We start from the raw sequence: 57,671 nt of genomic DNA on the forward strand, positions 1-57,671 counted from the left end.
GCAGGGGACAGTAGACAAAAATTGAAGCTGGATCGCAAAAAAAAATTTTCTGATCTACTTGCAAATCCAGACTAGATTTGTTAGCCTTAATAAGGCGTCAAAAAAAGCAAGCCGGGATAGCTCAGCTGGTAGAGCAGAGGACTGAAAATCCTCGTGTCGGCGGTTCAAGTCCGCCTCCTGGCATACAATATGAAACCACTTGGGAGCAAGCCTTTTATTGTTGATACATCAATTTAGTGTCTTGCTTTAGGCTGAAACAAACCAGATAATGCTAAAGATTTTTAGCAGAAATCACCTCATTTAGCAGGACGTACCACACGAATTAGTTTGCCTTGTAAAGTTTCCTCTGCTTTTACAGCTTCATCTATCCGTTCTGCAAACTGTTCCCAATTACGATTATTGGTACAAACAACAATGCCGAAATGGTCAGAGTTTCGGCGATGCAAGCGGATAAAATCATCTCTGTTGATAGTCAAAACCGAGCGTTCTTGGCTAATGGCAAATGCGAGTACTTCATTATCAGGTGTACCTCTATCTGCATTACCTGCTTCTTGGACAGTCAGAACATCATGCCCCAAAGTGCGTAATAATCCTACTACAGGAAAAGGGAACTGCTCATCTGCGTAAAAACGTGCCATCTACTAGGCTACCTCATTGCGCTCAATCGCTATTTCGATTTCATCGGGGTGAGCTTTTGCGTATACCCAAGCATTCGCTAAATCAGCAGCTGTAATTGTTGGATAACTTGTTAAAAGGTCACTATCACTGTATCCAAGACGACGAGCTTCTACAAGTAACCAGACGGGAATACGAGTATTGGCAATGCAAGCTTCTCCCCCACAAACTCTAGGGTTTTTCTCAATTCCTTGCCAATTGCTTGTGAGACTTTGAGCGAGTAACTGAATAACCTGCACTTTTTCACTAGGGCTAAGGGCAAGAAGTTGTTGCTCTAAGTCTTTAAGTACCACGGATGTCAATCCTTTGATGCGCGGGAAAGCTATATTTATAATTGTACCAGAAATCGGGAATCGGGAATCGGGAATCGGGAATCGAGGCAAAATCTTGTGTGGCTGATAGCTGAATGCTTAAATACAGTTCAATCCCACCAATAGCAAACAACAACCGCATCCCGATCACGTTGAATATCGTCTCCCCATAATGCTCCTTCGTATCGATATCTCAATCGGCGTTTGAGTCGGTAACTGTACTCTTCATTGGTGCCATCAGTTACCTCTACCGAGTCAGCTCGCCATTTTTTACCCAAATCTATTAGTTGGGAAACTTTAGTATCTTGATTTTCTGCAAGTATGTATAAGGTATCTGCTGGATAGGCCACAAAATGAATAATGCTGCTATCTGGCATGGGACGATAGTTTGCCATTGCCAGCAGGGTATCTACCAGACCACCAAAACTTAAGCCATTTTCATCTGGTGCAAAGACTGGTTTGGTAAACAGAAAGCTTGCCCATAAATCTCTGTGCTTGGAAAGGTCAGTAATAACTTCTGGGCCATCAAACTCATTGAATCGTCGCTGCAAAACCAAAGCAGCAAATAGTTCTTGGGGAGAATAGGATTCAGCAAGGGATTGGATTTTAGTTAAGTCAAGCATTGTTGTTATCAGGATTTTTACCTCGCCTAACTTCTTCTGTGTAAAAACGTGCCATCTACTAGGCGCGCTCAATGTCAGCAGTCAGCCGTCAGCGGTCAGCAGTCAGCTGAAAATAAACCTCATTCGCCTAAGGTAGGGCGTTCCCTTAGAGGATATCTGAAAAGTTTTTTGATACTGAATTTTGCCCCCCTGACCCCCCAACTTTGGGGGAAGAGTCAATTTGCTTCTAAAAGTCCCCCAGAATTGGGGGACCAACGGGGGCTTGGATGTAGCAAATGAGACTTCTCAGACAACCTCTTAGCGTGGGCAATGCGCAATGCGCAAACGGTCGAATTTAATAGTTCGAGATTAATGAAAATTGAAAGTATGGAGAAAAGCCCATCTAAGCATATGCTGAATGCTGAATGCTAAATGCTGAATGCTGAATGCTGAATGCTGAATGTTGATAGCTTAAGTAATAGAAATAATCGGGTGAACCTAACAGCTCACCCGAAAACTCAGCTAAGCTAAACTAAAACTAATCTACTTGAGCGTTCCCGCTGGGATGCCCAAAATATCTTCAATCTTGGGCATTTCTTCGATAGGAATCACCCGTCCTTCATCTTCAAATCCAGCGATTTTATCAAAGTTCAAATACTTATACAAATCACTAGCAAAGGGATTAATTTTCTCGGCTACAATTGACTGATACTCTTCAGCACTGGGAATCCGACCTAATAAGGCACAAGCTGCTGCTAATTCAGCAGAACCCAAGTAGACTTGGGCACCTTTACCCATACGATTATTAAAATTACGAGTAGAGGTGGAGAATACTGTGGCTTTATCAGCAACCCGAGCTTGATTTCCCATGCACAGGGAACATCCAGGCATTTCAGTCCGGGCACCAGCTATGCCAAAGATACCGTAAACCCCTTCTTCTTTGAGTTGTTTCTCATCCATCCGGGTAGGGGGACAAATCCACAACCGAGTGCTAACAGGGGGTTCCCCTTCTAGGACTTTGGCTGCAGCACGGTAATGTCCAATATTGGTCATGCAAGACCCAATGAATACTTCATCGATGCGATCGCTTGCGACTTCAGACAACAATTTTACATTATCTGGGTCATTGGGAGCAGCTACAATTGGCTCAGTGATTTCATTCAAGTCAATCTCGATAATTTCAGCATATTCTGCATCCTTGTCCGCTGCCATCAGTACGGGATTTGCCAACCATTCTTCCATCTTGGCCACTCGACGCATGATCGTACGGGCATCTTGATAGCCTCGCCCTACCATATTTTTCAGTAGGGCGATATTGGAACGCAAATACTCAGATACTGTTTCTACTCCGAGCTTAATGGTACAGCCAGAACAAGACCGTTCTGCACTAGCGTCAGTAAGTTCAAAGGCTTGCTCAACTTTCAAATCGGGCAATCCTTCTATTTCCATAATCCGTCCCGAGAAGACATTTTTCTTATTGGTCTTCTCTACTGTCAGCAATCCTTTTTGAATAGCTACATAGGGAATAGCATTGACAATATCCCGCAAGGTTACCCCTGGCTGCAATTCACCTTTGAACCGCACTAACACAGATTCGGGCATATCTAAGGGCATGACTCCCAAAGCAGCACCAAAGGCCACTAATCCGGAACCGGCGGGGAAGGAAATGCCTAGGGGGAAACGGGTGTGAGAGTCTCCACCAGTGCCTACGGTATCAGGTAATAACATCCGGTTCAACCAAGAGTGGATAATGCCATCCCCAGGACGCAAGGCTACACCAGCACGAGAGGCAAAGAAGTCGGGCAATTTTTTATGGACTTTGACATCAACGGGCTTGGGATAAGCAGCAGTATGGCAGAAGCTTTGCATGACTAAGTCCGCACTGAAACCAAGACAAGCCAGTTCTTTCAATTCATCCCTAGTCATGGGTCCTGTGGTATCTTGGGAACCAACTGTAGTCATGATCGGTTCGCAAGAGCTACCTGGACGAACACCGGGTAAGCCACAGGCTTTACCGACCATTTTCTGGGCTAAGGTGAAGCCTTTGCCTGTATCTTCTGGCATGGTTGGACGGGCAAACAGGGGACTCGGTTCTAATCCCAAGGCTTCCCGGGTTTTATCCGTAAGCGATCGCCCAATCAGTAACGGAATCCGTCCACCAGCACGGACTTCATCGAGGATGGTATCGGGTTTGAGGGTAAAGGTGGAAATAACTTCCCCAGCTTGGTTAGTGATTTCACCCTTGTAGGGATGGATGGTAATCACATCCCCAGTTTCCATTGTTGAAACATCGCACTCAATGGGCAATGCACCAGAATCTTCAGCCGTGTTGAAGAAGATCGGGGCAATTTTGCCACCTAAGATATATCCCCCAGCCCGTTTATTAGGAACATAGGGGATATCTTCACCAATATGCCAAAGTAAGGAATTAATTGCCGATTTCCGGGATGAACCAGTACCAACAACATCCCCAACATAAGCCACAGGGTACCCATTTTCTTTTAATTTAGCAATAGTTTCTAAACCCGACTCTATCCGAGATTCCAACATGGCCAAGGCGTGTAACGGAATATCTGGGCGAGTGGTGGCGTGAGTGGCGGGGGATAAGTCATCGGTATTGGTTTCTCCAGGTACCTTAAATACAGTTACAGTAACTGCTTCGGGGAGTTTGGGACGCTGGATGAACCACGCAGCATTGGCCCAAGCATCGATGACTTGCTTGGCGTAAGGATTGACATCGGAAATTTCTAGAACATCATTGAACGCATCAAAGACAAGTAATGTCTTACTTAGGGCAGTAGCGGCTTCGGCTGCTAAGGTGGTTTGATCAGACTGGAGTAACTCAACCAAGGATTGGACATTGTAGCCTCCGACCATAGTACCCAAGAGGTCTACAGCACCCTGGGGGTAAATCAGAGGACTAGTGAGTTCTGCTTTTGCGATCGCAGTTAAAAACCCGGCTTTGACATAAGCTGCTTCATCAACTCCAGGGGGAATGCGATCGCGTAACATAGCCATTAATGCTTCTTCTTCCCCAGCTGGTGGATTTTGCAGCAGTTCACAAAGTTGGGATGTTTGCTCAGCACTTAGGGGTAGGGGAGGAATTCCTTGAGCTCCCCGTTCAGCTAGGTGTTCACGATAAGATTTCAGCATGATAGATTTACCTGTGCGCGGGCTTCATGTATGACCAATAATAATAGGTTTCAAGAATCCCCGCGTCTAATGACCGGGGAGTGTCAAATTTGTTACAAATATTGCCCTACCAGAGTGTCGCAAGTCATCAAAGCATGAAAAATCAAAGCATCAAAAAAGCGATCGCTGTGGATCGCTCTGTCTTGTGTTAGAGAGTTGTGGATACGTGAAAAAGTTTGAATAAGGTTTGGTCAATCTATATCGCAATGGCTGGGGTTGGCGATAATCCCAAACTGACTCGTCACCAGACTTGTGAGAGTATCTGTGTTAACTCACTAGATAGGTTGCATCTGCTTTGACTCCTCTTCTAGAAGCCTGACCAGATTCTGATCACCGTTAGCTTTAGCTACCTCTAGACGATGTTCCAAAGTTTGGCGCATAGTAGCCAGATGCGCTTTTCTGCTCTCATTCAAGACTTTTTGCAGCCGGTGGCGAGCAATCGATGTCTTTGCAGCCACAGTAGAAATCGATTTAGCCACTGGTTGAGAATTAGTTACATCAGAATTAGTTACAGTTGGATTACCAGTGCAGTAAGAAACACCACGCCATTTCAGATGATTTACTGGTGGGGGTTCAGGCATGTGTCTGGGATAGTGAACTCTCCAATTCTGAGCCCGATAAGTGCCACCAATTTCACCCTCTCTCACTTCTAGTAAAGAGGGTTCAGCGTCGTAACTTACACCACGATACCTAAGTTTCATATCTATTACCCCTCCGATTGACTAATAATAATATCAGACCACTTTTTTCAATAGTCTTGAGTGCTTTTAATGTAAGCTAACAGCTGACAGCTGAAGGCTGTTAGCTTAAAATCCGATGTTGCTTAATAATGGAATGGTTTGAAGAGTTTTGTGGAATAAGCATCTTGCCCCTTCCACCAAGATGGCCATTCCACCCACCAGGTCAAACAGCTTTAGTGAAAAATTTAAAATTGAAAGTCTGGGGAAAAGCCCATCAGCTGATAGCTGATAGCTCAATGCTTACCTCAGCACTTTTTGACTCAAACAAAACTAGTGATACTAATAGCTACCCTCTTTTATAGGTAACACCACGATAGGTCATGTTAGCGGGTGATTTACGCCAAGGATTATGCTTAATTCGGTGAACTTTCCAGCTATGACCCCGGTAAGTGCCACCAATTTCACCTTCAGATACTTCTAGGGTAGATGGTTCACTTTGATAACTGACACCTCGGTAAGAAAGTTTCATTGCTCGAATACCTCCGATTGGATTGCTTAATCGAATTACTTAATGGAATTGCTTAATAAGTTGCTTGGCCAGGAATTGTTTAATAAGTTGGTTGGCCAGGTGAGGAATTCTGTCTAAGGGTTAGGCAAGCTTGCCCTAGGTATCACTTTCTTGGGTTCTCTACGGCTTATCTACTTCAGGATATCTGAGTGGAGAGCCACTGATCCGACAGAGACCTCAATGCTTATTCAATTCCAATTTTTATTTCTGTATCTATTTTGACACTTTTTTCGACAAAAGTCAAATGTTAAGAAAAAAAAACAAATCAGATCCTTTCCGATGGTTAAGGTTATACACTCTAGGCTCTAGGCTCTAGATTTTAGGCATGAGGCTCTAAACATCTAGACTAAGGGGATTTTGACAAAGTTTGCTAAGTCTTCCGAAAGCAAAGAAGCCTTCAACTACGCCTCTTGTCCCTAATACTCAAGAATTAATACCTAAGAATTAATACCTAAGAATTAATACCTAAAACTTAATATTTCTAAAACTTAATCGTCCTAAAACTTAATATTTAAAACTGTAAACATATGCGCTACGGGCACGCTACGCGAACAGCAGTCAGCCTTTAGCTGATAGCTGATAGCTGATAGCTGATAGCTGATAGCTGATAGCTGATGGCTGATAGCTGATAGCTTACCTAAAACTTAATACCTAAGACTTAATACCTAGGCGACCGGACTGGATATAGCACTACGCGCTACTGTTAGGACATTGTCTTGATGCAGTCGCTCATGGGGGAAACCACGGCAGTCGCTCATGGGGGGAACCACGGCAGTCGCTCATGGTTTGAAGTTACCGTAAGACAGTTGAGCCTTAATCAATAAGTTTTAACCCTTTTTTGCATAACCTACCAACCATAAAGGCTCAACTGTCTAAGGTTTCGTCTCCGGGGGACCCCCAAGACCGCGCTGCCTCCCCAAGACCGCGCTGCCTCCCCAAGACCGCGCTGCATCGCTCCTAAACTCCGAAACGTAAGTCATAGCTTACTTTTAGGTGCGACCCGTGGCGAATTTAATTCGCCTACGGAAAGCGCACCTTTGACTTCTGACTTCTAACTTCTGACGCTAAGCGTAGCGCTATATCAGGGAGTGGGGAATCCTCAAGAGTACCCCCAAGGGTACTTTTATAGCCCCTCAGAGAGATAAAACTGGATTTGTGAAGAGATTGCTTGTATCTATACTCACGAAACCTTGGAGAACTTCTATGATTAGGTGCATCAAACAACCCACTTCCTCAGTGCTCAAGGTGTTTTTACTGGGCTGCTCATTGCTACTGCTGCCCTGTAGTCCTGCCTTAGCTCAAGGGTGTACTCAAGCAGAGATTAAGACTAATATCGCCAAATTCGACGATATAGACAATACAACCGCTAAACAAGCAATAGTCCAATGTGGTTCAAAATCTGTCTATTTACTGATTGAAGCCCTGAAGACAGATAAATCTGCTGCAGTTCGGGAGGGAGCTGCTGTTGCTCTGTGGAGTATGGGAGAGGAAGCGTATCAAGCTGTCCCTGGGTTGATTAAAGCCCTAAGGAACGATGACTCGGCGACAGTTCGTTCCAAAGCTGCTTCTGCTCTGGGATTGATGGGAGAAGCATCTTATGAAGCTATCCCTGATCTGATTGATGCACTTAAGGATAAATCTGCTGAAGTTCGTGCCAATGGTGCTTATGCTCTAGGCAACTTAGGCAAGAAAGCCAATAAGGCTGTACCTCACCTAATTGAAGCCTTGAGGAATGATAAATCTGCTGAGGTTCGTGCTAACGCTGCTTATGCCCTAGGGAATAAAAAAGAGGCAGCCAAGTCAGCTGTACCTTACCTGATTGAAGCCCTAAAGGATGAAACATCCTTGTTGGTTCGCATAACTAGCGTCAATGCCCTAGAGCAGATTGCCGAGAAAACCAAAGATGTTGCTCCCCAGCTGATTGAGCGACTCAGGAAGGATAAATCTATCCTGATCCGGATTCGCGCTACCGAGGTACTAGGGGAAATTGGAGAGCCAGCTAAGGATGCTTTGCCTCTATTAATTGAGTTGCTTAAGGATAGCTCAGTCTATGTTCGTTATTATGCTGCCTCTGCTTTAGGAAAGATGGGAACGGAAGGGATTCAGGCTGTGCCTAACCTAATAGAAGTCTTGTTGACAGATGAATCGATCGATGTTCACGATTCCGCCGCCTCTGCCCTTGTCGAAATTGCTTCTAAGCTTGGTAAACAGAAGAAGCAGCTCACCAAAGTGCAATTGGAACAATCGATACTGGAATTTGAAACAGTTATCCAAAGGCTAGAGCAAGACACGGAGAAAATTTTCCAGGATAGATGGATAGAAAGCGTTCGTGGTGGTCTTTATGATCTCCAGGAAGAACAGGACTCTCGTAGTTATCAGAAAATTTTTAGGGAAGGGGTGATTATCTGGCTAACTCATATGCTATTTTGGTTGGGACTGATACTGCTTTATCCCAAATCCCCCCAAGTCCAAGCTATCTTCTTTTGGAATCCCTGGGTGCGGAAGTTTTTTGGACTGGGGTATGTGGGCATAGCCCTAACTTGGATTCCCTTTCTACGCTCCAAGTTATTTGCGCCCTTCCAGGAATCCTTGCTGTCAGATGCGGATTTAGAAAACTTTGATGAGCAAGCTTACTTTCCTAACTTGGAAGTCGAGCGGAAGGGAAAAAATATAACCCAACCCATTCAAGAAGCAATACCAGATCTGGAATTACCCATTGTCCTGGAAGGAGAATCAGGATTAGGGAAATCCATGTTTCTACGCCACTTAGTGAAATCATCTAAGCGAATCATCGTCTATTTACCTGCAGAGAAATGCGCTAATGGCGTGATCGAAGCGATTCAAGCAAAACTTCATGGATTCGCCCAAGACTCTGGTTTCTTGCGAGACCTGATTTACAGTGATGCCATTGATATCTGTATTGATGGACTCAATGAAGTCACTCCAGACACACGAGCCTTGATTACCAGTTTTGTGGAAAGTTACTTCAAGGGCAATATTATCATAGGGACCCAATCCATGGAGTGGCAGACCCCCTCTTGCGCTACGACCTATGTACTGCAACCATTGAAACCTAAGCAGATTGAGAAATTTTTACTATCGCGCTATAAAATTATGCCCCCAGATGCTCCCATCTCGGGTATAAAGTACAAACAAGCCTGCGAAAAGTATATTGACACCGTTTTACCTCAGTACCAATCAGAAGAAGAACAGAGAACTGTGCGTCGGATGCTGTCCAACCCGATGGACCTGACCATAGTGGCTCAGATGATAGCCCATGGGCAGAAACCAGACTTGCTGAATTTGCAGCAACAGCAGTATCAATATATGGCTCAGGAGTATGAACAACTCTATCTCAGACAATTTCCCCTAGAGGCATTTGCTGAGACAGTTTACCAGATGCGCTTGCAAGATGAGGTAGCGATACCAGCTGACAAATGGTTTGAAGAACTGATTTGCATGGAACGCCACAAAATGGTATTTTGCCGTCTATTTGTTGACCATGCAGGCAATGATCGAAAAGAATGGTATTTCCGCCACGACAAAATCCAGGACTTTTTCATCGTGCAGACGTTCCTAGGTGAAGGAAATGATTTGCCAAACAAGCAGATCAGTGACCCTAGGTTTCGCGGCGTGTACTTCCTCTTGGCAACCTTACTGCCTTGGGATGCTGCTTGGCGCTTGCGGGAAACCTTAATTCAATACGCAGCGAATACTAAAGACCATACAGTTAGTGATAACTTTGTTCAACTGTTGTTGTCCCGACAAGCGGCATGATCTGTTGAAGGTTGAGGGTTGTTGGTCAGAATGAAGAATGAAGAATGAAGAATGAAGAATGAAGAATGTAGAATGAAGAATGTAGAATGTAGAATGTAGAATGTAGAATGTAGAAGGCAGAATGTAGAATTCTAAATTCTCAATTCTAAATTCTCAATTCTCAATTCTAAATTCTAAATTCTAAATTCTCAATTCTCAATTCTCAATTCTCAATTCTAAATTCTGCATTCTAAATTCTAAATTCTAAGAAGCCTGAAGGTTAAGGGTCAACAGCGACTAGAATTTCCAGGCTAGTGGCACTACTGCTTGACTGGACCTATGCTGCTGATAAAAGCCGAGTACTCTCTGGACATAGTCAGCAGTTGCGCCACTGTTGCAGCCAGAGGGTTTTCCTGTCATCCACCAACAGGCGGTACGGCGAACAGCAATCATTTCATTGTTGCCACTATCTGTCAATTCAATATCCAGTTCCCGTCTGATGATACAAGCCACCACACTGCGTGCTGTGGTCGGGTCGGCTTCAAATTGTGCAGGTGTCATTGCCTGTCCTGCACATTGGGATGTCCAGCTAGGGATAATCCCCGGTAAAACTTGCCAGTCACTGTACATGCCATCATTCGGGCGATTGGGTGGTGCCGAAAGCCGCAGTGCTTCTACAAGAGCGTTGACTTGCGGATCAAGAGGGTTGACTTGCGGATCAAGAGTGTTGACTTGCTGATCCTCTACTTGTGCGAATACTGGTGTTGACCTATGGGGCTGCTGATAAAAGCCGAGTACTCTCTGGACATAGTCAGCAGTTGCGCCACTGTTGCAGCCAGAGGGTTTTCCTGTCATCCACCAACAGGCGGTACGGCGAACAGCAATCATTTCATTGTTGCCACTATCTCTAAATTCAATCTCTAGTTCCCGTCTGATGATACAAGCCACCACACTACGTGCTGTGGTCGGGTCGGCTTCAAATTGTGCAGGTGTCATTGCCTGTCCTGCACATTGAGATGTCCAGCTAGGGATAATGGCAGGTTTTACTTGCCAGTCGCTGTACATGCCATCATTCCGGCGATTGGGTGGTGCCGAAAGCCGCAGTGCTTCTACAAGATCGTTGACTTGCTCATCCTCCACTTGTGCTGATACTGGTATTGCCCACAACCCCACACTCACTATTATTCCGGTCAAGACCAGATTTTGAAATTTATTGATTACTTTCATTGATCATTTTCAGATTTATTTTATATCTAAAATTAACTGAACTAGGAATGCCACTGATCCCGACAGTGATCAGGGAATGATGAAGATGAATGATTAATAATGAATTACCCCATGCTAGGTGTTAGGGGCTTGTACTCGAAAAACGATTAATGCAAAACTATGTGCTGATAGCGTTTTTATATGAGTTGTAAACACAGGTATGGCAGTAATTTGCTTGCCTACAATAGGCAAAAGGCAATAGGATAAAGAGATCCAGAGTTTTATTTAAAAATCAAAAAACACCTCTTAGGTTTACATCTCATTTGGAAACGCTATATTATGTGCCGATACATCATTGATCATTCCTAAGACATACTTCCTTGGACTTAAGGAATTTTTGAGAATAATTGGATAATGATGGGGACTGTGAACAATAGGGCAATATCTAAAATCGTGATGGCTGCGAAGCGAATTTGTTGAGTATTCATGATGCACCATTTCCTTGAGTATTAACAGCTGACCTAAGAATGCTAGCGGTAACTTATATCCATTTCATCGGTTTAGATCACGCAAGACTGTGATTTAGGACAACGCATCTATGTGATCTTGATCAATAATTTTACCCAAAATCCTCTAAACCGTCATTTATAAAGTAAAGGATTAAATGGCTGTAGGGCGCTTGATAGCTACACTATTGGTAAGTTTTGACTAGTGACAAAACTAAAATTAGCCCCAAAAGCACTAGATTAAATAAGTGCGTTACGATTTATTAACGCACCCCAAAAAAAATTAATATTTATTTTATAAATAAGCTCTAAATTGCTGATTTTTGATTAGGTTTTGTTGAGGTTTGTTTGTTAACAGTACTATGCAGTAAACTGTCAATAATTAACCGATTATATCAAGTCCAGTGAATCACATCCAACATAATCCCTGGATAGTTGGTGATGGAGAATCGTTAACTACCAATTACCAACTACCAAGGTAAGCTATCAGCTAATGCGCTACGCGCACGCTGCGCGAAGCGCATTAGCTGATAGCTTATGCCCACGCTACTTGAGGTACTTTTTAAGAAAACAGGTAAGCATTGGTTTAATCTATGTTACGTCTGCTGACACCTGACCGCTGACGGCTGAATGCTGAGAGCTGAATGCTTACTTACCAACTACCAACTATCACTTACCAACTGCAAGTAATAATTAGTGAAGGGGACAATATTACCTGTTTATTGGCTTACCATTTCAAAAAAGCGGCTTCTACCCCTTGTTCTCGCCGAATCTTACTGTCCTTCTCAAACCAATCGATGATCTGCTGATGGGTCAACTCTTCCATGGGCACCCCAGTATCTTGTGAAATATGCTTCAACAGTCTGAGGGAGGAAATAGTTAAACGAGTTAAAAATTTCTCTGGGGAAGAGAGCAATGCTTGGTCTACATCAGCGGATTCTTCCGGAGTTAAGAATTGGATTGAGGATTGCTGGGAATCAGCCATAAGGGTTTTCAAGGTTTACTACATAATTTGTAAGCTATCAGCTATCAGCTATCAGCTATCAGCTATCAGCTATCAGCTATCAGCTATCAGCTATCAGCTATCAGCTATCAGCTATCAGCTATCAGCTATCAGCTATCAGCTATCAGCTATCAGCTATCAGCTATCAGCTATCAGCTATCAGCTATCAGCTATCAGCTATCAGCTATCAGCTATCAGCTATCAGCTATCAGCTAATGGAGTATGTAACAGGCTAGAAGCCTGTGCCACGCTATAAGCCTTTACCATGCAAGCTACTTGAGGTGGTATTAACTTGGGGCCTGTGGTTAACGGCTGACAGCTGATAGCTGAATGCTTACAGCCTTAGTTACTGGCATGTTAGTTATTTGCTGGCCCTTTGATTAAATAGCCGCACTGATGCTCTCCATTATTGAGCCAGTGAGTACGCTCCACTGTACAATCTGGCAATACGGCGGCAAACATTTCCAGTTCATGACCACACACACTGGGGTAAGATTCGGCAACGTTGGAAATAGCACAATTGTATTCGGTTAAAATATACTGCTCGCTAACGCCATTATTTAAATTACCTGATTCTAGGGTGTGCCACTCTGCCATATAACCTTCTAGTCTACGCAGTTCTACTAACTTGCCTACTCGCTCTCGCACTGTACCATTTCCTATACACTCCCGGTATTCTTGAGCTTTACGTTGCCATTGCTTTTGTAGAATCGTGCTAGTCTGTTCACGACCCAAGGTTTCTGTCATGGTATCGAGCAGGGAAACGGAAAACTCTCCGTAATGATGGGGAAAGCGATCGCGTCCTTTGTGAGAGAGGTGATAGATATGTTGAGGACGCCCCATGCCAATTGAACAGATTTGTACTCAATTAGCCCTTCTGCCTCCAATTCTTTGAGATGACGTCGAATAGCTTGGGGGCTAACCCCTATGGCTGTGGCTAACTCCTGGGCTCTTGCTCGATCCTGTTTGAGGAGATATTGTAAGATGTCTCGCTTGGTGGAAGTTTGCTGAGTAGGCATCATGGGCTTAGGAGTTGGGGATTGGGTAACAGGGGAAGGGCACTCAGGCTTCCCTTTGGTGCTTGTCGGTACCGTTATTTCTATTAAATCTAAATTCTCTTGACTTTAACAACATGTTTGTTGTTAATATAACCTACAATAGAGTTAAACAACAAAAACGTTGTTTTAATCCACCCAGTCACCAGATAATATCCCGTGGGCATGAGGAAGCTGTATATCATAGTTGTAACCGGCGATAAAAGCAAGCCGCTGTCTTGATGCAGTCGCTACCCGCAGTCTACAACCTCTAACCTTCCAACCTGCCAACCTACTCTACGGGAAAGTCAAAGGCGAACAAACTATCACTGTGTTTGTAACTCTGTTGAATCCTTAATGATAAGAGAGCACTAAATCGATGACTGCCACTGTCAAGACATTAGTCAACCAGCCCTATAAGTACGGCTTTGTCACAGATATTGAAGCGGATACCATTCCTCGTGGACTCAATGAGGATATTATCCGTCTGATTTCGGCTAAGAAAAACGAACCTGAGTTCATGCTGGAGTTTCGCCTGAAGGCGTATCGACAATGGCAGAAAATGACAGAGCCAACCTGGCCCCATGTTACCTATCCTCCCATTGACTACCAAAAGATTATCTACTACTCAGCACCCAAACAGACGAAGGAAAAACTCAATAGCCTGGACGAAGTTGACCCAGCTTTACTGGAAACCTTTGATAAATTAGGCATTTCCCTATCTGAGCAAAAGCGGCTGGCTAATGTAGCAGTGGATGCCATCTTTGATAGTGTCTCGATCGCCACTACCTTCAAAGAGAAGCTGGCTGAGTCGGGGGTAATTTTCTGCTCGATTTCGGAAGCTTTGCAAGAACACCCGGAGTTAGTGCGGAAATACCTGGGTAGTGTTGTTCCTGTGGCAGATAATTACTTTGCTGCTCTCAATTCAGCTGTTTTCAGTGATGGTTCCTTTGTCTATATTCCCAAAGGAGTCAAGTGCCCGATGGAACTGTCCACCTATTTCCGGATTAATAATGGAGATACTGGACAGTTCGAGCGTACCCTAATTGTGGCGGAAGAAGGGAGCAATGTTAGTTACCTAGAAGGCTGCACTGCACCGATGTACGATAGTAACCAGCTGCACGCAGCGGTGGTGGAACTGGTTGCCCTGGACAATGCTGAGATTAAATACTCCACGGTGCAAAACTGGTTCGCTGGGGATAAAAATGGTAAAGGTGGGATTTACAACTTTGTTACCAAGCGGGGATTGTGCAAAGGAGTAAATTCGAAGATTTCCTGGACTCAGGTAGAAACTGGTTCTGCTATTACTTGGAAGTATCCCAGTTGTGTTCTAGTCGGTGACAATTCCATTGGTGAATTCTACTCTGTTGCTCTAACCAACAATCTCCAACAAGCGGACACAGGTACCAAGATGGTGCATATCGGTAAAAATACTCGCAGCACGATTATTTCTAAAGGGATTTCTGCTGGTAAGTCCAAAAATAGCTACCGGGGTCTAGTCAAAATTGGTCCGAAGGCAAAGGGAGCACGGAACTACTCCCAGTGTGATTCTATGTTGATTGGGGATACAGCTGAGGCGAATACGTTTCCCTACATTCAAGTCCAGAACAACATGGGCAAAGTCGAACACGAAGCCTCCACTTCCAAAATCGGTGAAGACCAGCTATTTTTCTTCGCTCAACGAGGGATTTCAGAAGAAGATGCGATCTCCATGATGGTGAGTGGCTTCTGTAAAGATGTCTTCAATGAACTTCCCATGGAATTTGCTGCCGAAGCAGATAAACTTTTAAGCCTGAAGCTGGAAGGCACAGTCGGATAAGTAAGGTTAGCAGGTAGTTAGCAGGTAGTTAGCAGGTAGTTAGCAGGTTGTTAGCAGGTTGTTAGCAGGTTGAAGGTTGGGAGGTTGAAGGTTGGGAGGTTGTTAGCAGGTTGAAGGTTGGGAGGTTGAAGGTTGAAGGTTGAAGGTTGAAGGTTAGTTTGTTGAAAGTTAGTTGCGTAGGGTGTGTTAGGGACGGGCTCGCCCTCATTTTATCGGTAGCCACTGTTGGGAAAGTCCGTCCCGTAACGCACCACCTGGTCTAATATTTATTACACCTGCTAACATTCAACATTAAACCTGATGACCTTAAACATTAAACCTGATGACCTTAAACATTAAACCTGATGACCTTAAACATTAAACCTGATGACCTTAAACATTAAACCTAATAACATTCAACATTCAACATTAAACCTGCTAACCTTAAACCTTAAACCTGATAACAATACTTCTGGGATAAAGCATTTAATTTCAAGTCAAAATGATTAGTGAAACTAGTGAAATAATATTGTCTGTTCGGGATTTGACGGCAGATGTGGATGGTAACCAGATTCTGAAGGGATTGAATCTGGAAGTGAAAGCTGGGGAAATCCACGCGATTATGGGACCGAATGGTTCTGGTAAGAGTACTTTGTCTAAGGTATTAGCAGGTCATCCAGCCTATGATGTAACGGGAGGCGAGGTAAGTTTTTTAGGGCAAAATCTCTTAGAAATGGAGCCGGAGGAACGCTCTTTGGCTGGGGTATTTCTGGCGTTTCAGTATCCATTGGAAATTCCTGGTGTCAGTAATTTAGATTTCTTGCGGGTGGCTTACAATTCCCGTCGCAAGCACAAGGGATTGGAAGAAATTGATACATTTGATTTTGAGGATTTAGTTGAAGAAAAGCTGGAAATTGTTAAAATGAATCCCAGCTTTCTAGAGCGTAGTCTTAATGAAGGCTTCTCTGGAGGAGAAAAGAAGCGGAATGAGATTCTGCAAATGGCACTTCTAGAACCGAAACTGGGGATTTTGGATGAAACAGATTCTGGCTTGGATATCGATGCTCTCAAGATTGTAGCCAATGGGGTGAATCAATTGGCAAGTGCTGACAATGCCATGATTTTGATTACTCACTACCAACGTTTACTGAATTATATTGAGCCGGATTTTGTTCATGTAATGGCAGATGGCCGTATCCTCAGAACTGGTAGTAAGGAGTTGGCTCTAGAGTTGGAATCCCGTGGTTATGACTGGGTGCTGGAAGACGAGACTGCTGAGGTGAGTGTCTGATGACTATGGAAGTTTCTGTAAAACGGGAGGTTTCTTATTTGTCGGCACTGCTAGAGCAATGTCGCCAGGATAATCCCGTTGATATGGATTGGTTACAAGAGCTAAGTAACCACGCTAGGGGGATTGCTCAGGAGTTGGCGATTCCTACCACTAAAGATGAGGAATGGCGGTTTACGGATTTGTCGCCACTGTTGCAGGAGACCTTTGAGGCTGCTTTAGCTGTTGATACAAGCACCTTGGATATTAGTCCGGTAGTTTTGCCAGAGGCGATGAACAGCCGATTAGTATTTGTTAATGGGATTTATGCCCCTGAGCAATCCTCTGTGGCTGGATTGCCTGAAGGGGTGTTTGTCGGGAATTTGGCCGAGTTGCCATCAGAGTATCAGAGCCGAATTGCTGATTATTTGGGCAACCAGCAGGGCGTAAGCGATGTGTTTACCCTGCTCAATACCGCTGGTTTGACTGATGTGGCGGTGATCTGGTTGCCTAGGAATACTGAGGTGACGGCTCCCATTCATCTGCTGTTTGTTTCCATGGCTGATGGGGTGCCTAGGCTATTTCAGCCCCGTTGTTTGGTAGTGGCAGAGCCTGGTAGTCAGCTGAGTTTAGTTGAAGAGTATTGGCAAGGCCAAGAGGCAAATAGCGCTCAGGGTGTTTATTTGACCAATTCCGTGACCGAGCTATGGGTTGGTGAGAATGCCAGGGTGACTCATATCCGGGTTGATGGGGAAAGTAATCAGGCTTTCCATGTGGGCAAGAGTGCGATCGCGCAATCTCGGAATAGTTTTTATAGTTGCCATGGGGTAGCCTTTGGGGGGAAGTTGTCTCGCCATACTCTAGAAGTGTTTCAGATGGGTGAGGGGACCGAAACGATTCTAAATGGCTTAACCGCGATTAGTGAGCAACAGTTGGCAGATACTCATAGTGCGGTGATGTTGAATCATCCCAATGGGATCAGTAATCAGCTGCAAAAGTGCATTATAGATGGTAGTGCTCATGCAGTGTTTAATGGTAAGGTTTCTGTTCCTCAAGCAGCCCAGTTGACTAATGCAGCTCAGTTAAATCGCAATTTGTTGCTATCGCCGAAGGCTAGAGTTGATACCAAGCCTCAGTTGGAGATTACAGCTGATAATGTGAAATGTTCCCACGGTGCTACAGTCAGTCAGCTGGAAGCAGATGAAGTCTTCTATTTGCAAAGTCGTGGACTAAAGGAAACCGATGCCCGTAACCTCTTGATTGATGCGTTTGTAGCAGAAATAATCAATCAAATTCCCCTAGCTTCTCTTAGGCAAAGACTTTCGGAAACAGTCATCAGTTCAAAACGGGAACGGAATAACGTTCAACAGTAACATGACCTTAACTCAAGAAAAAACCATTGCTGATCAAGTCCGGGCTGACTTCCCTATTTTGCACCAGGACGTTAACGGTAAACCGCTGATTTACTTTGATAATGCGGCTACCGCCCAGAAACCGGTAGCAGTACTGGATGCACTGCGCCACTACTACGAAATGGACAATGCGAATGTTCACCGAGGTGTCCATACCCTTAGCACTAGAGCGACAGACGGTTATGAGGGGGCACGGGATAAGGTAGCTAGTTTTGTAAATGCCCAGTCACGACAAGAGATTGTTTTTACCCGCAATGCTTCGGAAGCGATTAACTTAGTAGCTTACAGCTGGGGTTTGGAAAATCTGCGCCAGGGAGATGAAATTATTCTCTCGGTTATGGAACACCACAGCAATCTGGTGCCTTGGCAAATTATTGCTCAGAAAACTGGAGCCGTACTAAAGTATGTGGGATTGACCGAGACTCAGGAGTTTGATTTACAACAGTTCCGACAGCTAATTTCTGAGAAAACCAAACTGGTAAGTGTGGTTCATGTTTCCAATACCTTGGGATGTATTAATCCCGTAGACGAAATTATTGCGATCGCACACAACTATGGCGCTATGGTAATGATTGATGCTTGCCAAAGTATCCCCCATATGCCCATTGATGTCCAAGCTATGAATTGTGATTGGCTAGTGGCATCGGGTCATAAAATGTGTGCTTCCACCGGGATTGGCTTTCTGTATGGGAAACTGGACTTACTGCAAGGGATGCCTCCATTTTTAGGTGGTGGTGAAATGATTGCCGAGGTATTTCTGGATCACTCCACCTATGGGGATTTACCCCATAAATTTGAAGCAGGGACACCAGCCATTGCTCAAGCGATCGCACTTGGTGCTGCAGTAGACTATTTGACTGGCTTGGGTATGGATACTATCCATAGCTATGAAGAAGAATTAACCGCTTATTTGTTTAAGCAGTTGCAGGAAATTCCCGATCTAATCATGTATGGTCCCCAACCAACAATAGATGGTAAAGGTAGGGCAGCCTTAGCAACATTTAATGTTAAAGGATTGGATGCTAGTGATGTATCTACCCTGTTGGATCAAGACGGTGTAGCAATTCGTTCTGGACATCATTGTACTCAACCCTTGCACCATCGTTTAGGAGTAACTGGTACAGCACGAGCCAGTTTGTATTTTTATAATACTTTTGAAGAGATTGATCGATTTATTGTGGCGTTGAAAGAAACAATTGAGTTTTTCAGAAGTGCTATGGAGTGAATCTAGCAATTTGGGTCAGGTACAAATTTTTGGGTTTTAGGGAATCGGGAATCGGGAATCGGGAATCGGGAATCGGGAATCGGGAATCGGGGAAAAATTATGGGCGTTGCTGAATTAAGGAATGAATGCGCGATCATCTAGTTTTATTAAAGCCCCCGTTGGTCCCCCAATTCTGGGGGACTTTGAGAGTTTTTCCCCCCAGAATTGGGGGGCTAGGGGGGCGAAACCATACTGAGAATCAGCAACGCCAAATTATGTGTACCTCATAGCTATGAGAAGCGCTATAAATAGGGTGGGCAATGCCTACCCTGTTTAATTTTTAAGCTTCTTAAGTATATATAGCGATCGCAAACAAAGATCATAACATTTGATGGTAAAATCACATCCCTTAGCGACTTCTTGTATTAAAGCCCATGCTGCAAATACAAATCACAACATTGCCTAGTTTGTACCCTTTTAGGCAATGTTATGGAAATCTATAGTTAGAATTTATAGGGATTTCCATAAAGTTATTTAAAACCTATCACCACCAATTTGAATATCATCTATACAAATTTTAGTTTGTACTGAAAATAAGCCAGATTTCATATATACTTTGACTATTTTATACATACCATTTCCTAGATCAATTTTTCCTTGCATGATTGGTTCTTTTCCCATAACTAGCATATGGTTACATTCATCTTGTTTTTCACCATTTATATAAAGTTTTGCCTCACTTGTTTTTAGACTAAAATTTATTATTCCCCAAGTGTTTAAAACTGATATTATATTTCCCTCATACTCTGTATTCCATTGTTTATTAAACATTTTAGTTACTTATTTATTTTAAAATTTAATATTTATAATCAATCTCAAAATATTCATCTTGATCTAAGCAATCTTGTAATTCTTGAATTATTTCATCTTGTATCCTTTTATCTAGTCTATCAAGTCGAGCTTTTACTTGGTTAGATATTTTTTTTTCAGTATCTAGAGCTAATATTTCTTCCCTGGTTAATCCTAATTTCGATAATATTGGTTCAATTTTATCAAGTTCCTCATCACTAACTTTTTCTTCAATTTTTTCCTTGATTTCCAAACCCTTATTAATAAGAATTGGTGTTGCTACTGCAACTACTATGGCTGCGATCGGTAATGGCATTTTGACCTCCTAAAACTCACCACAGTAAATGCATCTTATTTTGAAATGCCTACTGGATATGAGATTAATACGATAAGTATTTATGCTTATTAATTGTCAAATCTCTGTCTTGATGCAGTTGCTCATGGGGGAAACCCCAAAGACCGCACTGCATCGCTTCTGAGTAAGGCTTCTATAATTTAGATGCGTTTGGTATATAGTATAGCAATCCCTGTAGGAATTGTTATAATTTCTAATCAGAAGTTCCCGACTCACGACTCCCGACTCCCGACTCCCGACTCCCGACTCCCGACTCCCGACTCCCTATCAAAGCATTTTAATATGGTTTTCCCGCTGCCAGATAAATACATTGACCTGCTCACAGATTTCGGGTTTAAACGTGTCTTTGGCACTGAGCCAAATAAGGCACTGCTAATCGACTTCTTGAATACTCTGTTGCCTCCCCATCATCAGCTGAAGGATGTCACCTTTAAAAATCCCGAGTTTTTGGGCAATACCTTAGTGGATCGAAGGGCTATTTTTGATATTTATTGTCAGAGCGAGACTGGTGAACGGTTCATCGTAGAAATGCAGAAGGCCAAGCAAAATTTGTTTAAGGATAGAAGTGTCTATTATTCTACTTTCCCGATCCAAGAACAGGCACAACAGGGATTTTGGAACTATGAGCTTACAGCAGTTTATACGGTTGGCATCCTAGATTTTGTATTTGATGACCACAAGCACGATTCGGAACTGCTACATGTGGTGGAGTTGAAAAATCAGCACTGTGAAGTGTTCTACGATAAGCTCAAATTTATTTATGTTGAGCTACCGAAATTTACCAAGTCTCTTGATGAGTTGGAGTCCCATTTTGACAAGTGGTTATTTCTATTTAAACACCTAGCCCAGTTGAATGAACCCCCATTACCGTTGCAAGACGATGTGTTTGCCCAGCTATTTGATGTGGCAGAGATTGCCAATTTCTCATCTAGGGAGCAAGCGCTGTATCAGGATAGCCTGAAGGTCTACCGGGATATGTACAATGTTACCCAAACCTTAATTGATGAAACTCTGGAACAAGGTATAGAACAAGGTATAAAACAAGGTATAAAACAAGGTAGACAACAAGGTAGACAACAAGGTAGACAGGAAGAAAAACAGCAGATTGCTAAGCAGATGAAGGCGGCAGGGTTATCCGCTCAGGATATTGCCCAATATACGGGGTTGAGTATGGATGAGATTGATCGGTTGTAGGTTTAAATTGCTTCAAGAGCTACAAATTCCTGGGTTTTTGCGAAAAATTGTTGCTTAGATAGGCGAACTGAAATACTGGTAATTTTCCTTGTCAGAAGCCACAAAAGTAAAGATTAACGAGACAATCACTCACTTTCCAGTTACTGCCATCCCGGTAACGGCGCTAGGGCGAGCATAAGACCTGTTTGTTACAAGCAAAATACTTAATTCATTAAGGATCCAGCTGGCGGCATCTGGGGTGATATGTCCTTTGCCATGCCTCCCAGGGAATAGATAGTTTGCCCATTTCGGAGGGTGGTAGTCCGTTAAGTGTTTCCGCAGATCTTCTAGTACCGGGATGGTTCGGGTGGCAAGCTTACCCTTTGTATTCCCTTTCCTGAATAGAACCACGGGGCGCACGGAACCAAAGCGATCTAAGACATCCCTTATTCTTAAGGTCACGGCTTCGTTGACCCGACAGGCGGTGTAAAGCATCACAGCAAACAGCGCCCGGTCTCGTGGCGGGTTAAGGGTTGCCCCTTCATTAAACAACAGTTGGATTTCCTCTGCGGTTAAAATCTTTGCCTGGCCATGGCGGTCGATTTTCATACCCCACGCCTCAATACACCCATGCCTATTTATTGAACAGTTTGGGTGTACCCGAGTCAATACAATGTGGGTGCGATTTGGCTAGGGATAGCGTCTTGGTAACGGGATCTAAAATCACAAAGTGAAAAAATCTGCACAAAAAATCCCGCATGGGCGTACGGGAAGAGGTAATGGAGTGTGATGGGTTGTCTTGAGGCTAATCGATTTTAAATATAATTTTCGGGAGCCTCAGGGTCGATGCAGTTAAGACGCAGGATTCGCCGCAGTCGTTTGATTTCTACATCTTTGTGGTCATCCTGGGCATAATCTTCACTCAACCACTGCAAGTCCGTCTTGAGCCGCTTGTTCTCGGCTTCAACTGCTTCCAGTCGTTCTACATACTGAGTCATTTCTTTATTTCGCTCAGCTATCGTGATTACTTGATCACCGAAGGCCAGTCGAAACCGATCCTTCAAAGAGTCACCTGCCAAAGCAGAGGTTAACTTCAATGCTTCTTTGTTTCCTTTGGATGTCCGGTACGTCCAGTACAAGACATTGATATCCAACGGAATTCCATTAATGCGACTTTGTCCCCTCCATCGACTAGAGGGATCTATTTCAAAAATCGCGGGCGTGAATTCCTCTCCCCATATATCTTTGAACCATTTTGATTTCAAGAATTCGCGGAAGTTCCTTTCATTTTCCCCAATGGTTTCAGCCGCCTGAGTTTGGGAAAGTACATATAGCCAGTTATCAGTAGCTCGAAATCCATCAAGAGTTTTCTTGCCCACTGGAACTAGGGCATGTTTCACAAATCTTTTGACCATGTTACGATCTTGTTACATTTCGGTTCACTTTTTCAGCGATCGCAGCCCTTTCGCACAAAAACAGCTGCGGTCGCTTATCGTATTCATTCTACCCTAGTTGTAGCCGGACGACAACCGCTATAAACCTTTATTATCAGTAGCTTCAGGGATTTCGTCGGCCAATTGTGAATCTACTAATACGTGTATCATTTTGTTCCGCCCCCGCACTGTTAAAGCCCCTCTAGGCAACGCTTTTGGTTTGTAGGCTTATAGGCGCGATCGCAGTCACTTCTACAAACCTATAATCTGTGAAGCAGCAGCAGCACCGAACCAATCTGCCACTTTAAGAAGGATAGGCTTAGCTTTGTCCCAGAGAGTTTTACCTGCATCAAGTTTTCTACTAGCTGTTTCGAGGGTTTCTGTCGCACTTTCGAGGTTGGCGAGTACGGTTTCTTTCTTCGGTTCTTCTTTTTCCATTGCTTTTTTTGAAGCACCGAGATACGTGGTTATTTCTTCTTTGGTATCTTCTGGCATTTCTGACTGTTGTACCAACTTACTTAGAGGTTGTCTGAGAAGTCTCATTTGCTACATTCAAGCCCCCTAAATCCCCCAATTTTGGGGGACTTTTACCAACAAATGGATTCTTGTTCCCCCCAGAATTGGGGGGCTAGGGGGGCAAAATTCAGTATCAAAAAACTTTTCAGATATCCTCTTAGTTCTGCTAATAACTCAGTCACCTGTTCTTTGGTTAGCGGTTCTTCGGTTGATGCAGTACCTTGACTTTGGGTTACTTGGTTGTTATCGCCAATAACGCCTTGGTTATTGTCAGCTTTAATGGTGCGGTTATTGTTACCTTGAACATTATTGATGTTGCCATCAACAGAACCACCAACGGAAAATCCACCGGGATTGTTTGTCATAATACCTACCTGTTCTACTTGTGTACTTGTATAATAGTTAGGCTTTTTTAAAGCCGTATTTACCATAGTTTCTAAACTAATAATTCTGCTATCTTTTTCTGCCATTAAATCTTGAAATTGATTTTCTGCTAGAGCTTTAAGTTGATTATAAATTTCAAAATATTCTGCACTTAATTCTGATTTGTTAGCTTCCCGTGCAGTTTGAGCACGGAGTAAAAACTTATCTTCTCCCTTTACTTCCATTCCCGCAATGCTCAGTTCTGCCTCTGGATTTTTCTCTGCTAACTGCTTAAAGGAAATAGCGATCGCGCGGGGGTCAACGCCTTGATTGTGGTATAGGTCAAGGGTATCAACTATGGGTTTGATGAAATCACCAAATTCTCCATCCTTAAATACCTCATTCTTATTATCCGGTTTGCGCCAAGGTTCAGGATCTTCTTTGGTGGGTAATCGCATAAACACATACTCACACCTTACCCCATTAAATTTAGTTTGGTTGGTAATCCCCCAATCTTCAATAAATGCCCCTGTTAAGGTTGCGCCAGTAAAATCTGTTGCGTCTAGTTGGGTTTGGACTAATTTTGCCCTGGATAGGTCAACATCCTGCAAGTTGGCTTCACTGAGATCTGCCCCAATAAAGTTAGCACCTACAAGATTGGCTCTGGCTAAGTTGACTCCCCTTAGGTTACCGTGGTCAAAGTTTTTCTCTTTTCCTTCTCCTGTAACCACCAATTGTCGTACATCAGGATTTTTCAAGTAAGTCTCTCCGACTTTGGCTTGATCAAGTTTTCGGGTGTTATTAAAGCGAGTGCGAGTCAGATTTGCTACAAAATTTGTACTTTTGAGCACAGCTTGAGTAAAGTCGGCATCCGTTAAATCAGAACCCAGGAAGCTGGTGCCTCTGATAGCAGCAAAGGTAATAGCAATCGAACGAATAAAACAAATCTATTGTCTTCGCTTAAGGCTAGCCTAGTATTGTATCCACCCAATAAAGTCCCAACTAGGGCTAGATATACGGAAACAGCTATATATGAATCCTTAGGCTGGACAATAGGCTGGGCAGTATTCACATCTAACCCTACTTTGCATCCAGCCACAGTCCCAGCCATGTATGTAACCAAAGTCAAAACTGCGGCAGTAGGTTTAGTCAAAATTATAATCAAATTTAGGGATATAGCTAAGACAAAAGATAAAGCAATTGTCACTGCTGTAAAAACCCCAGCAACAGCCCCAGCTATAATCCCGTTAATCATATCCAAAACAGCAGTAATAGCTATAGTTGTTGCACCGACTACAGCACTAACTCCTAAAGCCCATACTAGATTTTGGAAGTGCGTAACAATCAGGAATACTCCGACTAGAACGAGGGATATCAAACTAGCACCAACAGTGTATTCATTACTTTTAACTGTAAAAACCAGAAAATCGACTGCAATAATACCAGAAAAAGCTGAGCCAAATGCGGCTATTGCTGATAATACCAATGAAAAACCTATTAGAATAAGTTTCCAGTGAAGTTGTAGTCCTGTCTTAACTTTACTGAAGTTTGTTCCTTTCAATTTAGCCTGTGTAAAATTTGTCCCTCGAATATCTGCACCACTAAAATTAGCCCCGGATAAATTTTTCCTCTTAAAAGACAAACCCCGGAGATTTGCACCCTGGAAATTCCTTTACCCATGGGCATATTTATTGACAATTTCACTGGCTTTCATTGCACCTCGGCGTTAATATATTAACTGCACATATATTTTGTTTGATACACATTTTGTTTAGATGATAAATATATTTATTCACTTTTTTTAAAACTTAAAAAAAATAAACATTAACTATAATAACTATTATTTTAACCAATAAAAATAACTTAAATTATGTATTGATTATTTTATGTTTATAACTATTACTAATATATTGTATAGTTTACAAAACATGTGTTATGTGGCTATAAATATTTATCACCTTCTCTTTAAAGATTTATGACTGGAGAGGGACATGCAAGCTGAAATCCTCACTAGGTAATAATTTCAGCCCATAAGTTACAAAAATATACATTCTGTTTTAGGCTGACATTGGACTATGTTATAAGGGTTTGAGCGTCCAGAAAATGAATCGAGGGTTAATTTGGGGCTGTATCTTCCATAAGCTCATTGGCATCAAAGCCTTATATACTGAGTTTTTTAGGGCTCATGTCACCCCCTCAGGTCACCGACACACGAGCCAGTTCTAATTCCAGGACTCGACCGTGTTCTGTTACCTGAATTCCGGCTACGGAATTACTTTCCATCACAGGCAACTGCATCCATGAAACTATTGCTTACAACTCTTGCGGTTATAGGCAATTTGTAGTGCCGATAATCCCCCTTATGGGTATTAACAACACTTTTTGTTATCTTTTTTTTATACTGTTAGGAAATAACAAAAAGATAACGGCACTTAATATTAGTTTTAATCTGTTAATTCTTGTGTTGGAAGTAGGGGTCTGTATAGTAGACAGGACGCTACACCAAATAGAACTTGTTTGTTTTTGTGCTGAGAGTGAGAAGTGAAACCAGGGACTGTGGTCGATTAACCGCAGGGACAGTGGCCGACTGGTCACGCTATTAAACCGGGAGATTTTCCACGTTTGCATCGATGGTAGAAGTCGAAAGGGAAAATGTGCGGCTAATCTCAAAGGGCTGATGTTACCCCCAAAACCTTTGTTTGCCAAGGCTTGTAAGGGTAATCTCGGGCGAAATATGTGACCCTTTTACATCGTTGTAGGGCTAACCTCCAGTAAGGGATATTAGCCCTACAAACATTGCACAGCGAGGGTCTCAGGGCTAACCCGAACAAAAGATGTTAGCTGTACTGCGGTGACCTGCGGTGACACAAAACCGACCTATTGATTTTCCATAATTGAAGCGATGAGGCTTGCGCCTCCGCCAAAGGCGATCGCTTCAATTATGGAAAAAGTATAATTCCTGTCCGGTGAATTGTACTTAAGATGAAAGTGCGAGCGATAGAGGCAAAAAGGTACGTTCTGATTGTATTTGCCTCGATTTTGGGTATACATTATTGCCCACATCTCCTTCAATAGTCACGACCAAGTACGGGAGTTTTCCACAGTTGCATCGATGGAGGAAAGAGAAAGTACACTTACCCAAGCCATGTTTCAGGCAGTCTGATTTAACCAGCAGACATGTCTGATTTAGCAGTTCAGACATGAAGGCAACTTAGACTCTAGTGTACTTTGCCTAGAAGGACACATTTTCGGCAATGTTGAGATTTGTATTTCTTATTAATCAAGGTTCTAAAAGAGGGCAAGTTTACAAAACTTTACAAGGTTGCCCCTCGTTACACCAACCCTAGGTTTACGCCTTGTAATATTACTTTACATCATGTCCGATTTTACACGTATGTCGGCTGTACGCTATTATATGTTAAATTTATTGTATATTTTATTGACCAATCTTGAAAGATGACGAACTGGTGGGAAAAAGTTAATGTTTCGGCAGCAGTAGCAGGTGTAATCATTGCGGCGACAGGAGTAGCTGTAGGAGTGTGGAATCAAGAGATTAGATGCTTGGTGAATTCATCAGGAAATAATTGTTCAAAAAATATTTTCTGTATGAAAAATACTAGAACACAGGCTGGGAGTAGTGAGTTTTATGATAGTGGTTGGAAATGTGCAAAATAATCTACGGAAAGCGACTGGGTAGAGCTAGGAAACGACTACCTGTGGCAAAGTTACTTAAAATTTAAACCTGAAAGTAACCTTAAATCTCGCGACACTAAAATCTGTGCTTTTTACAGTAGATATAGTCCTGATTCTGGTAATACAATAGAGGAAAATGAGTGCAGTGAAAATTCCAGTAATTATTCAAATCAGATATATTTAGGAGATGATACGGGTTGGATCAATCAGAAATTGGCTTTTACTATTTCTAGTTCAAAGAATTATAAAATCTGTTTACAGTTACTAAAACAAGAGAAAAAGGGAAATCCCAACTTAGGAAGAAGACCTTTAACTGACTGGATATGTAATAGTGAGTCCCCTGATAATCATATTGATTTAGGTGACGATAAAAAATACTATAATCAACAGTTAAGATTTAAAATCATCAAGCAGTAAGTAGATAGTATAAAGTGAATGTGAGTTGAGGATCGTTCCTGTCCCTGTGACCTCCTCTAAGTCTATATATTAAATTGAGCTTAATTAGAAAATTAGGACATTTCTAATACCATTAGAACAAAAAATATTGTCTTGAGTTAAAGTCTTAAAAATCATGTCCCATTAAGGTTAAAACCCTTATGGGCGATGGTGGTGATGATAAACTGAGAGCGTCTGAATCATCTGCGTCTCTTACTGGTCGAGGGTCAGAAGATGATAAGGAAAAATGATTCTCACTGCGATCGCTGTACCAATGAAAAACCCCAGCGACTGCCGGGGTGTGGAGTGCAATGGTAGGATGCGATTGATTAAATGTAGTTCTGCGGGGAATATGGATCGATTCCATGTTCTCGCAATATTCGCAACAGGCGAGCATTTTCTGCCTCTAGATGGTCTGGTTCAGCCATACCTTCCGAAAGGTCTTCTAATTGCTGATTCAGTTCCTGGTTGATATACTTCCAGCATTCGCTATTGTTTCTTAGATCGGTGTTCTCAGCTTCTAAGAGACTCACGTATTCAGAAAGTTTTTCGTTTCTTTGTTTGATCGTAGCTGTATCACCAAAAGCTTCACGGATTCTTTCCTCCAACGCATCGATAATCAATCCATTAGTTAAAGCAAAAGCCCTCTTATTACCCTTGTTCCCCCTGCTGTTCCAGTAAAGGCCAACTATGACCGGGGGAATTCCCTTGATACGAGTCTGACCCTTCAGCTGCTTGGGGTTTAAAACCTCGAAAGTGCCGGGCGTAAAACCCTTGCCCCATATATCTTTGAAGGCTTTTGACTGCAAAAAACGCCGGGCGTAAGACTCATCTTCTCCGATGGTTTCAGCAGAGCCGGTTTGAGACATCAAGTAATCTCCAGACTCCGTCTTGAAACCATCAGCCTTGATATCTCCAATGTAGAAAGGACAGTGAGTTACGTATTGCTTATTTTCCATGGTTAGAATGAATATGACATTGAACTGGAGTAATCCTCCACTTAGCGATCGCACCATTGACGGGGAATGCGATCGCTTATTAATAAGTATACCTATTTTATCGTCATCGGCAAATATGGCTTTTGTTATCTTTGTCGCCTCAAAAAGTTAACAAGAGACGACAGGAAAATCAATGATCACTGCAAGCCAGTAATGTATAGTGCCCCGCCTACGGCCAATCGCTTTTAGCTGTTCCGTTCATAAAAACGCTGAATTAATCGATTTTTATCGTCTTTATTTACGAGTACAAATAGCGTACTTTGCCCAACGAACGAATCACACCTTACCATTGCAGTCAGTCTTTAACTTCCTGTTATTTTTATCGACAAAATCACAAACAATAAAAAGTGAATTTCAAAGGGAATTAGAGGTAAAAATTAAATACCAATAACTCTGATTGCTGCCATTTCCACTAATAGAACTACTTCCCACCAGAGTTAAAACTATTGCTTAAAACTATTGCGGATATAGATAATTTAAAATACCAATAAGTCCGATTATGTTAATTAGTCGGGAGATAATAATAACCTACAGTATAATTTGATGTCAGTTTGGGTGAAATACTTGCGCGCCACTTCCTTGTGAGAAGATGGGCGATAGACTACCCGAATCACCGTTCAATTACGTTTGGTAGGTAAGGAATACCCTCATGACAAGTCCCCAGGTGATCTGTGCTGGTGAAATGTTGTTTGACCGTTTGTCTAATCAGCCAGGAAAACCCCTAGAACAGGTGGAGTCTTGGACAGACTATCCCGGTGGCGCACCAGCGAATACTGCTTGTGCTTTAGTAAAGCTGGGTATACCCACTGCATTTATCGGTTGTATTGGTCAAGATCAGCCAGGAGACATACTGGTAGAGTTGTTAAAGGATGTTGGTGTCGATGGCACGGGAGTACAGCGTCATGGTACAGCTCCCACACGGATCGTCTATGTAGTCCGAGATGCCTCAGGCGATCGCAGTTTTGCAGGATTTGGTGATATCGATACCACAGAATTCGCTGATACACGACTTCAAGCCGATCACTTGCCTACTGAACTATTTAAGGAAGCGAAGTTTCTAGTATTGGGGACTCTGGAATTAGCTTATCCCGAGAGTAAGGCAGCAATTAACCAAGCAGTTAAGTTAGCACAACAACACCAGGTCTCTATATTTATAGATGTGAACTGGCGACCGGTCTTTTGGAATGATGCCAATACTGCCATTGAAATTATTCAAGACATGATCCAGCAAGCGGACTTCCTGAAACTGACTGATGAGGAGGGAGAGTTTCTGTTTGGCACTGCTGATCCAAAAGCGATCGCACAACGGTTGGATAAAGTCAAAGGGGTATTAGTCACAGCCGGGGAACGAGGCTGCGCCTACTATCTGGGAGGAAACGAAGGTAAATTACCAGCATTTTATGTAGCAGTCCAGGATACAACCGGTGCCGGGGATGGCTTTACTGGTGGCATTATTTATCAACTATGCCACCGTGACTGGTCGAGTCTGAGTGATCCAACCGTTGCCAAAGATATTGTCACCTATGCCAGTGCAGTAGGCGCACTGACCACTCTCAAGCCTGGTGCGATCGCAGCTCAACCTACATTAGCTGAGGTGGAAGCATTTCTCTCTAGTTAGGGCTTGCTGAAAAAGTTTTGGTGAGGAGAGGCAATAGGCAATAGGCAATAGGCAATAGGTAAAAAATTATGTGTACCTCATAGCTATGATAAAAGCTCGCTATAGTTAGTTTTTGTACACTGAAGTTACCCTCTCCACACTTGCCACACTCTTCACCCGACTCCCGACTCCCGACTCCCGACTCCCGACTCCCGACTCCCGACTCCCGACTCCCGACTCCCGACTCCCGACTCCCGACTCCCTACTCCCTACTTCCTAAAACATGGATAATTCCAACTACTATTCCAACTACTATAGTTACCTTGGGCAGGATAAGGAACTAACTCCACAATGCCCTGCTGATTAATTATCCATCCTTGGGCTTCAATGATAGGTGATTTCTTTTTAGTCATTGGTTGTGCCTGATCTGGGCTGTTATACCCTAATTTCCTTCTCCTCCAACTCCGGCTTCTTCTCCTATTGCTTAATTGTGTACTGCTTTGATCAACCATCAGCCGCAAATCCGGTACCACCACTTGACCCCGCAACACCCCAGCTGGGTTAGCGGGGATTCCTCCTTTTCCGGTAACTAAAAAACTATTGCCGCTGTTTGCTGCACAATCGGTGATGATTTGATTGCTGGTATCTACTACATCTACAGGTAGCTTGTCTAAGGCTTGGGCGGGGTTAACCTCTGGAGTATTGAGAGTAACGCTGCCATCAATACCAAGTTGGGAGGACGCAGTAATCTTACTAGTGCGATCGCTAAAAATTCCAATGGCCGAAATCGTGATATTTCCCCCACGGCCTAAAATGGCATTGGCACTGATTTTACTACCCTTTGATGTCAGTAAAAAGTCAGTAGTAATAGTAATATTGCCACCAGTAGCAGTATCCCTGGCATTAGTCGTTATCTCACTGTTGTTCCGTAATACAATGAGTTTCGCATTAGAGAGGGTAATATTCCCTTGGTCTCCAGCAGAGGTTTTAGCATTGAGGAAACCATTGTCGAGTTGGATGGTATCAGCAGAGATGTCCAAAGTTCCAGCAACACCGGTACCTGTACTGCTGACCGTTACCAATGCGCGATCGCTAGCGCTAAATGTCTTGGTATTCAGGTTAAGGGAACCCGCTTTGCCTGTTTGGGTTGCCTGAGATGCGATCGCACTAGCTGGCCCATCTGGGTCAATCCTGTTTCGTCCAACTCTCGCTAATCGCTTGTTGTAGGTAGGGTCAATACCAGAGAGAGTGATGTTTTCAGAAGCATTGATAGTAATATAGCAGTCGCCAGGGCAGTTAGGACATCGACATTAGTCTCACACCCTTTGTAAGCGCAAGAGTTTGACTTCTGACAAATGACTTCTGACTTTTGACTTCTGCTATACTACCGGCATCACCACCCTTGAAGCTAGAGGTAAAAATCTGAGCACCATTGGTTAATGCTAGGGTGTCCACATCTAAGCTAATTTCACCAGCTGAAGCATCACTCTGACTTTTAGCAGTGATCACTGCCCCATTATCCAGACTGAGGGTCGGAGTTTGAATGAAAATTTCACCACCAACCTAAACAGTCCTATCGGGAATTATAAAAACAACATAAACTCTTGCGAGAAGCTCACCAGCAATTAGAAAAAACCAATACGTCCTATAGCCGATTTGTTCCCTTTGAATATCTTAACTTTCTTAAAAAAGAAACTATTCTTGATGTAGAGCTGGGGAATCACGTCAGTAAAGAAATGGCGATCATGTTCTCAGATATTCGCTCTTTCACTACCCTTTCAGAAACCATGAACCCCAAGGAAAACTTCGACTTTGTTAATGCTTACCTCAAGGGTGTTATAGCGGTTTTTAATCTAGTAAGGTACAATTTTTTTGGTTTTAGGGAGCAGGGACTGAGGCCGTAGGCCACGCGGGGCGCGTTCGGAGCAGGGACTTCGGAAGAGGGAACAGGGAACAGGGAACAGGGAACAGGGAAGAGGTAAAAAAATATGTGTACCTCATGAGGATAAAAAGCGCTATATAATTTTTTCTGCAAAAGCTAGATGCACCCAAACTTGGAAACCCAGCTGTAAAATCAATTCCAACAACCCTGTCAAATCCCAAAGAGCGATTGAAGGCGTTGGCGAATCTGATTGGTACCAGTCTGTTTTTCCTGTGTTCCACCTACCTTTATTCCTAATTGCTCTAGGGTCTCCTTACGTGTGAATAATTCTTCGGAAATTTGGTCAGCTAAATCTTTGTGCTTTGCTAAAAGACTCTTTAAATTTTCCCGGTCTACCACAAACAGAATCGTGTCTTCTAGGGCGCGAAGGGTAGCCGTACGGGGGGTACCCAGAAGCAAAGACATCTCTCCAATAAATTCCCCTGGCTTGCGGGTGGCAACCCGTTTTCCGATCGATTCCACAAAAACTTCAACTAAGCCAGATAGAATAATATAAAATGAATCCCCTGGGTCGTTTTCTTCACAGATTATATCCCCTGCTTTGAGCATTTGACGATATCCTTGCTGAATTATATGTCGTAGATCGCTATCGCTACACTTTTCAAAGTAACTCACCTTCCGCAAGAGATCTCGCAGGGTCAATTTTCCTCTAGAGTTAGTTTTTACTTTGTTTTTTTTGGCAGCGGGTACAGCTTTGTTAGAAAGGGATTCTTCCTGAGAATATGAGCCGTTACCAGCACCAGTTTGTTGAGGTTTTTGTAGCAGAAATTCTAAGTCCTTCAGATTTCGGATATACAGGTCTCTCTGAGGCTCGGCGTGCTCGATTCCCTGCTCACGAAGTTGCTCTTCTATCAGATAATACAAACTACTCTGAATTGATTCCATATTTGGGGGATTGTCGATCCATACTAAGAGTTCAAAATCCATGCCGTCTCCAAACCCTTTAAAATATACTTCAGGAGCAGGAGATGGTAAAACTTCTGGTTCTTTGCGAGCCGCTTCTAACAGTACTTCTGTCACGATGACTGGATCGCTTTCATCGGGAACGTCAACAGGAATTCTGAGCCGAGCTCTGGGGTCTTCATAACTCCAGTTAACCACATTGTTTTCCAGGAAACTAGTATTTGGAACAATAACAAACACCCCATCATTGGTGCGGATAGTGGTGGAGCGAATCGAGATTTTTTCTACAGTTCCTGACAGGTCATCAACTTTGACATAGTCTCCCACCTTAATTGGTTTTTCAAACAGAATCGCCAGACCACTGATAAAGTTGGCGGTTAAATTCTGAAGTCCGAAGCCTAAACCAATACCCATTGCCCCGGCAAAAACAGTCAGGGAACTGAGGTTAATCCCAGCCGTTTGCAGAACAATCAAAAATCCTAAGACAGTTAGAACATAGCCGATCAGGGAGGACAATGCTTCGCGAGTCCCACGATCTAACCCGAAGCGAGTTAGCACCCGACGCTTAATCACGTCCTGAAGTTTACGAGATATATATAAGGTAACGATAGCCATCACTATGAGTTGGACTATCATAATCAGAGACAACTCTTGGGTGCCCAGCTGAAACAGCTTGGTGGTAAACACCTTTAAGACGATGTTCCAGACTTTGCTCAGCCATTCAAAAACCAACTTCATAATTCAGTTATTTATTAGTCAATCAAATTGTCAGCTATCAGCTATCAGCTATCAGCTATCAGCTATCAGCTATCAGCTGTTAAGTTTAATATAATTAAAGCACTTAAGAGCTAATTTATAAAGTGATTAATCTTAGGGTGGGCAGTGCCTACCAACGCGCTTTGCAAGCTTCATTATCTGTCTGGTGCACTGCCCACCCTACATGAACCAAGCTGATTGAGAATGGTGCAAGATGTGAGTAAGAGCTAATTTATAAAGTAAATCTTAAGTGCTCAAATCCCTTGACAGATATGGATTTCAGGTAAGAGGGGGCAAACGATGGCGAACTCCTGAAACCATTGCAACGCAATAGTTATAGCCCCTAGAAGCGTGAACTAAGAGTGAAGGTCTTGAATTCTGAGGGTAATTGCGTGTAGAAGGCTAGGGTCAATCTGCTTGCTCCAAGTCCAACGGAAGCATGGGTAGAAAAACTCGCTAATTTGAGGGACATATCCCAGTACAAATGCTTTCTTTGCGCCTAGATCATATTTTGGACACAAGTAGAGACACTCTACCTAGGAGCGATACTAAGGTAGATGGGGAAGTATTAGGCTGGTTTAGTTCACATTTTTTTCATAACTTTTTCATAACTTTTTCATAAATAGCAGATTATTTTCACATTTTGACCATTATTTCACATTTACTTCATAATCTAGTTCAGAAAAGCTAATTAGGGGTTTGAGCACTCAGAAATTTAGAGGCTCAATGATGTTAAATAAAGAAGAAAAGACTATCCCCTATCACTTAAAAACAATACTCTTAGCAAGATCGTTATATAAATTCCCACCAATTAACCGATGTTAATGTTGATTTTTTATGTAGGAAATGACCTTTATGCCCTGGATAGTTCTCAGGTCGTGGAGGTAATTCCCAGAGTCAGCCTCCGAAAAATACACCAAGCTCCTGACTATGTGGCTGGTTTGTTTAACTACCGAGGTGCAATTGTGCCAGTCATCGATCTGTGCCATTTAATTCAAGGTACTCCCAGCCGCTCCCACTTAAGCACGCGGATTATAATGGTCAATTACGTTGCTAAGAATAATACTCATTACTGCTTCGGTTTGATGTCAGAACGAATCACAGAAACCTTAAAGAAACCAGATACTGAGTTGGTCGATGCCGGAGTTCAAATGAATGACGCTCCTTATTTAGGAGAAATGATTATGGATGAAAAAGGCATGATCCAACGAATCCGGCTAGAGTATTTGTTATCGGAGTCCCAACAGATATACTTATTACCTCCTAGCCAAAGCCTAGGCAATTCCCGGTAATCTCCGGGAACTGTCAGCTAGGATGCAGACTAAGGTGCGATTTGTTCCTACGTTGTTTTGGTCATGATACCCGGGAGTGACCTCCAGCTCCCGGCTCTATCGCTAACTATTAAAACAAAGGCAAATGTGTAGTTAGCCCAACAAGCCATTACAACCTTGTCAAGGAAAACATTACCAGTTTTGAGGCATTTAACAATGCAAAATTACGTACTTGTTATTGACACAAACAAACGACCACTAAACCCGATTTCCCCAAAGAAGGCTCGTCGGTTACTAGACAAAGGTAAGGCGGCGGTTTTTAGGATGTATCCCTTCACGATCATATTAAAAACTGCGATCTATAATCCAGTGGTATTACCATGTCACATTAAAATTGATCCTGGTAGCAAGACAACTGGATTTGCCTTAGTCCAAAACAATCAGGTGATCTGGGGAATGGAATTAGAGCACAGAGGAGAATTGATCAAGAAAAAACTAGAGTATAGAAAGGCTGTAAGGCGCGGAAGACGTAATCGTCACACCCGTTACAGAAAACCAAGATTCCTTAACCGTAGACGAAAAGACGGCTGGCTCCCACCTAGTTTAGAACACAGGATTTTGACTATTCATACTTGGGTAAAACGATTGATAAAATTTTGCCCGGTCAATGAGATTTGGGTCGAAAGAGTTAAGTTTGACACTCAAAAAATGCCAAACCCTGAAATTAATGGCATTCAGTACCAGCAAGGAGAGCTAGCTGGCTATGAAGTTAGAGAGTACTTGCTAGAGAAATGGGGAAGAGAATGCACCTATTGTGGCAAGCAGTCCATCCCGTTACAAATTGAACATATTCACCCAAAATCTAAAGGGGGAAGTAATTCGGCAAAGCCGACGCTACGCGAACGAGTAAGTAATCTCTGCTTAGCCTGTGAAAAATGTAATCAACGGAAAGGTAATAAATCTATAGAAGATTTTCTGAAAAAGAAACCAAATTTACTTCAGAAAATCAAAACTAAAGCCAAGCAACCATTACCGGATGCAGCAGCGGTGAATACGACTCGCAACAAGTTAGTGAAGGTACTTCGATCAATCAAGCTTGTGGTCACAGGAACGGGAGCGCAAACCAAATACAACCGGACGAAACTAGGACTGCCTAAGCAGCACTGGATTGATGCCGCTTGTGTTGGGGATATTGAGACCTTGGTCTTGAGAACCTCTCAACCCCTGTTAGTCACTTGCAAGGGACCCGGAGGAAGACAGAAAGCAGCACTTAACAAATACGGTTACCCCATCAGACACAACCCATTGAAACCAATCAAAGGCGCTTGTTACTGGGGACATAGCCAAGCATAAAAAACTAGGAATAGGCAAAGTTACCCCTAGAAGCAAAGGAAGCTTTGGATTCACCCCGCTAGGAACCAAGGGCTACAAAAGTTGCAAATCTCAAGATATATCAGCAATACACCGAAAAGATGGATACACTTAGGGACTTGCATGTAAAAAAAATACCAATTAAAGTAGGGTGGGCAAAGTTATCTTATCTATAAGACTCATTTGAACCAAAATGTTTTTGCCCACCCTACAAGCTAAAATCTGGTATTTTATTTTTTGGCTACTCCCTTACAGGTTTTGCTAGTACATGCCGGATTTTACCAGGAAATAATAGTCCTAGGCATGACTGGAGCAGAAAATCAAAAACTACCAACTAACTAACAACTAAGAACTAATAGTAATGATTCAGGCGACTATCGAGGCTTTGCTGAGAAAGAAAATCGGTTTGGATGGCAGTACTATTGGGTCTAGACAGATTGCTAGAGCGATAGAAACCAGAAGATTGGCTTGTGGCTTACCGGATCAGCAAACGTATCTGCAGCAACTGCAAACCTCACCTCAAGAACTCGAAGCACTGATTGAAACGGTCGTTGTCCTAGAGACTTGGTTTTTCCGGGACAGAAAACCCTTTGCGTTTCTGAGTCGTTACGTCATATCTGAGTGGTTGCCCAAACCCAACCACCCCATCCTGCGGGTGTTAAGTATACCCTGTTCTACTGGAGAAGAACCTTACTCCATTGCTATGACCTTGCTGGATGCGGGTTTGACTCCTAATCAGTTTCGGGTCGATGCCATTGATATCAACAAGGAAGCATTGCGCAAAGCTCGACGTGCTCTCTACAGCAGGAATTCCTTTCGGGGCAACCAGCTACAGCAACGAAAACGCTATTTTAAGCAAACAGCAGATGGTTATGAATTATGTCAGTTGGTGCGGAATACGGTTAATTTCAAGCATGGTAACATCCTAGAGCCCTTGGGCAAGCCTCAGAGCAACTATGACATTATATTCTGCCGCAATTTATTGATTTATTTAGATAAATCTGCCCGCTTCCGTGCTATAGAACTCTTAGATCGCTTATTAATGCCTAAAGGTTTGCTGTTTGTGGGGTCTGCTGAAACAGGAGTAATAACTACCAATCGATTTGTGTCCGTTCGCTATCCCTTTGCTTTTGCCTATCAGAAGGTGAAACATCTTGGAGAAGGCCAGACCAGGGACTCTCAACAGGGGCGCAGGAGAAATTGGGAAACCTCATCGTCACTCCCGACTCATAAGTCCCCAGTGACGCTGATCCATTCTCTGTATCCAATACAGGAAAAGCACAAGGGGCAAAACCAGGAAGACCAAACAACATCATCTTCCCCTTCTGCCCTGGTTAATCGACAGTCTAAAGCAATCAAACAGTCCTGTTTACAAAGGGAGCTTGAAAAGGGACAAGAATCCTTGCTTGAAAAAGCCAGGAGATTAGCCAATCAAGGAAGTTTGGAGGAAGCGGCGACACTGTGCCAAACTTACCTAAGTCAAAATTTGACTAGTGCTGAGGCTTATGTGTTACTCGGAGAAGTCCATCAGGCCTTGGGCAATGACGAGCAGGCTGAGCAATGCTTCCAGAAAGCGGTTTACCTGAAACCGAATTACTACGAAGCACTCTTTCATCTGGCTTTACTTCAAGAACATCGTGGGGAGCTGGCTAAAGCTACTCTAATCCGACAGCGAATTCAACGACTACAAAACCTGAAGAGTAAATAGCAACGGGGGCTACCTGGAATTAAATGAAAATTGCAACTAAACTACTAGGTCTACTAATATTTTCTAGTTTTACCATACTTTTAGGAGGGGGAATTACCTGGATAGAACTGTCAAAATTAGCGGCTGAAATCGGTAAGATAGCTGAAGAAGATCTCCCCCTAATTCAGCACATGACAGAAATGCAAGAAAGTCAACTTGCTCAGGCGGTTAATTTTGAACGGGCCTTTCGATTTAATTCCCGATATGCAGAAAGCGCCACTGCTAGAAACACCTTTAGTGAAGCCAGAGGGGAGTTCAAGCGAAGGGATGGATTAGTAGACGACGCTCTTAGAAAAGTTGATAACATCCTCAAACGTGAAATCCAAAAAGCCTTAAGTAATCAGCAAAAAGAATACTGGTCAGATTTAAAATCTGAATTAGATTTATATAAAATAATGCATGATATTTATGGCAATAAATCTGAGGAAGCGTTCAGTTTAATTGTTAAAAATCAACCCGATCAAGCGGAATTTGCTGCAGAACGGATGCAAAAGTCCGCAGAAGAACTTAAAGCAGAAATGAGGAGTCTATTGCGGCAAGCCATTACATTATCTCAAAACTCAGCCAATATTGCTAAAGAAGACCAACAACGTACCATCAACATCGTACTGATTGCTTTCATTTTTATCATTGGGGCTACTCTAGGTTTTGGAATTTTTGTCACCCGGGATATCGTTAATTCGTTAAACAAAGCAGTAGATATAGCAGAAGAAGTTTCGGCTGGTAATCTGAGTACCAAGGTGGAAATTACCTCAACGGATGAGATTGGACAATTACTGGCATCTCTCAAAAAGATGACTGAAAACCTCAATTCATTGATCTATAAGGTGCAACAGTCTGGTATCCAAATGACTAGCTCCACCACCCAAATTGCTGCCTCTGGTAAGCAATTAGAAGCAACCATGACCGAACAATTAGCCTCCACCAACGAGGTGACAAGCACAGCTCAAGAAATTGCCAATACCTCTGGGGAATTAGTTAAAACTATGGAGCAAGTCGCTCAGCTGTCTCAAATTACTGCTGATAGCGCTAGCCATGGTCAACAAGACCTGATGCGTATGGAAAGTACCATGCGTCACTTAGCCAATGCTACTAGTTCTATTTCTGCCAAACTGGGGGTGATGAATGAAAAAGCCAATAATATCAGTAGCGTTGTAACCACTATTACTAAAGTAGCGGATCAGACTAATTTACTATCCCTCAACGCTGCCATTGAAGCGGAGAAAGCAGGAGAGTATGGGGCGGGTTTTGCGGTTGTGGCTAGGGAAATTCGGCGGCTAGCTGACCAAACGGCAGTGGCTACTCTAGAAATTGAGACCATGGTAAAAGAGATGCAATCAGCGGTGTCAACTGGGGTGATGGAAATGGATAAATTTAGCAAAGATGTCAGTACTAGTGTAGAAAATGTCGGCAAGATTAGTGAACAAATTGCTAAAGTAATTGAGCAAGTGCAGAGCCTGACTCCCCAGTTTGAGATGGCAAATAAACGTGTGGAAAACCAATCGGAAAGTGCTCAACAAATCAGCGAGGCGATGGTTCAATTAAGCGAAGCATCACAACAAACGGCTGACTCTCTAAGAGATACGAATAATGCTCTGGAACGATTGGATGATACTGCCCAAGGATTACAAACAGAAGTTTCGGTTTTCCAAGTTTAGAAAAGCCGAGTAGTAGGATCGGAAGCGAGACCCTACAATTATATTTGCTCCGTCATGGCAATCCTAAATTATAGGTTTAAACTATATATCATTGAAACTAGTTTATAAGTAATTAACCGGACTTGATATATTTTTTAGTATGGGCAATGTAAGGAACATGATATAATTCATATGATTTTTTTACGATGGACGAAAATAATTTAGATTTTATAATTTCCAAGTCAACCAGTATAAATTATAGAGTATATCGAGATGTTTACCAAAATTAATCACCGAATTTTTTTAGGCTCTTCAATTCCGATTATTTGTATGATTGGATTAGGAGCAATTGTTTATTCAAGCGCGATGAGAACGTTTGAATTTGAATCTCAAATTGCGACCACTTCTTCAATCCTAGGACAAAGAGGCTGCCCCATAGAAGTCAACCTGATTGCTCATGGGCTTACGAAAATGGTGCGCAGTGTCCGAGCCTATGTTATTTCTCCTGCAGAGGTACGTTATAAGCAATCCTATCAAGAGGGCTATCAAAGTTTCCGTCAATATAGTTCAGCGCTCAAGGAGCAAACTCAAGACACTCTACAACGACAACTTTTGGAGAATTACATTGCAGAAGGGGAGAAAATACATCAATTATCTCAACAGGTTTTCCGACTCGTAGATTCAGCCAATATGCCTGATGCGACTGCTTTAGTTAAGTCAATTAATGCTGAAAATGTTGATAAGAACAGGGTGCAGATGATCCAACGGGCAGAAGCTCTCATGACGGAAGGGGTCAGACAATTCCAGGAACAACAGCGCTGGCTAATGAATGTGGTTTTGGTTGGCACTACATTATCGATAATACTGACTATCCTTATGGGTATATGGGTTACTTTGCCGCTACGAAGCAAGATAACTAGATTGCTAGGAGCAACCGAAAGGCTGTCTGCTGGGGATTTAACCCAGGCAATTGAAGTCTCTAAAGATCAAGATGAGATTGGACAAGTACTTGGTGCCTTGCAGACCATGACTGAAAACCTCAATTCATTAATCTATAAGGTGCAGCAGTCTGGGATCCAAATGACTAGCTCCACCACCCAAATTGCGGCCTCTGGTAAGCAATTAGAAGCAACCATGACCGAACAATTAGCCTCCACCAACGAGGTGACAACCACAGCTCAAGAAATTGCCAATACCTCTGGGGAATTAGTTAGAACTATGGAGCAAGTCGCTCAGCTGTCTCAAATTACTGCTGATAGCGCTAGCCATGGTCAACAAGACCTGATGCGTATGGAAAATACCATGCGTCACTTGGCCAATGCTACTAGTTCTATTTCTGCGAAACTGGGGGTGATGAATGAAAAAGCCAATAATATCAGTAGCGTTGTCACCACTATTACTAAAGTGGCGGATCAGACTAATTTACTATCCCTCAACGCTGCCATTGAAGCGGAGAAAGCGGGAGAGTATGGGGCGGGTTTTGCGGTTGTGGCTCGGGAAATTCGGCGGCTAGCTGACCAAACGGCAGTAGCTACCTTAGAAATTGAGACCATGGTAAAAGAGATGCAAGCGGCGGTGTCAACTGGGGTGATGGAAATGGATAAATTTAGCAAAGATGTCAGCAATAGTGTCGAAAATGTCGGCAAGATTAGTGAACAAATTGCTAAAGTGATTGAGCAAGTGCAGAGCCTGACCCCCCAGTTTGAGATGGTAAACCAACGTGTGGAAAACCAATCGAAAAGTGCTCAACAAATCAGCGAGGCGATGGTTCAATTAAGTGAAGCATCACAACAAACGGCTGATTCTCTAAGAGATACGAATCATGCTCTGGAACGATTAGATAATACTGCCCAAGGATTACAAACAGAAGTTTCGGCGTTCCAAGTTTAGAAGTAAGCCGTCAGCCTTGGCCTTGGCCAAAAGGCCACGCTACGCGAATGGCCACGCTACTTGAGGTGCCTTCAGCTTTTTAATCACGGAAAACTGGCTCTGCCGAACTTACTATGTCAAACTCAAAACCTTCAACGATAACTATCCCGTGATTTTCTACCTCAATATCCTAAACTAACGGTCAATAGCGGTGCGACCCCGCGCTTTCGTGGGAGCGCTAGGGAATTCGCACCAAGAGGTTGACATTACCTAGCCAATCAAGAATGAAGGATGAAATTGGAATTGGAGGGATAGTATTGGAAATACTGTATCTTCCTAGAAGACTATCGTAAATATAGCGTTGCTCAACTGTTCATTAACTAAGGAAATTACTCAATTAGAGTTAGATAATATCCAATTTTTTAATTATTAATTTTAGATGCTTAAACTAGCATAATAATTTTTGTTTATAAACTATACTAAAAACAAACATAATGTCAATTTATACAAGTAATAAACCAAGTTTTAACGATTGTTGGAACCAAATCGGAGTGACAGGCGATCGCTCCTGCCCAGAACTAAAAACCTTCATTCATTGCCGCAACTGTCCGGTTTATTCTTTAGCAGGGCGCGGCTTGCTTGAACGTGAACCGCCTCCAGGTTACATTAATGAATGGACTAACTTACTGGTTTCCCAATCTGTCCCACAAGGTGAAAGTGCTCTGACACAACTAGGGGAAACCATATCGGTAATTATCTTTAGGCTAGGAGTAGAATGGTTGGCATTGTCGGCAAAGTTATTCAAAGAAGTAACCCAGCCTTGTGTTATCCACACCATCCCCCACCGCAGCAACGAGATATTACTGGGAATCGTGAATATTCGTGGGGAAATCCTAATGTGCGTTTCCCTCAGCAATCTCCTGGGTTTGGAAGATAATCCTGCTAACTCAGGTTCCGAGCAATCCAAAATCCAACAGCCCCTAACTCGAAAATCCAAAACGAATGTGAGTCCTGTCATGTATCAACGGATGGTGGTTGTGGAAATTGAGAGCAACCGATGGGTCTTTCCCGTTGATGAAATTTTTAGTGTTCAACGGTTTCATACTAATGAATTACTCGATGCACCAGCGGTTATTTCTAAAGCTACAGATACTTATACAAAATGGATAATTATCTGGCAGGATAAAAAGGTGAATTACTTGGACGATGAGTTATTGTTTTACACCCTCAATCGGAAGATTATGTAATCCAATGGGGTGATGGGGGTCAAGTGCTATCTATGTAGGTATTCAGGCGTCAGCTATCAGCTATGAGCTATCAGCTATCAGCTATCAGCTATGAGCTATCAGCTATCAGCTATCAGCTATCAGCTATCAGCTATCAGCTATCAGCTTTGGGTCTATGGCCACGCTACTTGAGGTGCGAACAGCTTTTGAATAAAATAAACTGACGGCTGACCGCTGACCGCTGACCGCTGAATGCTTAAAAAATATCATAAATCCAAACTCTAAACTCTAAAATCCTATGACAGACAGCGGACAAGATATGAGCAATTTCTCCATGTTGGATTTATTCCGCATGGAGGTGGAAAGCCAAGCAACGATATTAAATGACAATTTATTGGCTCTGGAAAGTAATCCTTCCTCCAGCCAAGAACTGGAATCCCTAATGCGTGCAGCCCATTCCATTAAAGGTGCTGCCCGGATTGTCCAAATTGATGCTGCCGTTAACATCGCTCATACTATGGAGGATTGCTTTGTGGCAGCTATGAATAAAACCATTACCCTCAAGGCAGATCACATTGATGTCTTGCTGCAAGGTGTCGATTTCCTCCAACAAATCAGCCAAGTTGATGAAGTGAATTTAGACCAATGGTTGTCTGAACATGGGCAAGCCATTGAAGGTCAGAGTATTGCGATCGCTAAAATTCTCGCACCAGAATCTGCACCCTCCTCCCCACAACAGCCATCTCCATCTCCTGCCCCTAGTACCTCCGGGCCACAGAAGTCGGAAAAACTAAGCGCTATAGATGATCCTTCCGAAGTTTCCACTCTCGATACTACGAATACAGCCATAGAGACTCATCAGCAAACTGTTGATCAGCACCATCTAGATCAACAAAATATTGATCAGGTAGTAACTCACCAGGCTCAAACCGATTCTCCCCCTCAAGTACCTAGTCAGGAGTCTGACAAGACCACGATAGAGATTGAAAGTCAACCCTTGGAGCAGACTGTTAGCCACAAGCCTCAAACCCCAGTGGCTGCCAAAGACAATCAATCCTCATCTACCCCAAAAAATGATTTAACTGAGCAACCATCGATGGCTTTGGATAGTGCCAAAAAGCCGGAAGCTAAAGAGAGAGTTGTGCGAGTCAGTGCTGAAAACTTAAATAGCTTAATGGGTTTAGCTGGTGAATCCCTAGTGGAGGCGAATTGGCTACAACCGTTTGCTGATTCTTTGATGACCCTCAAGAAACATCAAATGGAATTATCGAAGATCCTGGAAAAATTACAGGATGCTTTAGCAATATCCCAGGTCAATCAAGTGGGGGAGGAATATCTGAAAGTCGCTCGACAAAAGGAACAGGAATGTCGAGAAATTTTAGGCGATCGCATGAGTGAACTGGAACTGTATGCTCGTCGCACTGCTAATCTTTCGGATCGTCTTTACCGAGAAGTGATTGCGTCTCATATGCGTCCTTTTGCTGATGGGGTACAGAGTTTTCCTCGCATGATTAGGGATATAGCCAGAAAGCTGAATAAAAAAGTTAAATTAGACATTACTGGCAAATCTACGGCAGTAGATCGAGATATTTTACAGAAACTAGAAGCACCACTGACTCATATTTTGCGTAACTCTGTAGACCATGGTATTGAACCTCCCCAAGAGCGTGTAGCAATGGGGAAACCAGCCCAAGGCACAGTGCGACTGGAAGCTGTTCATCGTGGTGGGATGTTATCGATTACTGTTGCTGACGATGGCAAAGGCATAGATCCAGAGAAATTGCGGGAAAAAATTGTCCGCAAAAAAATGATCACCCCAGAGATGGCAAGCCAGCTAGCTGAACATGAGCTGATGGAGTTTCTATTTTTGCCGGGATTTTCTACTGCTAAGCAGGTAACCGAAATTTCTGGTCGTGGGGTTGGTTTAGATATTGCCAAGAGTATGGCACAAGAGGTAGGTGGCACCCTGCGAGCTACCTCTAAGCTAGGACAAGGAACGAGTTTCCACTTCCAATTGCCTCTGACTCTATCAGTTATTCGTACCCTATTAGTGGATATATATGGTGAACCTTATGCGTTTCCGCTAGCACGAATTGACCAAATTTTCATGGTAGATAAAAAAGAAATTTCTGTAGTAGAAAACCGGCAATATTTTACCCTTAATGATGAAAACATTGGACTGGTAGCTGCCCACCAAGTCTTGGAGTTAGATGACTCTTATATCAAATCTGAAACCCTACCAGTCGTGATCATCAGTGACCAATCGAATCGTTTTGGATTAGTAGTTGATAAATTTTTAGGTGAACGGGATTTGGTGGTTCGACCATTAGATCCGAGGCTGGGCAAAGTTCAGGATATCAATGCTGCTGCTTTGATGGGAGACGGTTCGCCGATTCTAATTGTGGATGTGTCAGATTTAGTGCGCTCCATTGATAATCTACTCAATAGCCGCCAGTTGAACCAAGTCAGTGCTGATACTGATGATACTGATATCCAACAGCGGAAACGAATTCTAGTAGTTGATGATTCCATTACCGTGCGGCAAATGGAACGTAAGTTACTGGAAAACCAAGGTTATGAGGTGGAAATAGCTGTTAATGGCATGGATGGTTGGAACGCTGTTCGTACCAACCCTTATGATTTAGTTATTAGTGATATTGATATGCCCCGCATGAACGGCATTGAGCTAGTCAGCCATATTAAAAGCCATGATAAATTAAAATCAATCCCTGTGATTATTATTTCCTATAAAGACCGGGAACAAGACCGTATTCAAGGTTTGGAAGCTGGCGCAGATTATTATCTAACCAAGAGTAGTTTCCATGATGATTCTTTGTTAAATGCCGTGATTGATTTAATTGGGGAGTAGGGATTATTAATTGGTTAGTTTGGATGGCTTGCTTGTTAATTGTAAATAGTCAACTTGGAATCCAAGCTTATTAATTAATAAGGTTTGATTAATAAGTGGGAAAAAACAAATGAATAAAATAGACTATAGCGTTGATCATACTTATGAGGTACATTCAATTTTCTTAGGCTTACTCCCGACTCCCGACTCCCGACTCCCGACTCCCGACTCCCGACTCCCGACTCCCTTATAAAAAAGTAATCAGCATTTTTATGACATGAAAATAGCAATTGTTAATGATTCAATGATGGCAGTAGAAACCCTGCGGCGTGTCTTGATGGGGGTTCAAGACTATCAAGTAGCTTGGGTGGCTAGTGATGGTGCCGAAGCTATTGCCAAATGTACCAAAGACCTCCCAGACTTAATTTTGATGAATTTGACCATGCCAGTAATAGATGGGGTTGAGGCAACTCGCCAGATCATGAAACATTGTCCCTGTGCGATTTTAGTGGTAACCGCTAGCATCCAGCAGAATTCATCGAAAGTATTTGAAGCCCTTGGATATGGAGCCTTAGATGCTGTCAGTCTGCCAGTTTTGGGCACTCGCGGTAACCCAGATGCTGCCCAGGAACTACTTACTAAAATTGCTACCATTGGTAAACTGATCGGAAAATCCACCCCAAATTCAAAATCCCCAGCCCGAAATTCCCAACTCCATCTTCCGCCGTTAATCGCAATTGGTGCTTCGACTGGAGGACCAAAGGCTCTAGCAACGATTCTCTCCAGCATACCAGCAAGTTTCAGTGCAGCAATTGTGATTGTCCAGCATGTGGATCTGCAGTTTGCTTCAGGATTAGTGCAGTGGTTGAATAATCAGACACCCTTGGTAGTCCAGCTAGCGTCTGACCGTAGCCGTCCAGAAGTAGGGAAAGTATTGATTGCTGGAACCAAAGACCACCTGTGTTTAACATCGAATTTGAGGTTAACCTACACCAGCAAACCCAGTAATTATCCCTACCGCCCCTCCGTGGATGTTTTTTTCAAAAGTTTAGCCGAGTACTGGAAGCGCAAGGGCACGGCTGTGTTGTTAACTGGCATGGGTAGAGATGGAGCTGAAGGGCTAAAACTGTTGCGCTCTAAAGGTTGGCATACTATTGCCCAAGATAAAAGCAGTTGCGTGGTTTATGGGATGCCGAAAGCAGCAGCAGAGTTGAAGGCGGCGGTGGAAATTTTGCCCCTAGACGCGATCGCACCTGCCCTAATCAAAGGATTCGCTTTTAAGCCTTAGGTAAATTCCTATAGCTCAATTCCAATATCATTTTTATTGCACAACATTGATCTCTTATAATAATTCTTAACAATAACTGACTATTAATCACAATTGGCATGACATAGTTTTCCCAGTTTGCCCAGAGTATTGAACAAAATTTGATAAACTGCTAAACAAATTAGCTAACCCCAAGTTATTTATCGATGCTGTACCTGATCTGATTGATAGCCGCTTAACCAAGCCCAATCAGATCGGGATATATTAGGATGTAACGGTACAATACGGACAAATATGTATCTTACTCCAACCGAAGCTCAAAAACGATATGGTTATAATCCCAAAACCCTAGCTAGATGGGCAGATGCAGGAAAAATCCAATGCATTAGGTCTCCTGGAGGTCACCGCCGCTATCTAGCTAGTTCCATAGATCGACTAATAGTTTGCGTTGACACTCGCCCTGTAGTCCTTTATGCCAGGGTTTCAACCAAGTCTCAATCGGAGGATCTAAATTCCCAGATTGAGTATTTGGGCAGGAACTACCCAAATTGCCGATGCTATTCAGAATATGGATCCGGATTGAACTTCAAACGCCGGAAATTTATTGGGCTAATGGAAAAAGTAGCGAACTCTGAAATCAAAACTATTGTCGTGGCTCACAAAGACAGACTGTGCAGATTTGGGTTCGATTTTGTCGAGTGGTTTTGCCATTTACATAACTGTCAAATAGTGGTGCTCAATAACACTTACAAGACCCCCCAGCAAGAGTTGATGGATGATTTTATGTCGATAATGCACTGCTTTAGTTCTAAGCTTTACTTTCTTCGTCGCTATGAAAAAGAAATTAAATCTACTGTCACCAAACTGGACAATACAGACAAAAAGCTATAAGATAGACACAAATAGCAAAGATCAAGCAATGACAGCAAAAGTAGGTATCAACAAAAAGATCTCAACTCAAGTCGTCCCGGTTGTCGGGATGGCAAAGTCGGTTGAGATTGAGCTGTTGTCTACGATGAAAAAGCTAGGAATCGTCAGGTCTGAGTCTTACCACAAACTAGGCAGCATAAAGCACTGGGGCTTAGACTGGAAAAAAGCTTACCCAGAAGTTAGAACTTTCAGAACTCCTGAGTCTCTGGGATTACCTTCAAAACTAATGGAATGGACTGTTAGTGATGTAGCGAAAGCTGTTAGGGCTCAACAGGCAGCTTGTGCTGATGCAGTAATCAAAAAAATTTACAAAAAGTTTCCTGGAAAAGATAACCAAAAGACAAGAAAAGAGTATGCCACGCAGCTGAAGACCTTAGCTCTTTTAGATAGTCCACTACTCCACAGGCTTGTAAGGATTGAGTTTCAGCGAGGACATTCTTGGGTCAAAAATCAGATAGTTTATCAGCAAGGAGGCTATAAGTGTAAGCGTATATCGCGAAACACCTACCAATTAGAAATAGCTGGACTCAGGAGAGGAAAAAGAAACAGGATATTAGTTAGGTCTAACCGAAAAATAAAAGGGCAAATCAGACTGATATACAACCAATTAGTGCAGCGCTTTGAAGTTCACTTCCTAGTTGACCATGGGAAAGTGTGTATCCCAGTTGACCGCCGCTCTGTTGGCGTAGATAAGGGATACACAGAAGCTTTCTTTGATTCAGAAGGGAAAGCTCATGGCAAAGGGTTGGGTAAGTTAGCGTCCAAGAAGTCAGATCGGATATGCGCTAAGAATCGGAACAGAGGAAAACTTTGGGCAATTCACAGGAAACTAGAAAAGATAGACCCGGCTAAGTCAGCTAGGATTTTAAAAAACAACCTTTCTAGGAAAACAGAGAACCGCCGTTATAGAAAAGACCAAACTGAAATATTATCAGTTATTGGTCAAGCCTCTAAGTCTTTATTTGGAGGAAAGGCATTAAAGGTTTTTGCAGAAGATTTAACACAACCAATTAAAAATAAGCGCCAGTCCAAGGCCATGTCTCGCAAGCTTAATAGCTGGATGAAAGGTCAAATGCGAGACTCTTTACAAAAATGGGCTGATTGGACTGGCTCCTTTGTAACAGAAGTCCAGCCGAGCTACACGTCGCCAGTTGACTCCATAACTGGAACCCTATTAGGGAAAAGGAGTGGGGACAGCGAACCCATATTTAATGGGGTCGTGTTGCCGGCTGACTGCAATGCTGCTAAGAACATCTTGGATCGGGGTATAGACTTCGAAATTTCTCGGTACTCTTCTAGAGCCGAGGTTCAGGCAGTATTGTTGCGCCGTACCGCGCGTTTCTTAAAAGGTATGGGACTGAGTCTTGCTGATGCAGTTGAGCTTGGATGGCTTGACTCTAAGCATAGTAAGACTCGGGCTTTTAAGGAACTCCTGAACGGGATTTCAGGAGCGCCCAAATAGATGAGTGGGAGGCTTAACTCCGATTGCTGCTTGACCACTCCTCACTTGGGCAACAATAAAATTTACCTTAACCGATTTGTAGGGACTTGTCCTAATAATCCCGGTTTAAGAGTATCCCAAAGCTGGACAAGGACATTACAAATAAAATGGTGACCCAAGAGCCGATTAAAGTCCTACTTATCGATGATCAGCCCATGATCGGCGAAGCCATCCGCCGCATGTTGGCTCCGGAAAAGGATATTATCTTCCGCTATTGTCAGGATCCAACTCAAACCTTAAAAGTAGCTAAGGAGTACCAACCAACGGTCATTCTACAAGACTTGGTCATGCCGGAGATGGATGGCTTGTTGTTAGTGCGTTTTCTGCGCTCTAAGGATTCGCCGACTAGACCTATTCCCCTGATTGTACTCTCAAGTAAAGAAGAACCAGTAATTAAAGCCAAAGCCTTTGGATTTGGAGCAAATGATTACTTAGTAAAACTGCCAGATCGGGTAGAACTAATTGCTCGGATTCGTTACCATTCCAAAGCCTATCTTAACTTCCTGAAACGAACCGAAGCTGAAGAGCAGCTTAAAGCTGAAAATCTGCGCCAGTCAAAGTATATAAAACAGGTAGAAAAGGTAACAGTAGCAGCCGCCGCTGTGGAAAATGATACCTTTGAGCCTGAAAATCTGGAGGAAGTAGCTGCTCGGAGCGACGAGTTAGGACGACTAGCACGGGTTTTCCGGCAAATGGTTCAAACGGTAAAAGCCCGTGAGCAAGAATTGACTCAAGCCAATGAAACTCTGGAAACCCTAAAAAATTCCTTTGCTCGGTTTTTCCCATTTGAATATCTGAATTTTCTGCACAAAGACAATGTGATTCATGTCCAATTAGGCGACCACGTTAGTAAAGAAATGGCGGTGATGTTCAGTGATATTCGCTCCTTTACTACCATTTCTGAGAGTATGACACCAAAGGAAAACTTTGACTTCGTCAATGCCTATCTTAAGCGTGTTAGTCCTGAAATTCGCAATCACGATGGCTTTATTGTCAAATTTCTTGGGGATGGCATGATGGCAATTTTCCCTGATGGCGCTGATAATGCTGTCTGTGCTGGAATTGCCAAGCTCAAAAAAGTCCACCAATACAATCAAAAGCGTGAAGCCAACGGTTATTTACCGATTCAAGTAGGGATTGGTATCCACTATGGTCACATGATGGTGGGGATGGTTGGAGAGACATTCCGAATGCAGGGGGATGCTTTTTCTGATAATGTTAACTTGACCGCTCGTTTGGAAGGCTTGACCAAGTTCTATGGGGTTTCTTTCTTAATTTCCCAGCAAACCTTAGAGAAATTGAGCAATCCAAATCACTATCAAATTCGGTTTCTAGATCGAGCAATTGTTAAAGGTAGAAATGAACCCCTTGCCATCTATGAAGTGCTGGATGGTGAGACGGAGGCAGTTAGGGAATTGAAGTTAAAAACGCAACTGGAATTTGAACAAGGTTTAGAGTGTTATCGCACTCAAGGATTTGACAAGGCTTTAGAATATTTTAATCACGTGTTAATGGTGAATCCTTTGGATAAGACCGCTGCCTTATATATGGAGCGAATTAATCAGTTGATGGCCCAAGGGGTGCCACAGGATTGGGATGGAGTTTGGCGGTTTACCAAGAAGTAAGCTATCTGGATTAATGGGAGTAGGGAGTAGGGAGTAGGGAGTAGGGAGTAGCTGACAAGGGTAGGTTTTTTAGTTTGGAGATAGGTAATAGGTAATAGGTAATAGGTAATAGGTAATGGGTAATGGGTAATGGGTAATGGGTAATGGGTGATGGGTAATAGGTAATGGGTAATAGGTAATGGGTAATAGGGGGAGCATGTCACTTATGCCTAATATTTGTACATTATCTATAGCCCCCTCATGGGTAATTGCTTGCTCTAATGGTACATAGTTCATCTGTTCGGCAACTAAGACCGGCTCCCTAACAGGATTTTTGTTGTTTTGTCAAGTAGTTCATTTGTTCGGGAAATTTGACCTGCTCCCATCATGTTTAATCGATTTTAGGAGTTTTTAGGTGATTCGGCAACACTATCATTGATTGCATTTTTGCTCTTGATTTTAAGCTGATATCACCTAATTTTTCAGATACTTATCGAGCTGGAAAAACTCAATCAATTCCTCAAAATTGGTGTCATTAGCGGTAGGAGTTGAGAATTCAATAGCTTTAATTATGGCTGGATTCAAATACTTAAAAACATCATGGGTTAAAACTGCAATTGCTTCGGCGGTAAACCCTTTAAGTTCACGAGCCAATCTAGCCATTCGTCCCTTAGCAAAATTGACTTGAAAGCGAGTCCTTTTCAGCAGCCGTTGTCTAAGATTTTCATAAATAGTTTGTTTATCGATAGCTTCGGAATCAGGAATATCTTGATTCAAAATTATGGGGATAATATCAGGATTTTCTTCTAGAAATAGCAGACTGCCTTCCTCGTTAAATGCTTCAATCCCTTCCATTCCCAAAGTGCCTAAATCAGCCAAAGCAATAATCCGAGCTACCAGAGATAGGTTTTTATCATAAGAGTAGAGGTCAGGTTGGTAAATTGTATTGTCTGAAGTATCATACCAACAAATGGTAGCGTTAATCGCTTCTGTAATGATTTGTAAATCTGAATCGGTAAACAAGGCCAGATGGTTAGGAGTTTGCTTACTTATCCATTCATTCTGATTTTTGATGTAATCCAAAAGCTTAGTAATTGTAGCGGCTTCGCTCACACCACTTTCTCGCCGTCTAGAGGTATAGGGTTGGATTTGAGGGAGAAACTCTTGCACCATATCGTGAGCAATGGCGCACAGATCGATTAACTGTTTGATTCTGCTCAGATAGTCTGGTGCTATATCATTGTCCAGACCGGCTTCCCAATCGGGTCTGATGGCTTGGAAAATCCGATCAGCTCTACGCTGAACTCCATTAACATGGTCACAAGTATGATAGTAAAGCTGTTTTCGCTCCGTTTCTTTTTCCATTTCCAACAGAGCAAAGGTTTTCACCCTAGTGACTGCTTCCACAAAGGAGCTAGGAAGCTGATCTGACTCATCAATTGAGGGGTGTGATAGATACTGATTATCCTGATTACGTTGATTCATGATAACTATCGGTTTTAAATACCAAAAATTGATTTAATACGTTTGCGAACTGCGGCGAAAGGAGTTTCGTCTTGCTCTGTGGAACTGACGGTTATTCCTAAGCGTTCCAATGTCTCTTGACGTTTGGATAATTCTTCAGAAATTCGGTCAGCTAATGCTTCGTGCTTAGCCAATAGACTTTGTAAATTGTCTCGATCCACCACAAACAGCATTGTCTCTTCTAGGGTACGAAGAGTAGCAGTACGGGGAGTACCCATCAGCAGAGACATCTCCCCGATAAACTCCCCAGACTTACGGGTAGCGACTCGTTTTCCAATGGATTCCACGAACACTTCCACTGTTCCAGATAGGATAATATAAAATGAGTCCCCTGGATCGTTTTCCCGACAGATGGTTTGGTCAGCTGGGAGAGTTTTCCGATAGCCCTCCTCAATGATATGTCGCAGTTCCATATCGCTACAGTTTTTAAAATAACTTACTTGCCGCAATAGATCCGCCAGCTTCCAGGTATAAGGGGATTCAGACTTGGGTTTGGGTTTGTCTGGAGCTGATTGGTTGTGGATTGAGGAGGAGCCATTAGTCACCCCGGGGGTTTGTAATTGTCGAAACAGGGACACTAAGGTTTCTGGATTGTGCATACGCAAGCTTAGCTCAGGGCGGCCGGGTTCGATTTGGCGCGATCGCAATTCCGTATCAATCAGATAATACAAAGCGCTTTTAATTGCTTCGATCTCTGCTGGTTGATCGATCCAAACCAAAAGCTCAAAATCCATTCCTTCCTCTCCATAGCCCTTGAACCAAACCTGGGGAGAGGGAGAGGATAAAACGCGGGGTTCTTGGCGGGCAGCCGCTAACAGCAGCTCTGTGACGACAAGGGAATCCAATTCATCGGGAAAGTTCATGGGAATTTGGAGACGACTCGTCGGGTCTTGGTAGCTCCAGTTTATGACATTATTTTGGACAAAACTGTTATTCGGAATAATCACACAAACGTTGTGGATGGTTCGTACTACTGTAGAGCGAATCGATATTTTTTCCACAGTTCCTGACAGATTATCTATTTCTATATAGTCTCCCACTTTAATCGGTTGATCTAGCAGGATAGTCAGACCACTGATAAAATTGCTAGCTAGATCTTGTAGTCCAATTCCAAAGCCAATACCGAGAGCACCAGCAAAGATGGCTAAGGAACTTAGGTTAATCCCCGACGTTTGCAGAACGATTAAAAACCCTAAGATGGTTAGAATGTAACCGATAATAGAAGCGAGGGCTTCGCGAGTACCCCGATCCATCCTGAAACGGCTCAGTAACCAATGTTTAATCAGGGCTTTGATGGTACGGGAGATAATAATAGCGATGATACATAAAAACAGGAATTTGCCTAAGAAACTCAGAGAAAAGGCTTGGTCACCAAATTCAAATAGCTTGGCGGTAAATACCTTAGAGATGGCATTCCAGATTTTCTGTAGCGGTGTAATAATCCAAGTCATCAGAAGTTTTTAAAAGGGAACAGGGGAAGAGTGTGGGGCTCACAGGGGTAGGTTTTTTACTTTGGAGATAGGTAATAGGTAATAGGTAATAGGTAATAGGTAATAGGTAATGGGTAATGGGTAATGGGGAATGGCTGCTCGCCTTCAGATGCTTGGGGTTTGGTGGGCAAATGTACAAGGTTTGACCAATTGATCAGTTATCATCGACCAATGCCCACCCTACTGCTCGCCTTGGGGTTTGGTGGGCAAATGTACAAGGTTTGACCAATTGATCAGTTATCATCGACCAATGCCCACCCTACTGCTCGCCTTGGGGTTTGGTGGGCAAATGTACAAGGTTTGACCAATTGATCAGTTATCATCGACCAATGCCCACCCAACTACAAGAGCGATCGCACTATTTTATCAAAATCCACTGATTGTGGTGTTTGGTGGGCAAATTCTAAACGGAAGTGCGATCGCATTCGGAGCGGGTAGGGTGGGCAAATACTAAAACGGAAGGCAATTTCATCTCTAACCCAAGACCATTTGCCCACCAAACAACCCACGACAGTAGGGTGGGCAAATACTAAACCGAAGGCAATTTCATCTCGAACCCAAGACCATTTGCCCACCAAACAAGATCAGCGATTGGCCTACGGCCACGCTACTGAATGCTTACTTTGTGCCATAGCCTGAGTATTGGCGCATAGAAGGTGGCTGAAACCCAATAACAATATCATTTTTGGGAACGTTCATATTAACCAGATCTTGACCAATATCCCATTCAGTATTGTTATTCTGAATCCAGATCTTGCCATTTTTAATCTCTAAATGAACTGAACAGCCATAAACTCTTTCTTTCTTGTCCCAGCCGATGGCCATTACTTGATAATGGTCGTTTTCCGTATCAAAAATGTTATGAATTTCCATGTCACCATGAGAGGGTTTGTAACTGGCATATTGACTCAGTAGTTGCTTGATTATACTGCGATAAGTTTGAAGCTTTTCTAGCTTTTCCATGATACAATTACCTCATTATCAATGTCATAACTTAATAGTTTAAGTTGGTAATCTTGAATAACCATTTGAGGAAATTCCTTCTGAAAAAACCTTCGGTAGGTGGTATCGGGAATCGCCAGAAATAATTGTCGTTCTGGATCTTTTACCTTTAAGGCTACTCGATAGTTAATGAATTGACCAATGGCAAGGTGGAAGTCTGTAATTGAGGAGGGATTAATAAAACTTTTGATTTACCACTGCCTTCCGCTGACCATTTCTTTCTGCCGCTATTAGCTTTTCGGCACCCAGATCAATAAAAAATTCTACTCCGCCTACTTTCAAAAAAAACGGATCATCGGTAATTTGCCAACCATCTTTAATTAAGGCATTTTTGACAACATCATGAAATAAGTCTTTTGCCATTACTCTTGCTTCCTTGCATCACAGGACCTTTGGTATTGAAAGTGTTGGCGGAGGTAACGAATAAAGTAGGGGGTAAAGCGAGCATTCCGTAGGGTAGGGTCGGCAAATTCTGATAGCTTGGCAATTTCATCAGTGCGATCGCACTCAGTGGCGTAGGGTGGGCAAATAATCATATTAATACCATTTGATCTCGAATCATGTCCATTTGCCCACCCTACAAGAGCGATCGCACTTCCAAATTCATGATCATTTAGAATAAATCTGCATGGGAACCGGAACGAACCAGAAAAAGATTGGTTTCTGAGGTTTTGTAGATTAAAATCCAGTCTGGTTCGATATGACAATCTCGGTATCCACTCCAATTTCCTGTTAAGGCATGATCTTTGTATTTGGGTTCTAGTTCTTTTCTCTCTAATAATTTATCAATAACTGATTTAAGCTTTTCCATATTTTTGCCACGCTTCTGTAGCCGTTTGACGTCTTTCTTAAAGCGGTTTTCAAAAACAGGTGATAGCATTAAATTCCCAGTTCATTGTAGAGAGATTCTTTATTGGCACAAACGGTCAAGTTTTTTTGTTCTTCAATATTTATAATCGCTTGTTGGGTCTCTTCATTGAAGTCGTTAATTGTATAAGTGTTCTCTTCAATTCGTTTCTCTCTTTCAGCTTGCTGCAAAATAAGCGCGAGGTGTTTTTGTAAAAAAATGGCTAGGGCGTTTTGTTGTTCTTCCGAAAGCTGTGCGATCTGCTCAAAGGTTTCTTGGATTAATTTAGTCATGGGTGGTTTTTGCGAAACCGTATTGATCGAAATTGTAGCACTTTGACATCCTCCCACCGCTAAATCAAAGATTATAGTGCGATCGCACTCCATGGCGTAGGGTGGGCAAATCATCAACCATTAACCATTTGATCACCAATCATGTCCATTTGCCCACCCTACTACTGATATAATATGTCACATGTTGATAGTTCCCTGTTCCCTGTTCCCAGGCGTAGGGTGGGCAAATCATCAAAGTAATACCATTTGTATACCAATCATGTCCATTTGCCCACCCTACTATTTGATCAAAATCAACAGGGAGTAGGGTGGGCAAATTATGATTGTGGCGTAGGGTGGGCATATAATCAATGTAATACATATGTCCACCAATCATCGACCTTTGCCCACCCTACTACAAGAGCGATCGCACTTTGCCCCGTCCGCCATCGATAATGCTTTCGAGCCAAGAGCATCGACCCTTGCACCGCTTCTTCTCCGATTTTCGGTTATTCATTCGCGGTCACTTTGCTTCTTGATGATGGGTTCGTTCCTTTCTTGATTTACTACGTAAACGTAGTGCTGCCAGATATATGTGCAGATAATGATAGCCATTCCAATCCACAAGCCGGGCTTTTTCATGTAATGTAAACCTCCATACAACGGCAATAAGTTACCAGACCCTAACGCCCCAGACTAGAGTTGCTTACAGTAGGGTGGGCAAATTATGTAGGGAAAGGCAATTTCATCTTTGTGTCATGTCCATTTGCCCACCCTACTACTGATATAATAATATGTCTACATCATTGGTGTTACGAGCGCGATTAATATAGCCTTTATCGTAGCTATGAGGTACACATTATTTTTGCCCTCTTCCCTCACTTCCCCTCCTGGGAGGGGTTAGGGGTGGGTTCCTCTTACCTGCTCCCTGCTCCCTGCTCCCGTCTTGATGCAGTCGCTCATGGGGGAAACCACGCCAGTTGCTCATGGGGGGAACCCCCAAGACCGCACTGGCTCCCCAAGACCGCGCTGCATCGC

At 42.9% G+C, this 57,671-nt stretch carries 55 protein-coding genes, 1 tRNA gene and 3 pseudogenes; 26 read left to right on the forward strand and 33 right to left on the reverse strand.

The window, feature by feature from the left end; all coding sequences use genetic code 11:
• Positions 1 to 110 precede the first annotated feature (110 nt).
• A tRNA-Phe gene (locus tag LYNGBM3L_RS20685) sits at positions 111 to 183 on the forward strand.
• A 113-nt stretch (positions 184 to 296) separates the two neighbouring features.
• On the opposite strand, the gene LYNGBM3L_RS20690 is transcribed toward LYNGBM3L_RS20685, so the two are convergent.
• The 6 genes from LYNGBM3L_RS20690 to LYNGBM3L_RS20725 all read right to left on the reverse strand — a co-directional run bounded on the left by LYNGBM3L_RS20690 (position 297) and on the right by LYNGBM3L_RS20725 (position 5,989).
• Complete coding sequence (locus LYNGBM3L_RS20690) at positions 297 to 638, reverse strand: DUF5615 family PIN-like protein (protein ID WP_008187460.1); 342 nt, start codon at positions 636 to 638, stop codon at positions 297 to 299.
• 3 nt (positions 639 to 641) lie between these two features.
• The gene (locus tag LYNGBM3L_RS20695) at positions 642 to 968 is read right to left on the reverse strand and encodes a DUF433 domain-containing protein (protein ID WP_008187462.1); all 327 of its coding nucleotides are present in this window, start codon (positions 966 to 968) and stop codon (positions 642 to 644) included.
• 128 nt (positions 969 to 1,096) lie between these two features.
• A complete protein-coding gene (locus tag LYNGBM3L_RS20700) occupies positions 1,097 to 1,609 on the reverse strand; it encodes a hypothetical protein (protein ID WP_008187463.1) in 513 nt (170 codons plus the stop codon).
• Positions 1,610 to 2,131: 522 nt separating this feature from the next.
• Entirely contained in the window at positions 2,132 to 4,741 is a 2,610-nt protein-coding gene (gene acnB, locus LYNGBM3L_RS20710) for a bifunctional aconitate hydratase 2/2-methylisocitrate dehydratase (RefSeq protein WP_008187468.1), read from the reverse strand.
• 314 nt (positions 4,742 to 5,055) lie between these two features.
• Complete coding sequence (pirA, locus tag LYNGBM3L_RS20715; protein WP_008187470.1) at positions 5,056 to 5,481, reverse strand: arginine synthesis PII-interacting regulator PirA; 426 nt, start codon at positions 5,479 to 5,481, stop codon at positions 5,056 to 5,058.
• Between the two features lie 325 nt (positions 5,482 to 5,806).
• Positions 5,807 to 5,989: a DUF4278 domain-containing protein gene (locus tag LYNGBM3L_RS20725; RefSeq protein ID WP_008187474.1), complete on the reverse strand. Its 183-nt coding sequence runs from the start codon at positions 5,987 to 5,989 to the stop codon at positions 5,807 to 5,809.
• 1,242 nt (positions 5,990 to 7,231) lie between these two features.
• On the opposite strand from LYNGBM3L_RS20725, the gene LYNGBM3L_RS34990 reads away from it, so the two are divergent.
• Positions 7,232 to 9,805 carry a HEAT repeat domain-containing protein gene (locus LYNGBM3L_RS34990; protein WP_008187478.1) on the forward strand — a complete coding sequence of 858 codons (2,574 nt, stop codon included), beginning with the start codon at positions 7,232 to 7,234 and terminating at the stop codon, positions 9,803 to 9,805.
• A gap of 276 nt (positions 9,806 to 10,081) precedes the next feature.
• On the opposite strand, the gene LYNGBM3L_RS47675 is transcribed toward LYNGBM3L_RS34990, so the two are convergent.
• From LYNGBM3L_RS47675 to sufR, 3 genes and pseudogenes are all read right to left on the reverse strand, one after another.
• Entirely contained in the window at positions 10,082 to 11,011 is a 930-nt protein-coding gene (locus tag LYNGBM3L_RS47675) for a hypothetical protein (RefSeq protein WP_008187481.1), read from the reverse strand.
• A gap of 1,212 nt (positions 11,012 to 12,223) precedes the next feature.
• Entirely contained in the window at positions 12,224 to 12,481 is a 258-nt protein-coding gene (locus tag LYNGBM3L_RS20740) for an NDH complex assembly factor CRR9 (protein ID WP_044494119.1), read from the reverse strand.
• 375 nt (positions 12,482 to 12,856) lie between these two features.
• A pseudogene (sufR, locus tag LYNGBM3L_RS20750) lies at positions 12,857 to 13,521 on the reverse strand (iron-sulfur cluster biosynthesis transcriptional regulator SufR).
• A gap of 391 nt (positions 13,522 to 13,912) precedes the next feature.
• On the opposite strand from sufR, the gene sufB reads away from it, so the two are divergent.
• Positions 13,913 to 15,352 carry a Fe-S cluster assembly protein SufB gene (sufB, locus tag LYNGBM3L_RS20755; protein ID WP_008187504.1) on the forward strand — a complete coding sequence of 480 codons (1,440 nt, stop codon included), beginning with the start codon at positions 13,913 to 13,915 and terminating at the stop codon, positions 15,350 to 15,352.
• Between the two features lie 61 nt (positions 15,353 to 15,413).
• On the opposite strand, the gene LYNGBM3L_RS45970 is transcribed toward sufB, so the two are convergent.
• Positions 15,414 to 15,575: a hypothetical protein gene (locus LYNGBM3L_RS45970; RefSeq protein ID WP_154659865.1), complete on the reverse strand. Its 162-nt coding sequence runs from the start codon at positions 15,573 to 15,575 to the stop codon at positions 15,414 to 15,416.
• A gap of 258 nt (positions 15,576 to 15,833) precedes the next feature.
• Between LYNGBM3L_RS45970 and sufC the strand changes: the two genes are divergently transcribed.
• From sufC to LYNGBM3L_RS20770, 3 genes are read left to right on the forward strand one after another with little or no spacing between them, the layout of a single operon-like run.
• A complete protein-coding gene (gene sufC / locus LYNGBM3L_RS20760; protein WP_008187506.1) occupies positions 15,834 to 16,622 on the forward strand; it encodes a Fe-S cluster assembly ATPase SufC in 789 nt (262 codons plus the stop codon).
• Entirely contained in the window at positions 16,622 to 17,971 is a 1,350-nt protein-coding gene (sufD, locus tag LYNGBM3L_RS20765; RefSeq protein WP_008187509.1) for a Fe-S cluster assembly protein SufD, read from the forward strand. The genes sufC and sufD overlap by 1 nt, the downstream gene beginning before the upstream one ends.
• A 1-nt stretch (position 17,972) precedes the next feature.
• Positions 17,973 to 19,235: a SufS family cysteine desulfurase gene (locus LYNGBM3L_RS20770; RefSeq protein WP_008187511.1), complete on the forward strand. Its 1,263-nt coding sequence runs from the start codon at positions 17,973 to 17,975 to the stop codon at positions 19,233 to 19,235.
• A 2-nt stretch (positions 19,236 to 19,237) separates the two neighbouring features.
• Here the strand turns inward: LYNGBM3L_RS20770 and LYNGBM3L_RS48845 are convergent, their stop codons facing one another.
• From LYNGBM3L_RS48845 to LYNGBM3L_RS20780, 3 genes are all read right to left on the reverse strand, one after another.
• Positions 19,238 to 19,372, reverse strand: coding sequence for a hypothetical protein (locus LYNGBM3L_RS48845; RefSeq protein WP_267872068.1), 135 nt, complete (start codon positions 19,370 to 19,372; stop codon positions 19,238 to 19,240).
• Between the two features lie 376 nt (positions 19,373 to 19,748).
• Positions 19,749 to 20,045: a hypothetical protein gene (locus LYNGBM3L_RS20775; RefSeq protein WP_008187512.1), complete on the reverse strand. Its 297-nt coding sequence runs from the start codon at positions 20,043 to 20,045 to the stop codon at positions 19,749 to 19,751.
• 25 nt (positions 20,046 to 20,070) lie between these two features.
• Positions 20,071 to 20,379 carry a hypothetical protein gene (locus LYNGBM3L_RS20780; protein WP_008187513.1) on the reverse strand — a complete coding sequence of 103 codons (309 nt, stop codon included), beginning with the start codon at positions 20,377 to 20,379 and terminating at the stop codon, positions 20,071 to 20,073.
• A 321-nt stretch (positions 20,380 to 20,700) separates the two neighbouring features.
• Here LYNGBM3L_RS20780 and LYNGBM3L_RS20785 point away from each other — a divergent pair, with 321 nt between their 5' ends.
• Positions 20,701 to 21,612 (forward strand): Rpn family recombination-promoting nuclease/putative transposase, encoded by a 912-nt coding sequence (locus LYNGBM3L_RS20785; RefSeq protein ID WP_008187514.1) that lies wholly within the window; start codon positions 20,701 to 20,703, stop codon positions 21,610 to 21,612.
• Positions 21,613 to 21,741: 129 nt separating this feature from the next.
• On the opposite strand, the gene LYNGBM3L_RS20790 is transcribed toward LYNGBM3L_RS20785, so the two are convergent.
• The 5 genes from LYNGBM3L_RS20790 to LYNGBM3L_RS20810 form a co-directional block, all read right to left on the reverse strand.
• On the reverse strand, positions 21,742 to 22,200 hold the full coding sequence (locus tag LYNGBM3L_RS20790; RefSeq protein WP_008187515.1) for a tyrosine-type recombinase/integrase: 459 nt from the start codon (positions 22,198 to 22,200) through the stop codon (positions 21,742 to 21,744).
• 206 nt (positions 22,201 to 22,406) lie between these two features.
• On the reverse strand, positions 22,407 to 23,006 hold the full coding sequence (locus tag LYNGBM3L_RS20795) for a hypothetical protein (protein WP_008187516.1): 600 nt from the start codon (positions 23,004 to 23,006) through the stop codon (positions 22,407 to 22,409).
• 270 nt (positions 23,007 to 23,276) lie between these two features.
• A complete protein-coding gene (locus LYNGBM3L_RS20800; RefSeq protein WP_008187517.1) occupies positions 23,277 to 23,567 on the reverse strand; it encodes a hypothetical protein in 291 nt (96 codons plus the stop codon).
• A 44-nt stretch (positions 23,568 to 23,611) separates the two neighbouring features.
• Positions 23,612 to 24,754 carry a pentapeptide repeat-containing protein gene (locus LYNGBM3L_RS20805; RefSeq protein ID WP_008187518.1) on the reverse strand — a complete coding sequence of 381 codons (1,143 nt, stop codon included), beginning with the start codon at positions 24,752 to 24,754 and terminating at the stop codon, positions 23,612 to 23,614.
• A 23-nt stretch (positions 24,755 to 24,777) separates the two neighbouring features.
• A complete protein-coding gene (locus LYNGBM3L_RS20810; RefSeq protein ID WP_008187519.1) occupies positions 24,778 to 25,545 on the reverse strand; it encodes a pentapeptide repeat-containing protein in 768 nt (255 codons plus the stop codon).
• A 1,380-nt stretch (positions 25,546 to 26,925) separates the two neighbouring features.
• Between LYNGBM3L_RS20810 and LYNGBM3L_RS44010 the strand changes: the two genes are divergently transcribed.
• The 3 genes from LYNGBM3L_RS44010 to LYNGBM3L_RS47680 all read left to right on the forward strand — a co-directional run bounded on the left by LYNGBM3L_RS44010 (position 26,926) and on the right by LYNGBM3L_RS47680 (position 28,013).
• Entirely contained in the window at positions 26,926 to 27,066 is a 141-nt protein-coding gene (locus LYNGBM3L_RS44010; RefSeq protein WP_154659866.1) for a hypothetical protein, read from the forward strand.
• Between the two features lie 293 nt (positions 27,067 to 27,359).
• Positions 27,360 to 27,578 carry a hypothetical protein gene (locus tag LYNGBM3L_RS20815; RefSeq protein WP_008187522.1) on the forward strand — a complete coding sequence of 73 codons (219 nt, stop codon included), beginning with the start codon at positions 27,360 to 27,362 and terminating at the stop codon, positions 27,576 to 27,578.
• A 231-nt stretch (positions 27,579 to 27,809) separates the two neighbouring features.
• On the forward strand, positions 27,810 to 28,013 hold the full coding sequence (locus LYNGBM3L_RS47680) for a hypothetical protein (protein WP_008187524.1): 204 nt from the start codon (positions 27,810 to 27,812) through the stop codon (positions 28,011 to 28,013).
• A 347-nt stretch (positions 28,014 to 28,360) separates the two neighbouring features.
• Here the strand turns inward: LYNGBM3L_RS47680 and LYNGBM3L_RS45975 are convergent, their stop codons facing one another.
• Entirely contained in the window at positions 28,361 to 28,990 is a 630-nt protein-coding gene (locus LYNGBM3L_RS45975; protein ID WP_008187526.1) for a hypothetical protein, read from the reverse strand.
• Positions 28,991 to 29,003: 13 nt separating this feature from the next.
• On the opposite strand from LYNGBM3L_RS45975, the gene LYNGBM3L_RS44015 reads away from it, so the two are divergent.
• The 3 genes from LYNGBM3L_RS44015 to LYNGBM3L_RS44020 all read left to right on the forward strand — a co-directional run bounded on the left by LYNGBM3L_RS44015 (position 29,004) and on the right by LYNGBM3L_RS44020 (position 30,906).
• Positions 29,004 to 29,141, forward strand: a complete 138-nt coding sequence (locus tag LYNGBM3L_RS44015) for a hypothetical protein (protein WP_229414630.1) — start codon at positions 29,004 to 29,006, stop codon at positions 29,139 to 29,141.
• A gap of 537 nt (positions 29,142 to 29,678) precedes the next feature.
• Complete coding sequence (locus LYNGBM3L_RS20830) at positions 29,679 to 30,647, forward strand: carbohydrate kinase family protein (protein WP_008187529.1); 969 nt, start codon at positions 29,679 to 29,681, stop codon at positions 30,645 to 30,647.
• Positions 30,648 to 30,759: 112 nt separating this feature from the next.
• On the forward strand, positions 30,760 to 30,906 hold the full coding sequence (locus tag LYNGBM3L_RS44020; protein WP_154659868.1) for a hypothetical protein: 147 nt from the start codon (positions 30,760 to 30,762) through the stop codon (positions 30,904 to 30,906).
• On the opposite strand, the gene LYNGBM3L_RS41315 is transcribed toward LYNGBM3L_RS44020, so the two are convergent.
• Both LYNGBM3L_RS41315 and LYNGBM3L_RS20840 read right to left on the reverse strand, forming a co-directional pair.
• Positions 30,896 to 31,708: an S-layer family protein gene (locus LYNGBM3L_RS41315; RefSeq protein WP_008187531.1), complete on the reverse strand. Its 813-nt coding sequence runs from the start codon at positions 31,706 to 31,708 to the stop codon at positions 30,896 to 30,898. The genes LYNGBM3L_RS44020 and LYNGBM3L_RS41315 overlap by 11 nt on opposite strands.
• Before the next feature lie 214 nt (positions 31,709 to 31,922).
• Positions 31,923 to 32,135, reverse strand: a complete 213-nt coding sequence (locus LYNGBM3L_RS20840) for a hypothetical protein (protein ID WP_008187534.1) — start codon at positions 32,133 to 32,135, stop codon at positions 31,923 to 31,925.
• A gap of 95 nt (positions 32,136 to 32,230) precedes the next feature.
• On the opposite strand from LYNGBM3L_RS20840, the gene LYNGBM3L_RS20845 reads away from it, so the two are divergent.
• A complete protein-coding gene (locus tag LYNGBM3L_RS20845; protein WP_008187535.1) occupies positions 32,231 to 32,530 on the forward strand; it encodes an adenylate cyclase in 300 nt (99 codons plus the stop codon).
• 188 nt (positions 32,531 to 32,718) lie between these two features.
• Here LYNGBM3L_RS20845 and LYNGBM3L_RS20850 read toward each other — a convergent pair whose 3' ends face one another.
• Entirely contained in the window at positions 32,719 to 34,209 is a 1,491-nt protein-coding gene (locus LYNGBM3L_RS20850; RefSeq protein ID WP_008187538.1) for a mechanosensitive ion channel domain-containing protein, read from the reverse strand.
• Positions 34,210 to 35,045: 836 nt separating this feature from the next.
• On the opposite strand from LYNGBM3L_RS20850, the gene LYNGBM3L_RS20855 reads away from it, so the two are divergent.
• From LYNGBM3L_RS20855 to LYNGBM3L_RS20880, 6 genes and pseudogenes are all read left to right on the forward strand, one after another.
• Positions 35,046 to 35,519, forward strand: a complete 474-nt coding sequence (locus tag LYNGBM3L_RS20855; RefSeq protein WP_044494127.1) for a chemotaxis protein CheW — start codon at positions 35,046 to 35,048, stop codon at positions 35,517 to 35,519.
• Between the two features lie 195 nt (positions 35,520 to 35,714).
• Positions 35,715 to 36,984: pseudogene (gene iscB, locus LYNGBM3L_RS20860) on the forward strand (RNA-guided endonuclease IscB).
• Positions 36,985 to 37,230: 246 nt separating this feature from the next.
• Entirely contained in the window at positions 37,231 to 38,577 is a 1,347-nt protein-coding gene (locus LYNGBM3L_RS20865; protein ID WP_008187545.1) for a CheR family methyltransferase, read from the forward strand.
• Positions 38,578 to 38,600: 23 nt separating this feature from the next.
• Positions 38,601 to 40,274 carry a methyl-accepting chemotaxis protein gene (locus LYNGBM3L_RS47685; protein WP_008187546.1) on the forward strand — a complete coding sequence of 558 codons (1,674 nt, stop codon included), beginning with the start codon at positions 38,601 to 38,603 and terminating at the stop codon, positions 40,272 to 40,274.
• A gap of 252 nt (positions 40,275 to 40,526) precedes the next feature.
• Positions 40,527 to 42,143 carry a methyl-accepting chemotaxis protein gene (locus LYNGBM3L_RS20875; RefSeq protein WP_008187549.1) on the forward strand — a complete coding sequence of 539 codons (1,617 nt, stop codon included), beginning with the start codon at positions 40,527 to 40,529 and terminating at the stop codon, positions 42,141 to 42,143.
• 473 nt (positions 42,144 to 42,616) lie between these two features.
• A complete protein-coding gene (locus tag LYNGBM3L_RS20880) occupies positions 42,617 to 43,369 on the forward strand; it encodes a chemotaxis protein CheW (RefSeq protein WP_008187552.1) in 753 nt (250 codons plus the stop codon).
• Between the two features lie 126 nt (positions 43,370 to 43,495).
• Here the strand turns inward: LYNGBM3L_RS20880 and LYNGBM3L_RS48850 are convergent, their stop codons facing one another.
• On the reverse strand, positions 43,496 to 43,618 hold the full coding sequence (locus LYNGBM3L_RS48850; protein WP_267872069.1) for a hypothetical protein: 123 nt from the start codon (positions 43,616 to 43,618) through the stop codon (positions 43,496 to 43,498).
• A 28-nt stretch (positions 43,619 to 43,646) separates the two neighbouring features.
• On the opposite strand from LYNGBM3L_RS48850, the gene LYNGBM3L_RS20885 reads away from it, so the two are divergent.
• From LYNGBM3L_RS20885 to LYNGBM3L_RS49455, 6 genes are all read left to right on the forward strand, one after another.
• The gene (locus tag LYNGBM3L_RS20885; RefSeq protein WP_044494130.1) at positions 43,647 to 46,217 is read left to right on the forward strand and encodes a hybrid sensor histidine kinase/response regulator; all 2,571 of its coding nucleotides are present in this window, start codon (positions 43,647 to 43,649) and stop codon (positions 46,215 to 46,217) included.
• A 109-nt stretch (positions 46,218 to 46,326) separates the two neighbouring features.
• Entirely contained in the window at positions 46,327 to 46,449 is a 123-nt protein-coding gene (locus LYNGBM3L_RS48855; RefSeq protein ID WP_267872070.1) for a hypothetical protein, read from the forward strand.
• 24 nt (positions 46,450 to 46,473) lie between these two features.
• Positions 46,474 to 47,484 (forward strand): chemotaxis response regulator protein-glutamate methylesterase, encoded by a 1,011-nt coding sequence (locus LYNGBM3L_RS20890; protein WP_008187558.1) that lies wholly within the window; start codon positions 46,474 to 46,476, stop codon positions 47,482 to 47,484.
• 273 nt (positions 47,485 to 47,757) lie between these two features.
• A complete protein-coding gene (locus LYNGBM3L_RS20895; RefSeq protein WP_008187560.1) occupies positions 47,758 to 48,354 on the forward strand; it encodes an IS607 family transposase in 597 nt (198 codons plus the stop codon).
• Between the two features lie 28 nt (positions 48,355 to 48,382).
• A complete protein-coding gene (locus LYNGBM3L_RS20900) occupies positions 48,383 to 49,855 on the forward strand; it encodes an IS200/IS605 family element transposase accessory protein TnpB (RefSeq protein WP_044494133.1) in 1,473 nt (490 codons plus the stop codon).
• A gap of 146 nt (positions 49,856 to 50,001) precedes the next feature.
• Positions 50,002 to 51,519, forward strand: coding sequence for a response regulator (locus LYNGBM3L_RS49455; protein WP_008187565.1), 1,518 nt, complete (start codon positions 50,002 to 50,004; stop codon positions 51,517 to 51,519).
• Positions 51,520 to 51,588: 69 nt separating this feature from the next.
• Here the strand turns inward: LYNGBM3L_RS49455 and LYNGBM3L_RS20910 are convergent, their stop codons facing one another.
• The 10 genes and pseudogenes from LYNGBM3L_RS20910 to LYNGBM3L_RS20945 form a co-directional block, all read right to left on the reverse strand.
• Positions 51,589 to 51,795, reverse strand: a complete 207-nt coding sequence (locus tag LYNGBM3L_RS20910) for a hypothetical protein (protein ID WP_008187567.1) — start codon at positions 51,793 to 51,795, stop codon at positions 51,589 to 51,591.
• Between the two features lie 177 nt (positions 51,796 to 51,972).
• Positions 51,973 to 52,983, reverse strand: coding sequence for a hypothetical protein (locus LYNGBM3L_RS20915; protein ID WP_008187569.1), 1,011 nt, complete (start codon positions 52,981 to 52,983; stop codon positions 51,973 to 51,975).
• 14 nt (positions 52,984 to 52,997) lie between these two features.
• Complete coding sequence (locus LYNGBM3L_RS20920) at positions 52,998 to 54,473, reverse strand: mechanosensitive ion channel domain-containing protein (RefSeq protein WP_008187572.1); 1,476 nt, start codon at positions 54,471 to 54,473, stop codon at positions 52,998 to 53,000.
• Between the two features lie 380 nt (positions 54,474 to 54,853).
• Positions 54,854 to 55,087 carry a hypothetical protein gene (locus LYNGBM3L_RS41330; protein ID WP_131827019.1) on the reverse strand — a complete coding sequence of 78 codons (234 nt, stop codon included), beginning with the start codon at positions 55,085 to 55,087 and terminating at the stop codon, positions 54,854 to 54,856.
• Positions 55,088 to 55,130: 43 nt separating this feature from the next.
• The gene (locus LYNGBM3L_RS20925) at positions 55,131 to 55,475 is read right to left on the reverse strand and encodes a XisI protein (protein WP_008187573.1); all 345 of its coding nucleotides are present in this window, start codon (positions 55,473 to 55,475) and stop codon (positions 55,131 to 55,133) included.
• A pseudogene (locus tag LYNGBM3L_RS50480) lies at positions 55,463 to 55,877 on the reverse strand (XisH family protein). The gene LYNGBM3L_RS20925 and the pseudogene LYNGBM3L_RS50480 overlap by 13 nt, the downstream one beginning before the upstream one ends.
• On the reverse strand, positions 55,877 to 56,050 hold the full coding sequence (locus tag LYNGBM3L_RS44025) for a hypothetical protein (protein WP_008187576.1): 174 nt from the start codon (positions 56,048 to 56,050) through the stop codon (positions 55,877 to 55,879). Before LYNGBM3L_RS44025 ends, LYNGBM3L_RS50480 begins: the two are co-directional and overlap by 1 nt.
• A 77-nt stretch (positions 56,051 to 56,127) precedes the next feature.
• Positions 56,128 to 56,394: a type II toxin-antitoxin system RelE/ParE family toxin gene (locus LYNGBM3L_RS20935; protein ID WP_008187578.1), complete on the reverse strand. Its 267-nt coding sequence runs from the start codon at positions 56,392 to 56,394 to the stop codon at positions 56,128 to 56,130.
• Positions 56,394 to 56,768 carry a hypothetical protein gene (locus LYNGBM3L_RS20940; RefSeq protein ID WP_202799229.1) on the reverse strand — a complete coding sequence of 125 codons (375 nt, stop codon included), beginning with the start codon at positions 56,766 to 56,768 and terminating at the stop codon, positions 56,394 to 56,396. The genes LYNGBM3L_RS20935 and LYNGBM3L_RS20940 overlap by 1 nt, the downstream gene beginning before the upstream one ends.
• Before the next feature lie 25 nt (positions 56,769 to 56,793).
• Positions 56,794 to 57,015 carry a hypothetical protein gene (locus LYNGBM3L_RS20945; protein WP_008187582.1) on the reverse strand — a complete coding sequence of 74 codons (222 nt, stop codon included), beginning with the start codon at positions 57,013 to 57,015 and terminating at the stop codon, positions 56,794 to 56,796.
• Positions 57,016 to 57,671: the final 656 nt, after the last annotated feature.

The sequence above is a fragment of the Moorena producens 3L genome (assembly GCF_000211815.1).
GTDB classification, from domain to species: Bacteria; Cyanobacteriota; Cyanobacteriia; order Cyanobacteriales; family Coleofasciculaceae; genus Moorena; species Moorena producens.

Bases quoted from the DNA above. Each gene is read 5' to 3' on its own strand.
- LYNGBM3L_RS44015 (WP_229414630.1), top strand. From the start codon at position 29,004: ATGACATTGAACTGGAGTAATCCTCCACTTAGCGATCGCACCATTGAC.
- LYNGBM3L_RS47685 (WP_008187546.1), top strand. From the start codon at position 38,601: ATGAAAATTGCAACTAAACTACTAGGTCTACTAATATTTTCTAGTTTT.
- LYNGBM3L_RS20945 (WP_008187582.1), bottom strand. From the start codon at position 57,015: ATGTATTACATTGATTATATGCCCACCCTACGCCACAATCATAATTTG.
- LYNGBM3L_RS20925 (WP_008187573.1), bottom strand. From the start codon at position 55,475: ATGGAAAAGCTAGAAAAGCTTCAAACTTATCGCAGTATAATCAAGCAA.
- LYNGBM3L_RS20775 (WP_008187512.1), bottom strand. From the start codon at position 20,045: ATGTTTAATAAACAATGGAATACAGAGTATGAGGGAAATATAATATCA.
- LYNGBM3L_RS44025 (WP_008187576.1), bottom strand. From the start codon at position 56,050: ATGATTATTTGCCCACCCTACGCCACTGAGTGCGATCGCACTGATGAA.
- LYNGBM3L_RS20940 (WP_202799229.1), bottom strand. From the start codon at position 56,768: ATGATTTGCCCACCCTACGCCATGGAGTGCGATCGCACTATAATCTTT.
- LYNGBM3L_RS20770 (WP_008187511.1), top strand. From the start codon at position 17,973: ATGACCTTAACTCAAGAAAAAACCATTGCTGATCAAGTCCGGGCTGAC.
- LYNGBM3L_RS20900 (WP_044494133.1), top strand. From the start codon at position 48,383: ATGACAGCAAAAGTAGGTATCAACAAAAAGATCTCAACTCAAGTCGTC.
- pirA (WP_008187470.1), bottom strand. From the start codon at position 5,481: ATGAAACTTAGGTATCGTGGTGTAAGTTACGACGCTGAACCCTCTTTA.
- LYNGBM3L_RS20855 (WP_044494127.1), top strand. From the start codon at position 35,046: ATGTTAATGTTGATTTTTTATGTAGGAAATGACCTTTATGCCCTGGAT.
- LYNGBM3L_RS20880 (WP_008187552.1), top strand. From the start codon at position 42,617: ATGTCAATTTATACAAGTAATAAACCAAGTTTTAACGATTGTTGGAAC.
- LYNGBM3L_RS20700 (WP_008187463.1), bottom strand. From the start codon at position 1,609: ATGCTTGACTTAACTAAAATCCAATCCCTTGCTGAATCCTATTCTCCC.
- LYNGBM3L_RS49455 (WP_008187565.1), top strand. From the start codon at position 50,002: ATGGTGACCCAAGAGCCGATTAAAGTCCTACTTATCGATGATCAGCCC.
- LYNGBM3L_RS48855 (WP_267872070.1), top strand. From the start codon at position 46,327: ATGAATAAAATAGACTATAGCGTTGATCATACTTATGAGGTACATTCA.
- LYNGBM3L_RS20690 (WP_008187460.1), bottom strand. From the start codon at position 638: ATGGCACGTTTTTACGCAGATGAGCAGTTCCCTTTTCCTGTAGTAGGA.
- LYNGBM3L_RS20780 (WP_008187513.1), bottom strand. From the start codon at position 20,379: ATGCCATTACCGATCGCAGCCATAGTAGTTGCAGTAGCAACACCAATT.
- LYNGBM3L_RS45975 (WP_008187526.1), bottom strand. From the start codon at position 28,990: ATGGAAAATAAGCAATACGTAACTCACTGTCCTTTCTACATTGGAGAT.
- LYNGBM3L_RS20790 (WP_008187515.1), bottom strand. From the start codon at position 22,200: ATGAAAATCGACCGCCATGGCCAGGCAAAGATTTTAACCGCAGAGGAA.
- LYNGBM3L_RS20865 (WP_008187545.1), top strand. From the start codon at position 37,231: ATGATTCAGGCGACTATCGAGGCTTTGCTGAGAAAGAAAATCGGTTTG.
- LYNGBM3L_RS48845 (WP_267872068.1), bottom strand. From the start codon at position 19,372: ATGATCGCGCATTCATTCCTTAATTCAGCAACGCCCATAATTTTTCCC.
- LYNGBM3L_RS20785 (WP_008187514.1), top strand. From the start codon at position 20,701: ATGGTTTTCCCGCTGCCAGATAAATACATTGACCTGCTCACAGATTTC.
- LYNGBM3L_RS20910 (WP_008187567.1), bottom strand. From the start codon at position 51,795: ATGAACTATGTACCATTAGAGCAAGCAATTACCCATGAGGGGGCTATA.
- LYNGBM3L_RS20725 (WP_008187474.1), bottom strand. From the start codon at position 5,989: ATGAAACTTTCTTACCGAGGTGTCAGTTATCAAAGTGAACCATCTACC.
- LYNGBM3L_RS20875 (WP_008187549.1), top strand. From the start codon at position 40,527: ATGTTTACCAAAATTAATCACCGAATTTTTTTAGGCTCTTCAATTCCG.
- LYNGBM3L_RS20895 (WP_008187560.1), top strand. From the start codon at position 47,758: ATGTATCTTACTCCAACCGAAGCTCAAAAACGATATGGTTATAATCCC.
- LYNGBM3L_RS34990 (WP_008187478.1), top strand. From the start codon at position 7,232: ATGATTAGGTGCATCAAACAACCCACTTCCTCAGTGCTCAAGGTGTTT.
- LYNGBM3L_RS48850 (WP_267872069.1), bottom strand. From the start codon at position 43,618: ATGATATTTTTTAAGCATTCAGCGGTCAGCGGTCAGCGGTCAGCCGTC.
- LYNGBM3L_RS20885 (WP_044494130.1), top strand. From the start codon at position 43,647: ATGACAGACAGCGGACAAGATATGAGCAATTTCTCCATGTTGGATTTA.
- LYNGBM3L_RS20935 (WP_008187578.1), bottom strand. From the start codon at position 56,394: ATGCTATCACCTGTTTTTGAAAACCGCTTTAAGAAAGACGTCAAACGG.
- LYNGBM3L_RS20830 (WP_008187529.1), top strand. From the start codon at position 29,679: ATGACAAGTCCCCAGGTGATCTGTGCTGGTGAAATGTTGTTTGACCGT.
- LYNGBM3L_RS20795 (WP_008187516.1), bottom strand. From the start codon at position 23,006: ATGGTCAAAAGATTTGTGAAACATGCCCTAGTTCCAGTGGGCAAGAAA.
- LYNGBM3L_RS20800 (WP_008187517.1), bottom strand. From the start codon at position 23,567: ATGAGACTTCTCAGACAACCTCTAAGTAAGTTGGTACAACAGTCAGAA.
- sufD (WP_008187509.1), top strand. From the start codon at position 16,622: ATGACTATGGAAGTTTCTGTAAAACGGGAGGTTTCTTATTTGTCGGCA.
- LYNGBM3L_RS20850 (WP_008187538.1), bottom strand. From the start codon at position 34,209: ATGAAGTTGGTTTTTGAATGGCTGAGCAAAGTCTGGAACATCGTCTTA.
- LYNGBM3L_RS20890 (WP_008187558.1), top strand. From the start codon at position 46,474: ATGAAAATAGCAATTGTTAATGATTCAATGATGGCAGTAGAAACCCTG.
- LYNGBM3L_RS20815 (WP_008187522.1), top strand. From the start codon at position 27,360: ATGACGAACTGGTGGGAAAAAGTTAATGTTTCGGCAGCAGTAGCAGGT.
- sufB (WP_008187504.1), top strand. From the start codon at position 13,913: ATGACTGCCACTGTCAAGACATTAGTCAACCAGCCCTATAAGTACGGC.
- sufC (WP_008187506.1), top strand. From the start codon at position 15,834: ATGATTAGTGAAACTAGTGAAATAATATTGTCTGTTCGGGATTTGACG.
- acnB (WP_008187468.1), bottom strand. From the start codon at position 4,741: ATGCTGAAATCTTATCGTGAACACCTAGCTGAACGGGGAGCTCAAGGA.
- LYNGBM3L_RS47675 (WP_008187481.1), bottom strand. From the start codon at position 11,011: ATGAAAGTAATCAATAAATTTCAAAATCTGGTCTTGACCGGAATAATA.
- LYNGBM3L_RS20740 (WP_044494119.1), bottom strand. From the start codon at position 12,481: ATGGCTGATTCCCAGCAATCCTCAATCCAATTCTTAACTCCGGAAGAA.
- LYNGBM3L_RS20915 (WP_008187569.1), bottom strand. From the start codon at position 52,983: ATGAATCAACGTAATCAGGATAATCAGTATCTATCACACCCCTCAATT.
- LYNGBM3L_RS20920 (WP_008187572.1), bottom strand. From the start codon at position 54,473: ATGACTTGGATTATTACACCGCTACAGAAAATCTGGAATGCCATCTCT.